Genomic DNA, 49310 nt, shown 5'->3' with positions numbered 1-49310 from the left:
ACAACAAGCATCCCAAACCGGGCCTCCATTCAGCATGAAGGCCATCGTGAACCCGTTTCTCAGAAAGGGGTCGTTTTTGGCTGCCTGTCCCCCTTCCGAAGGGGTCACTTTTCCATGCCGCTTAACAGCGCCGTTTGGCACGCTGCTGGCCGGGGCGGAAAACGATATCGGCACCCTGCGCCAGTTCCGCGCGCACCTTGCCCGCCGCACCAGCTTCGAGGTGGATGTACAGGCCCGTGGCCCGCAGGGCGTGGCGCTGTGGCTGCGCTGCGCGGTCACGCCGCATTACGCGGATGACGGCACGCTGGACGATCTCATCATCATCATCCACGACATCACGCACGACCGGCAGCTGCGCAACCTGCAGCGAGACGTGGTCGAGGCCCTGACGGACCAGTTCTCGCTGCGCGAGATGCTCGATTTCATGTGCCGCCGCATCGAACTGATCGCGCCGGACTGCCTGGCCGTGGTCATGCTCAGCACCGGCGGCGTGCTGCATGCCGGTGGCCACGGCGCCATGCCCCTGCCCGTGCTGCAGGCGTTCGAGGGGCTGGAGGCCAGCACCGCAGGCGGCGCGTGCGGCACGGCCATCGCCACGGCAAAGGAAGTGGAGGTGCCCGACCTTGCGGCGGAAGACCGCTGGCCCGCCCTGCGCACGGTCGTGGCCGAGCACGCGCTGGCAGCGGAGTGGGCGGTGCCCATCATCCTGCGCAATGGGGATGTGGCGGGCAGCTTCTCGCTCTATTTCCGCACGCCCGGCCAGCCGGGGGCGTGGCACCGGCGCATTGTCAATGCCTGCGTGCACCTGGCCATGCTCGCCATCGAGCAGCAGCGCAGCCGTGAATCCATCATCCGCCTGTCCTATACCGACCGGCTGACCGGCCTGCCCAACCGCCTGTGGCTCAACCGCCGCCTCAACGAACTCGTGGCCCGGCCGCCTGCAACGGTGCTGAGCATCATGGTCATCGACCTCGACCGTTTCCGCAAGATCGTGCAGGCGCTTGGCCAGGGCCGGGCCGACCAGATGCTGCTTGAACTCGCGGGCCGCCTGCGCCACGGCATTGTGGGGCGCGACGTGCTGGTGCGCACCGAGGGCGATGAATTCGTGGTGCTGACCACGCAGGACGCCACCAACATCACGCATCTGGCCGAGCGCATCATCCACACGCTTGAAGAGCCGGTTACGATCGATGGCATTCCCATCAACATTTCGGGCAGCATCGGCATCAGCACCCATCAGGACGGGCAGGCGGTGGAAGAAACCCTGCGCCAGGCCTATACCGCACTCGCACAGGCCAAGAAGGCGGGGCGGTGCTGCTACCGCTTCTTCCACCCCTCCATGAACCGGCAGGCGGAAGATCACATCATCCTCGCCTCCGCCCTGCGCGAGGCCATTGCCGATAACAGGCTGACCCTTGTCTACCAGCCCCAGGTTGACCTCAGCACGGGGGAGCTGCATGGCGTGGAGGCGCTCTCACGCTGGAATGATGCGGTGCTGGGCATGGTCTCGCCGGGGCGGTTCATTCCCGTGGCGGAGGAAACCGGGCAGATCCGCGCCATTGGCGTGTGGTCGCTGCGCGCGGCGTGCGCGCAGATGGCGCAATGGATCGCCCGCGGCATTCCCGTGCCCACCGTATCGGTCAATGTATCGGCCATCCAGTTCCAGGACCCTGAACTCGTGCCGCAGCTTGCCAGTATTCTGCACGAGACCAGCGTGCCGCCCGAGCGCCTGATCGTGGAACTGACCGAGACCGCCATGATCGAGAATTTCGAGCAGACGGTCGCCACCGCCAGGGCCATCCGCGAACTGGGCATCGGGCTGTCGATGGATGATTTCGGCACCGGGTATTCCAGCCTGTCCAACCTTGCCAGCCTGCCCATAAGCGAGGTCAAGATCGACCGCAGCTTCATGAACGGCTTTGGCAGCACCGGCAACGTGCGCCAGGTGGTGACCGCCATCATCCGCATCGGCCACACGCTGGGCATGACCGTGGTGGCCGAGGGGGTGGAGGACGCCGCCCAGTGCGCCCAGCTGCGCAACATCGACTGCGACGTGATACAGGGCTATTACTTTGGCCGCCCGATGGATACCGCAGCCCTTGATACATGGATCAGGGAACGCCGGGCCGAGCCTGTGCCGGCGGCCTGAAACCGGCCTGCAGGCCATGAGAGTGTTTCTGGTGAAGCTTTTTTTCCAAAAAGCTTCATAAATGGCTGTCTTTTTTAATAAAACCTTTTCTTATCAACATATTAAATCCATCTCCTTCCTGCGGGGCACAAAAAGCCCAGCCGCCGCACGAAACCCCGGCCACGCGCCCATAACCACCCACGCAGCACCGCCCGGCGCTGCGTGCGCGTGCCCCATGGCTGCGCCTGCCATGGCGAAATGGCGATAATGCGCTGATCTTGCGCATTGATCCGCGCGCGGTATAGTCCTGCCCGACAAGTCAATGGTCCCGTGCAAACGGGTGAAAAAGGGAATGCCGTAAGTCCCGGCAGGGTATTCAGGCCCGGGGGCGCAGTCGGCAGCTGTACCCGCAACTGTAGGCGGAGAGTGCTTCATCTGGTGCCATGCCAACGGCGACCACTGGTTCCGGCCGGGAAGGGAGATGATGTGCAATGACCCGCAAGTCAGGAGACCTGCCATTGTCCTTTAACGATATCGCCGGGCGGGCATGACCGGAGATGGATATGAGACCATGCGCCCTCCGAGCTGACATCCCGTATGCCGTAGCAGCGACGGGCCTTTTCATTGGTCCGTCATCTTCTGGCCCTTTGGCGCCAGACCCATCCTGACGGGATGTTTCCACCATGAAACTGCATATTCTCCCCGCACGCCGGCAGCCCCTGTCGCGCCTGCTGCTGCTGTCGGGCGCCCTGGGCGGCGCATATTGCACCGCAGCCCATGCCCAGACCCAGATCGCGCTGGACCGCGCCCGCCTGGGCAACTCCACGCCACTGATCGTGCAGATCGACCCCGCCACGGTGCGCGATTCAGAACGCGCCACCGCTGAAGCGGAGGAAAAAGCCGCAGGTGACGGTGACAGGCTCGACACCAGCGGCAACCTGCTGGGCAATATGTGGGGTGCACGGCCATGGCTGTACAAGCACGGCATCAGCTTCGACATTCAGGAAGTCGATGAAGTATGGGGCAACGGCACCGGCGGCACACCATCAGGCAATGATGGCGCCAGTGGCTCGGGCACCGGGCCTGCCTATGATGGCGTGACCATGCCCACGCTCACCGTCGATACCGAGAAGCTGTTTGGGCTCAAGGGCGGCCTGTTCAATGTCAGCGCATTACAGACGCGCGGGCGCTCGATCTCGCAGGATCACCTGGCCAATTTCAACCCCGTCAGCGGGTTCGAGGCCGACCGCTCCACCCGCCTGTTCGAACTGTGGTACCAGCAGTCCTTCCTCAAAGGCAAGCTCGACGTCAAGATCGGCCAGCAGGATCTCGATACCGAATTCCTGATCAGCGATTACGCCTCGCTTTACCTCAACGCCAATTTCGGCTGGCCCATGGCACCCTCGGTCAACCTATATGGCGGCGGGCCATCGTGGCCGCTGTCGTCTCCCGCCATCCGCATCCGCTACCGGCCCAGCGAGACGTTCACCTTCATGTTTGCCGCGGCCGACGACAACCCGCCGGGCAACCGCTACAACTCCCTGCCCATCCAGCAGGCCACCGGCTCGGCGCCTGGCTACAACTCCGACCCCACCAGCCAGACCTATAACGGCGCCAACGGCACGAACTTCAACATGGGCACCGGCGCGCTGCTCATCACCGAGCTGCAATACGCGCTCAACCCCCAGCCCGCCGACATGGCGCACGCGGCCAAGAACCCCGGCCTGCCGGGCGTGTACAAGCTGGGCGGCTATTACGATACCGCGAAGTTTGCCGACTACCGCTACAACAATCTGGGCCAGGCGCTCGGCAGCCCGAATGACACCACCGGCATCCCGCGCTGGGACCGGGGCAACTGGATGGTATATGGCATCATTGACCAGATGCTCTGGCGGCCTTCCATCACATCGGCCCGGTCGGTGGGCCTGTTCGTGCGCGCCACCGGCAATAGCGGCGACCGCAACCTGATCAGCTTCGCCATTGATGCGGGGCTGAACCTCAAGGCCCCATTCAAGGGCCGCGACAATGACACGATCGGGCTGGGCTGGGGCATTGGGCGCGCCAGCTCGGGCGAGCGGCAGTTCGACCGCAACACGGCCCTGAGCGCCTATACCCCCGTGCAGGGCAATGAAAACCACCTTGAACTGACCTATCAGGCGCAGGTCACGCCGTGGATGGTGATGCAGCCTGACTTCCAGTACGTGTGGAACCCCTCGGGCGGCGTGCCTGATTATGGCGTGAGCTATAATCGCCGCGTGGGCAACGAGGCCATTTTTGGCCTGCACAGCAGCATTACGTTCTGATGGGCGACCCCGCCACCCCGCGCACGCGGGGCTGGTCGGGCGCGATCGTGCTACTGCTTATGGTGCTGCTTTTCGCGCCCGGACGGGCCAATGCCCCCAATCCCCGCAACGATACATCCCGGTAAAGGCAAAAGCACAGGGCTACATTGAAAAATTTGTATTCTTGTTACGTCTTCCCCCCGCCCTATAAACAAAAGGGGAGGAATCCATGTCCTACTACGACAGGTTTGATGATGTCCGCACCATCATGCGCACGGTGGCAAACAACCGATGGCTGGAATGTTCCCCCCGCGCCCCCCAGGGCAGGACCACCTTCATCCTGCTCGACATCTGCAACATCATCCAGCTGAAGCTGGAATATGATGGCACGACCCTGTACCAGAACATCGGCGGTGCAGAACGCTATCCGCTCCATGCTTTTGATGATCCCATCCATGAACTGGCGGGCAGGCTTGGCGTAAAGGCCATCACGCATATCATGCAGCCGGACTACATCGTGCTGCATGAGCTTGAGGATTATGAGGTTCTGGGCGCGGGCACGCCTGCACGCGCCCAGCCGGCCCGGGCCTATAACGTGTGCAGCATGATCCATTGCGCGACATACGACCTGTATGCCCGCCCGCCCACGCCGGTGTGCATCGTCTATGACTATGCCAGCATTACCCTGCACTATAACCCGACCCTTGCACGCAGCAGGCCCCAACGGCGCAGGCGCCGTGGCTTACTCGGGCTGGTGAAATGGTTCTTCACACCGCCCAGGAAATACGCAACGTGATGCGCCGCCTGCCGCGCGGGATGCAGCTGCCTTAAAAAAACATCGCAGCCATCAGGCAAAAACAGTTTCATGCCTTCTTTTTGCATTATATGGAGCCTTGATGATCAGGCCCGAACAACCCGCCGCATGACGGGTTTGCGCGCCCCGCCAAAAAGGAAAAAACCGTTGCGCCGTCTTGTTGCTTTATGTCTTCCGCTCGCCATGGCCGCCTGCGCGCAGCATGCACCCCGCCCCATGGTCAATTACTGCAGCCAGCCTGCCATTGGCGCGGCCATCGTGCGCACGGCAAACCAGGGCGCGCCCAAAGCCTCGCCCGCCATCCGTTTCGAAGGGGGCACGGTCAAGAGTTCGGTCTATAACGACCATGTTCAGGTGCTCGCCTGCCATGGCAGCCTCGTGCGGGGCGATGGCACGCGCGAGGATGGCGTGGCGATTGCCCGCCTGTCGCACATGCATACGGACTGGAAAGCCCTGTGGAGCACAACGGCTGCAACCCACCAGTGGATGTCGGATGCCGATATCGCGCGCAACCAGCAGGACCGTTACGCCAATTATTACGAACACACGCCGCAGGCCTGCAAGCCCTACGCGCATGACCTGTTCTATGGCGCCCCGAAATCGGACAAGGAAACCGACCACCTGCGCGAGACGCTGTATGACTGCCTTGCCGCGCATGACGTCAAGCCGCTGCGCCCCGTCTCGGGCGTGGAGCATACCTACAGCCCGTTTGGCCTGAATTTCTACATTCCCTACTACACCAACCTCAACGCGGATGATAACGGTCCCTTCCTGTACTGAAGCCTGGGAACACCCGCCATGGCCATCGTGCCGATCATCCGCTACCCGCATGCCTGCCTCGAACAGGTTGCCCGCCCCGTTGACGCCACCAGCGCCGAAACGGCCCTTTTGGCCCACGACCTGCTCGATACCCTGCGCGCGGCACCGGGCCTGGGGATTACCGCCAGCCACGTGGGCCAGCCCCTGCGGCTGGTGGTGATCGACCTGCATGATGGCGCGGGCGCGCATGTCTATGCCAACCCCGAGATCATCTGGCGCTCGGATGACACCGCCACGATGGAGGAAGGCAGCCTGTCCATGCCGGGCATCCACGCGCCCGTCAGCCGGCCTGCCCGCGTGCGGGTACGCTACGACCGCCCCGATGGCACGGTGGCGCAAGACGAGGCCTGCGGCCTGCTGGGTGCGTGCCTGCAGCACGAGATCGACCAGACCAATGGCCTGTTCTGGACCCGGCGCCTGTCACGCCTGCGGCGCGAGCGCGCGCTCAGGCGGTATGCCAAGCTGGAGCGGAGATAAGCGTTTCTACGTGGCGTCTTTACGAAGCTTTTTGAAAAAAGCTTCACCAAAAACCTTTATCCGTTTTCTTCAGTCTGCCTGGCCGTCATCGAGCATGTAGCCGCTTGAGCGCACGGTGCGGATCAGGTCCGCCCCGCCCGTGGCGTTGAGTGCGAGGCGCAGGCGGCGGATATGCACATCCACCGTGCGTTCCTCCACATGGATGCGGTCATCCCACGCGGCCGCTAGAATTTCAGCGCGCGAAAACACCCGGCGCGGATGGCGCATGAGATGCAGCAGGATGCGGTATTCGGTCGGCCCCAGCGCAATGGTGCTGCCCGCGCGCGACACGCGGCGGCCGCCATGGTCGATCGTGACATCGGCAAAGGTCAGGACATCCCCCTCCGCCACTGCGGCAGATGTCGCCCCCCGCCCGGCACTACGCCGCATCACCGCGCGCACGCGCGCATGCAGCACGTCCATGCCGCAGGGCTTGACGAGGTAGTCATCCGCCCCGGTATCGAGCGCATGAATGGAATCCTGCTCCTCGCCGCGCGCGGTGAGCATGATGATGGGCAGGTAGCGCGTGGCCGCCGCCATGCGCAGCCTGCGGCACAGATCGACCCCGGACAGGCCGGGCATCATCCAGTCCAGCAGCACGAGGTCGGGTTTCCAGCTTGTCACCCCGGTCAGGGCATCAAGCCCGTTATCGACCGGCATGACCGTATGCCCCGCCGCCTCGAGGTTGTAGGTGAGCATGACGGACAGGGCGGCGTCGTCCTCCGCAACAAGGATGCGGAGCGGTTGATCAGCCTGCACGGGCCCTAGCTTCCCTGGCCCGAGAACCCGCCGCGTGGCCGCACCACGGGCAGGATCTCGCCGGTGGCGGTGTAGTACACGCGCTCGGCAATGTTGGTGGCATGGTCGCCGATGCGCTCAAGGTTCTTGGCAATGAACAAAAGGTGGGTGCACGGCCCGATATTGCGCGGGTCTTCCATCATGTAGGTCACGAGTTCGCGGAACATGGCGTTGTAGAGTTCATCCACCGCCGTGTCGGACTGCCACACCTCGCGCGCGAGGTCGGGGTTGCGCTGGCTCATGGCGTCAATGGCGCGGCGCAGGTTGTCCTGCACCAGGCGGCCCATGCTGCGCAGGCCGCTGAGCGAGATGCGCGAGGCCACCAGTTCGGCCCGCAGCGAACGCCGGGCGATGGAGGCGGCGCAATCGCCAATGCGTTCCATGTCGCCGGTAATCTTGAGTGCCGAGACCACCTCGCGCAGGTCACCCGCCACGGGCGAGCGCAGGGCGAGGATGCGGATCACCATCGCCTCCACATCACGCTCGAGCGCATCGACCTGCGGGTCGAGGTCGGCTGCGATGCCGGCGGCATTCTCGTCACGGTCGGCAATGGCGGCAACGGCCTGCGAGGTCTGGCGTTCCACCAATCCGCCCATGCGCGCCATCATGGAGCGCAACTGCTCGAGTTCCTGCTCGTAACTGCGTACGATATGTGCTGATTCCTGTCCCACCACCCGCAACCTTTTTGCCTGCCTGCCCGCGCCATTCCGCACGATAACGGGGCTTACGATGCCTTGCATGACTATACTATATCGGTCCCCGATTTGTTCAAGACGATGTCATATCCCACCCGGATGAGACAGAATAATGAAATAAAAAGATATTTTTCAGGAACGCCCCCATGCCGCGCCCGCCCTGCCGCCCCGTTGTGTTCCCCGCCGCCTCCGCTGGCCGCCTGAATGTGCTCACGGTCGCCCTCAGCACCCTGATTGGCCTCGGGCCGGGCATGGCGGCGGCTGATGATACCACCGCCACCACGCCTGCTGCTACAAAACCGCCCCGCCCCCCTGCCACGGGCAAGGTGGAGCGGCTGACCGTGACCAGCCAGCGCGTGGTGGGCACCGAGCCCGGTGGCGGGCTGATCCGGGTGGAGGATGCGGCGAAATCGGTCAGCACCATCGGCACGGATTTCATGCGCAAGCAGGCGCCGAGCGCCACGGCGTTCGACATGGTCAGCCTGCTGCCGGGCGCCAATGTCTCCTCCTCCGACCCGCTGGGCTTTTCACCCCAGACCAATATCAGCGTGCGGGGCCTTGGCGGGGATTCGCTGGGCTACGTGCTCGAGGGCATGCCGCTCAACGATATCGCCTATTACAACGGCTATCCCGGCCAGTTTGCCGATACCGAGAATTACCAGAGCGTCTCGCTCGCGCAGGGCTCGGCCGATCTCGACTCCCCCGTGCTCAACGCGGCGGGGGGGCTGATGAGCATGACCTTCCGCGATCCGTCCATGCGGGCGGGAGGGTATGCCGATGTATCCTACGGCTCCTACAACACCAACCGCCAGTTCCTGCGGCTCGAAACCGGGCAGATCGGGCATACCGGCCTGCGGGGCTTCGTGTCCTACTCGCATGGCTATACCGATAACTGGCGCGGGCCGGGCCATGACGAGCGCCAGCATATCGACTTCAAGTTCCTGCGCGAGTGGGGTCAGGGCAACCGGGTCTCGCTGATCGGCACATGGAACACGATGGTGGCCAGCTACTACCCGCCGGTCGACAAAACCGACTGGCAGGCCCAGGGCGTACATGGCGCAGCCAACAACCTCGCCGCCACCTACAACCCCAATAACGCAGCAGGCGGCACCGATTACTGGGCGCTGTACCGCCAGCCCGAGCGCATTGCCTACCTTGCCGCCCCTGCCCGCTTCATGCTGGCGCGCGGGCTGCACCTCAAGGTCACGCCCTATGCGCAGTGGAGCTACGGCAACGACCCCGGCGGCACGACGCTGGGCGATGCCGGGCTTGCAGGCGGCGCGGATGCAGCCACGGTGGTGCGCTCGAACTGGACCCAGACCAGCTACCGCTCGGGCTTCAACGCAACCCTCGACTGGCAGCTTGGCAACCATGACCTCGTGTTCGGCTACTGGTACGACTACTCCGATGACAGCGAGCACCAGCCCTTCACCGCCGTGAACGCGCAAGGCTATGCGCCCGACATCTGGGTGGACCGCATCAGCCGCACCCTGCTCGATGCCAGCGGCCAGCAGGTCGACGCGGGCAGCTACCACATGATCTCCCAGACCAACGCGCTCTATATCGGCGACCGGATGCATTTCCTGCACAAGAAGCTGATGGTGGATGTGGGCTTCAAGGAAGTAATGCTCGACCGCACCGGCACCACCACATCGGGCGGCGTGCAGACGGCGGCGGGCAGCAACAGCGCCACACCCCTGCCGCGCATCGCCATCCGCTACCAGATCACGCCGCGCCACATGGTGTTCTTCAACACCACCACCAATTTCCGCACGCCTGATGAAAGCGCGCTGTTTGGGGGCGTAACCGCAAGCGGCACCACAACACAGCTTAAAAACGAATATTCCGTGTCGGAGGAACTGGGCTACCGCTACAATGGCGACCTGATCGTGGGCAGCCTGACGCTGTTCAACTACAATTTCACCAACCGCGAAATCCAGACCCTGCTCAACGTGAACGGCGCGCAGGTGGATTCCACCATCAATGGCGGCGGCCAGACCTCACGTGGGGTGGATGTGGAGATCGGGCTCAGGCCGTGGCACCACTTCGCCCCCTACCTGTCGGGCGAATACCTGCATGCCACCATTGACAGCGACATCCCGTCCGCCACCGGCATGCTGGCCACGCGGGGCAAGATGGCGGTGGAAAGCCCGACGCTGCAGGCATCGGCGGGGCTGAGTTATGATGACGGGCATTTCTTCGGGCTGGCCTCGGTGCATTATACCGGGCGGCAGTATTCAACCTTCATGAATGACGAGCGCATGCCCGACCACACCACGGGCAACCTTGCAATCGGCTACCGCATGGATGACCACGCGTTTTTCTCGCACCCCGAATTCCGCATGAACTTCATCAACATCACCAACCAGCATTACCTCTCTGGCGTGGCGACACCCACGCTGACCAAAGCCGACGGGCCGCAATATTACGTGGGCGGCGGGCTTGCGGTGCTGTTTACCGCCGCCACGGGGTTCTGAGCCGCAAGCCCGCGCAGCACCACCGTGCCCGCCAGCAGGTACAGCACGGCAGGCACCAGCAGGAAGCCCGCATGGATGCCCGCCTGCGCCTGCACTGTCTGGTGGCCCGCGCCGCTGGCCAGCCCCGCCGCCGCCAGCACGCCCGCCAGCAGGCTGCCACCAATGTCAAACGCCATTTTCGATGCCATGGAATTGAGCGCCCAGCCCAGCCCCACCGTGTGCAGGCCATCCGCCCCGCCTTCGTGCCGCATGGCCTGCGCCAGCAGGGTAAAGCAGGCCGGGTTGCACACCCCCACGCACAGCCCGAACAGCGCCAGCCCCGCCCCGGTCAGGTCCAGCCGCACAGGCAACCCATAGGTCAGCAGCAGGATGCTCCCCGCCGCAACCGTGCCGCGGCACATGACCATGCCTGTGCCCCACCGTGCGCACAGGGGCAGGGAAAGCCCGCACCCGGCCAGCACCATCAGGCTCATCATGCCCAGCAGCCAGCCCGCCATGTGGTCGCCCGCATGCAAAACGTAGCGCACGTCATAGACCAGCGTGCCGAACAGGAAGGTGCTGCCCAGCATGGTCAGCAGCATGGCCCCGGTCAGCCGCCGCCACGCCCGGTTGGCCAGCAGTGATACAACGAGCTGCCGGGGGGCCACATCGCCCCCATCCGTCGCCACCCGCTCATGGCACAGCCGCGCGGGCAGCCACACCAGAAGCCCCACCACGCAGGCCACCACCATCATGAACAGGGCAAAGCCCGCCTGCCGGTTGCCCTGGCCCAGAAAATCAACGGCAGGCAGGGTGGCCATGCTGACCGCAAGCCCGCCAAGTGTTGCCCCCACCATGCGGCTCGTGGCCAGGCGCAGGCGGATGGCGGGATCGGATGAAATCAGGCTGGTCATGACCCCATAGGCGGTATTGACCACCCCGTAGCTCACGCACAGCCCCATATAGGCCACGCCCGCGCACACCCCGCGCGCGGCGATGGGCCAGCCACGGGGCAGCGGCACGAAGGTCAGCACCACCAGCACCATGAACGGCGCGAGCCCGCCGCGCAGCAGCGGCAGGGCCTGATGGCCCGCGGGCCTGCGGTCGATCCACAATCCTACGACCGGATCGGTCACGAGGCTTGCCGCGCGCGCGGCAAGCAGCATGAACCCCACCATGCGGGCGGGGAAAAAGCAGATATCGGTATAGAAATACGCCAGGTAGCTGAGCATCAGCCCCCAGATGATATTGAACCCCGCATCACCCGCGCCAAATGCCACGATCTCCTTCAGCCCCACGCGGAGGGCAGGAGGAGGCGGCACCGGCGCGGGCGGGCGCATCATCCCGGCGTGACCGCGCGGCGGGTGCCAAAACATTCTTCCAGCCCCGGAAAGCGGCGGGTGCGCACATCCTCGGCATAGCGGGCCACCGCGCCGTCAATCACATCGCCCACATCGGCGTAACGGCGCACGAAGCGCGGGGTGTCCGTGCCGAACACGCCCAGCATGTCATCGACCACCAGCACCTGCCCATCGCACGCAGGCGAGGCCCCGATGCCGATCACCGGCACCGGCACGGCGGCCACGATCTCGCGCGATACGGATTCGACCGTGCCCTCGAGCACCACGGCAAAGGCGCCTGCGCCCGCAATGGCATGGGCATCATCACGCACCTTGCGTGCCTGCGCCTCGTCACGCCCCTGGGTGCGAAAGCCGCCCGTGGCGTTGACCGCCTGCGGCATCAGCCCCACATGCCCGCATACGGGAATGCAGCGCTCGGCCAGAAAGCGTACGGTTTCGGCCATTTCCACCCCGCCTTCAAGCTTGACCGCGCCACAGCCGGTCTCGGCCATGAGGCGGGCGGCGTTGCGAAAGGCCTGCTGCGGTGATTCCTGATAGGAGCCAAAGGGCATGTCCACCACCACCAGCGCGCGCTGCGAGGCACGCACCACGGCGGCGCCATGGGCAATCATCATGTCCATGCTCACGGCCAGCGTATCGGGCAGGCCATACACCACCATGCCCAGCGAATCCCCCACCAGCATCACATCGACATGCGCATCGAGCCTGCGGGCCATGGGCGCGGTATAGGCCGTGAGCCATACACCGGGCTCCCCGCCCTTGCGCACATCGCGGATGGTCCGCCGCCGGGGCTGTCCGCCCTTGCCCATGCCTGCCATTTTCCTGCCATATCCATTGCGTTACGATGATATCTGGATATTGCAGGCCATCGGTCTTGGCAAATCCCCTGCCTGCCTGAATGGGCATGCGCACCCAGTTCAGGCGGAACCCCAGCACGCGCCGCCCCGTTGACTTACAGAACTGAAAGGGACCTATCCATCCGGCCGGGAAGAAACCTGTCCTGGATTTAATATGATATTAATTACTATTATCACATAATATGCCTATGATATACATCAATAGGGCACTCAACGACCCTCCATGCAAGCCTCACCCTCATAACAAGGCGCATGCCCTGCCACCCATGTGACCCGCCCCCATCCCTGTGGCGCATGGTTCCGTGCGATGCAGGGCTTCCCTGCCCGCTCCACCACCAGTACCAACCGTTCTGGCCACAGATACTTCAAGGACCGCCCGATGCGTGAAACACGTACCGCCCTGTCTGCCTGGCATCTGCAGCATTCCCGCCCCGAATGCCTGGTAAGCTATTTCGACCCCTGGCAGCCCGTAGCCCGGCAGCTCGACCTGCTTGCCAACCGCTTCGGGGCCGTGAAAGCCCTGTGCGATGCCGCGCGCGACAGCCTCGCCGCCGAGGATGAGGCGCTGGCGCAGCTGCGTGATTCGCTGGCCTTTCACCTGGTCAAGGCCTGCGTGTGGTGGCAGGTCGATTTCTCGCCCCGCGCCATAACGGGGCTGTCGGCGCCGCATTTCATGGAGCACGCCCACCGCCACACCGCGCGGCACGTGGATGATGACACGCTGCTCGATGTCATGACATGGCAGCACTACATGCACCGCGCCGATAGCGGCCACATCATGGTGGCCGGCACCGACCCGCTCTATCGCGGCAACACCACCATCGTGTACGGCATTGACGGGCATCGGGGCTTCCGCTTCGCCATGCAGCGCCCCGGCCAGCCCCTGGCGTGGAATGACATCACCCACGCGGATTTCGTCGCCGCCAGCCTCAACGCCCGCGCGCTGCACTGCCTGATCGAGACGGAATGCGCCGCCATTGGCGAATGGGATCAGGCGCGTGAGGAGCACATCCAGGCCGCCCGCCATCATGCCCGGCACTTCCACATCGTGGGGCAGGCCGATCCCGTGGCGCGCTATGCCGCGGCCCTTGAGCAGTTCAGCCGGTGCCAGTCGCGTTTCGGGCGCTTTGCGTTCGAGAACATCGTCAACCACATGGCCTTTGCCGTGGCCCATGCAGCCCATGAGCAGGGGGTAAGCCTTGCCGATCTCCTGCGTCAGGGCGACGGGCACCCAGTCAGCCCCAACATGGTCGACAGCCTGAAGCGGCGCGCGCACGCTCACGTCACCACCGGCACCGACCCGCTGCGCCAGGCGGAACTCACGGCCATGCTCAACCGGGTTGAAACCGGCTTCGCCCTCTCGGACGGGCGATAAGAGGCGACAGGACAGGGGGAGGAGAAAACATATTCTCCTCCCCCCACGACATCCGGGCCTGCACTCCCTATATTCAGCAGGAATAGCAGGAGACCCGATATATGGCATTGGCCAAAAGCAGACGACCGGCACCCCGCCGCAGGACGGTACAGCCCCGCTCGCCGCGCGTACGCGGCGAGACGCGCCGCCTGCTGGAAATGCTGTGCGTACTGCATGGGTCGATCCATCGTGGATCGCGTGATGCCGGCGCCCTCGTGCGCTGCGTTGTGCAGGCCCAGCCCGACCTTGGCCTGCCCGACAAGGACCTGCCCGCCGCCCCCCGCCATGATGGCGAGAACCCGCCCACCGCCACGGAATGGAAGCGCCTGGGCCATGCGCTTGAGGAAATCCGCCTCCAGCACATGAACGACCGGGGCTACGTGGATGCCTGGCTTGACGAACTCAGCCACGCCACCGGCCTTGGCAGTGTGGCCAGCGAGGTGCTGGGCCTTGCCATGTGCTACCGCCTGAACGGGCATTTCGAGCAGTTATGGGATGACCTGTGCGAGAACCGCTCGCGCGGGCCGTTCCTGTGCGAGGACATTCCGCTGCTGCACCTGCTGCTCGGCCAGGAGGAGGACGCGATTGCCACCGCCCTCGCCCCCGATGGCCAGCTGCGCATGAGCGGGCTGATGACCGTGGACGAGGATGGCGACATCACGCTCCTGCCCCGGCTGATGGCGCTGATGAACCGCCGCGCCAGCGTGGTGGGCGATATCCGCTCCATGCTACTCGGCCAGCCGCGCACCGCCACCCTGCCGTGGGAAGCCTTCGCCCATCTGGGCCAGCAGGCCGAGATTGCGGCAAGGCTGCTCAGGGCGGCGGTCGCCACCCATGCCAGCGGCATCAACATCCTGCTTTACGGGCCGCCGGGCACCGGCAAGACCGAGTTTGCCGCCACCCTTGCGCGGCATATCGGGGCCACGCTGTACCCCGTGGGCGAGGCCGACAGCGCGGGCGATGAACCCTCGCGCCATGAGCGCCTGGCCGACCTGCGGTGCAGCACGCGCCTGCTGCGCAACACCGAGTCCATCCTTTTGTTCGATGAGGCGGAGGACCTGTTCACCTCCAGCCTGTTCGACGCGCCGCAATCCTACAGCCGCGTGTTCTTCCACCGCCTGCTCGAGCAAGGGGGCACGCCGGTGATCTGGACCGCCAACGACCTCGATACCCTCGGCCCCGCCATTGCCCGGCGCATGGCGCTGTGCATCGAGGTGCGCCAGCCCGGCATCGGCGTGCGCACACGGCTGTGGCAGGACATGGCGCGCGAGGAAAAAGTGGCCCTCGCCCCGCAGGATGCGGCCGACCTTGCGCGCACCATACCGGCAGCCCCTGGCATCTTTCGCAACGCCCTGCGCTCCACCCACCTTGCAGGCGGCGATTCGGCCACGGCCAGCCTGATCGCCACCGGCATTGCACGCGCCGCCGCGGGCGGGCAGTTGCCCATGCCCTCCCAGCCCGACGTGACGGATTATGACGCAACCCTCATCAACGCCGATTGCGACCTGCAGGCGCTGACAAAACGCCTTGCCCGCCCCGGCGCGCCCCGTGCGGTCTCGCTGCTGCTGTCCGGGCCGCCGGGTTCGGGCAAGAGTGCCTATGCCCGCCACCTTGCCGCCGAGATGGACATGCCGGTGCTGCAAAAGCGCGCCTCCGACCTGCTGGACAAATATGTGGGCCAGAGCGAGCAGCAGATTGCCGCAGCCTTTGCCGAGGCGTGTGACAGCGGGGCCTTCCTGATCATTGACGAGGCCGACAGCCTTCTGGGCGACCGCCGCTCCGCCGAGCGGTCATGGGAGATCAGCCAGGTCAACGAGATGCTGACCTGGATGGAGCAGCACCCGCTGCCATTCGCCTGCACCACCAACCTTGTGGAGAAGCTGGACCCGGCCAGCATGCGGCGTTTCCTGTTCCGCGCGCGTTTTGGCTACCTGAACGCGGTACAGGCGGCGCATGCGTTCTCGCGCTTTTTCGGGCAGGAGGCGCCCGCTGCCCTGCGGCATCTGCACACGCTTGTGCCCTCCGACTTCGCGCTGGTGCTGCGCCGGGCGCGGCTGCTGGATGAAAACCCCACGCCCGACGAACTGCTCGAACGCCTGCGCGCGGAAACCGCGGGCCGCGAGGGCAACCGCAAGATCGGTTTCCTTTCCTGAAAAAAGGCGGCACCCAAAAACTTTTATCGTTTTTTATCGATGAGTGATTTTCAAACAGTCTCCAACCCATGGCCCGGAATCAAACCGTGACACATCCCGTATCGCCTGCAACATGGCGGTGCCGTTTTTCGTTGCGGATGCGCCTCCCTCACAAAGAGTTGGATTCCGGTTCCCCGCGCATGGGTCGAGACTGCATGCCCGTTACATGGCGGCCGGGGGCGGCATCGGGGCAACCGGCCGATGCGTCGCGGTCCCGCCATCACGTGCCCATCCGCGACATCGCGCCTCCGTCGAAAAGGAAATCCATCCATGCCCACACGACGTCTCCGCCTTTCTGGCCTGCTTTCCCTCGGCCTGCTTTCCCTTGCCAGCGGCTACGCCGCGTTCGCCACCCCCGCCCGGGCAGCCGATACGGCATCAGGCGCCCTGATGGGCACGGACGGCACGGCGCGGGGGTCGATCCATGTGACGGCGGCGCCGAAGGGGGTGCTGCTGCGTATCGAGGCCACCGGGCTGATCCCTGGCTGGCACGGCGTGCATTTCCATGAAAAAGGCATCTGCGGCCCGCCGAAATTCACCGATGCGGGCGCGCATGTCCATGCCGCGACGCCGGTGGTCCATGGCCTGCTGAACGCCAATGCGAACGATGCGGGAGACCTGCCCAACATCTTCGTTGGACAGGACGGCAACGCGACGGTCGAACTGTATTCGACGCTGGTGACCCTTAACGGCACGGACGGCCACCCGGGGCTGCTCGATTCCGATGGGTCCGCCCTTGTCATCCACGCCAACCCCGACGATTACCGTACGCAGCCGATTGGCGGGGCGGGCGACCGCGTGGCCTGCGCCGTCATTCATCAGGGCGGGTAGCCAATCAGGCCCTGTTGGGGCGCAGCCCACCATAATGAGGCAATAAACACTTCCGGGTGCCGCATCCTTTCAAAAAGGCGGCACCCAAAGACTTCCGGTCACTGGGGCGGATGGGCTGCGGCATCGGCCTCGATGGCACATTCGGCAGCCGGGGGGGCGGCCATGGTGGCATGCAGCGCCACGACCTCCGCCCGCGCGGCATCCATTTCCTGCCTGAAGCCGTCATCCTGCTCCATGGCCGAATACAGCACGCCGCCATTGAGCCAACCCGCCGCGACATCACTCTGCCACTGCACGCCACACACCACGCGGCTCTCACCAAACACGCGGGCACGCTGCATGATCGCGGCCGTGCGATCAGGCAGGATATCGGACAGGATCAGCCCCGTTACCCAGCCCAGCGTTGCATGGAGCGAGGGATAGGACGGATCACGCTTGAGGTCGGCGCGGAGCGGAATACAGGTCGGGAGTTCAGCCTCGGTAAAGGGGCGGGGGCGATTCCACAGCGCTTTCTCGGTATTGACGGCTGGTGTGAGGCGCTTTTCGATCCGCGCCACAAGGCCCACGAGTTCGGGCAACTGCTCGGGCGGCAGGGTAAAGCCCGCCGCACACGAAAAGGCCGAGACCATATGCGCGGGCGTATCACGGTTATCGGCCTGCGCGAGTTTCCACCGCGGCGTGCCTTCAAGGGCGCGGGTCGCGGCAAAGATGGAGGCATCGGCCGCGCGCTGCGCCGTGTCCGGGCCGGGCGGCGGCGGCAGGAACACCTGCCCGTCAGGCAAAGGTGGGCCTGCGGGTACATCGGCCTGCGCGGCCGGGTGGTGGTGAACAGGGGTGGCATGATGAGGGGCGTGTGGATGCGCCCGGGCCGCCACAGGCGGCATGGCCAGCAGCCCCATTGCGGCACAGGCGGCCAGCCCGCGCGCCATGGCAGAACGATCGAGACGCATCTTGTTCCTGTCAGTTCACCTTTTGCCGCAGGCCACGGCCACACCCTGCCCATAGCATGAGGCGCAGAAGGGGCAAATGCCGCAACGGCCCCGTACGGGCCGGAGGCATCTTCTGCCCCGGCGGGTTTTATGGCATGCTGCGCCAATAAGCTGGAGGCACGCCCCGATGAACCGCAGAAACCCGATATGGCCCACCACCGTCAGCCCCGTGCGGATCGGGCTGTGCGTGATCGGGCTGACGCTGGTGCTCGTGCAGTTCATTCACGGGCTGAACATCAGCCCCGATGCCATGCCGGGTCAGGTCATGTTCCATATCGCCATGCTGGCCCTTGGCGCCATCTTGTTCGTGGCAGGCATGTGGGGGCCATCACTTTAAAATAAGTCATTGAAAAGTAATAACGGTTTTTGGTGAAGCTTTTTCCAAAAAGCTTCGGCAGACGCCGCCTTTGCTGAAATAAAGGCGACGCCCATAAGCCCTTATCGCTTCACCGGCCGCCCGATACCGTCATGACGCTACCGGTCATGTACGATGATGCGGGCGAAAGCAGGAACGCCACCGCCTGCGCAATCTCGTCCACATGGCCCACGCGGCCCATGGGCACCACTGTTTCGGCCAGTTTCGCGGTCTCGGGGGGGACCATGTCGGTCGCGGTCAGGCCGGGGGCCACCGCATTGACGCGAATACCCTCGCGCGCGACCTCATTGGCCAGGCCGCGCGTAAAGGTCTCGACCGCCGCCTTGGTGGCAGCATAGGGCACCAGCCCCGGCAGCCCGCCCAGCCGCGCCGCAACGGAAGACAGGTTCACGATCACGCCGCCCCTGCCGCCATGGCGGGTGGACATGCGGCGCACCGCCTCGCCCGCCGCCAGCATGGTGGCGCGGATATTGATGTTGAACAGCGCATCGAGCGTCTCGGCGGTCTGTTCATCCACCCGCACCTTGGTGCCGGTCACACCCGCGTTGTTGACCAGCCCCCATAGCGGCCCCAGTTCATGCGCGCGCGTGAACAGGGTGCGGATCTCGCCCGGCCGGGAAAGATCGGCCCTGATGGCCATCGCACGGCCACCGCGCTCGGTAATGGCGCGGGCCAGCGCCTCGGCCGGGGCGGCGTTGGTGGCGTAATTGATGGCTACCGCATGCCCCTCACGCGCCAGCAGGGTGCTGATGGCATGGCCAATGCCCCGGCTGCCCCCCGTTACGATCACGACGCCGGGGGTCTGGGCCGGGGCGGGGGAATGGGCACTGTTCATGGAATCATCCTGCCTGCTGTGGGGTGTCCGATACCAGGGATCATAGGCCCCTGCCCCCGCCTGCAAACAGGAAAACGTGCCCGTTTGCAGGCGGGCGGCGTATATCAGCCATCCAGTCGCGCAAGGTGGGGCAGCAGGTCGCCCAGCCCCTTGATGGTGGCAAGGCGTGACAGCCCCGTTTCATCCGAGAACCGGCCAATGACAGGCTCGGGGATCAGGGTTGTCACCACGCTTTCATCAACCGATGTGTTGGTGGGGTGGTTTTCCCAGTGGGTGACCTGGTCTTCCAGCCCGGCCTTGCGGGCGCGGGCATGCAGGTCCTTGCGGCCAGGGCTGTTGGCATTGCCCATATAGGCAATGACCGCGCTCATCAGGCCCGATGTATCGGTGCGGGCACCGGTCAGCACATCAGCAACCTTGCCTGCGGCCTGTCCGATCTGGTCAGTACGGGTGGTAGCCATGGTGTATGCTCCTTTGTGGTCTGATGGTGTGGTTATGACAGGCCAACGAAGGCAGGGCGGCATTCGTGCCATCACGGATTTATGAAGACTGCCGTGTATTTTTCAGGGAACTTCCGGAGCGCGCCCTTCCCGATCCTGTTATGACAAAAAGGGTTGACAGTTGTAGCAAACTGCAATGCGCTGTGATGCAGCAAGGCCACGCGACCTTAAACATAACGGAGAAAATGCAATGCGACGCCTGCCCGATGCCCGGCGCTCCACCACGCATGGGCTGCTTGCCCTGGTCTGTGTTGCCACGGGTGTTGCCTGCGCCATGTCGTCCGCCCATGCGGCCGAGCGCGGCGACCAGGCCAGCGCATGCAAGGGCGATGTGTTCAGGCTCTGCTTTCTCGACATTCCGAACGAAAAGCTGATGACGGAATGCCTGGAAAGCAAGCTTGACCAGCTCTCGCCCAAATGCCGGGCCATGTTCGAGGACGATGGTCCATCCGGGCCCACGGGCACGCCCGCGCAGCCCCCGCCGCCCACACCCCCTGCCCCACGCTGAAAGCAGGGCCGGTAGCGGCAATCGGGTGGTTATTTGACGGCCTGCCATTTGTACCCCACACAAACAGCCGGTATTTTCTGGAACGGGGTCGTCATGGCTGATTATGCTCCCACCATCATGTGGTTTCGTGATGACCTGCGGCTGGCAGATAACCCGGCCCTGTCTGCCGCCGTGGCGGCGGGGCCGGTGGTGTGCGTGTATATCCATGACCCCGCGCTGAAGCCGGGCGGGGCCGAGAAATGGTGGCTGCATGGGGCACTTGAGGCCCTTGATGCCGACCTGCGCACGCAAGGCGGGCAGTTATGCCTCATGGCGGGGCCGGAACAGGAAAGCCTTTTGTGGCTTGCGCGGACTCTGGGCGCACGTGGCGTGGAATGGAACCGCCGTTACGCAGGCCCCGCCCGCACGCGTGATGCCGAGATCAAGACCGCACTGAAAGCCGAGGGCCTGATGGCCCGGAGCCATCCCGGCAACATGCTGCATGAGCCATGGCAGGTGCGCACGAAGCAGGGCGGCCCCTTTCGCGTTTTCACGCCATGGTGGCGGGCGGTGCAGGCCATGGGGCCGCCGCTACCGCCACTGCCCGTGCCACAGGGCCTGAATACCGCCCTGGCCGCCGCCCCGGTGCCAGATGCCGTGGCCAGCCGGCTCGTGAAGCTGGCCGCCCTGTCGCTGCGCCCCACCACGCCCGACTGGGCGGCGGGCCTGCGCGCCACATGGCAACCCGGCGAGGCAGCGGCCCACGAGCGGCTTGATACATTTCTGGCGGAACGCCTGCCCGGCTATGCCGCCGCGCGTGACCTGCCCGCCCAACCCGCCACGTCGGGCCTTTCGCCATGCCTGCGCTTTGGCCATGTCTCGCCCCGGCAGGTCTGGCACGCGGTTGACGCACGCGGCGCGGGCGACCGCGACAGCGCGAGCTTCCTGAGCGAGCTGGGGTGGCGTGATTTCGCCCATTCCACCCTGTTCGACTTTCCCGACATGGCCACGCGCAGCCTGCGGCCCGAATTCGACGCCATGCCCTGGCGCACCGACCCCGCCGGGCTACGGGCCTGGCAGCGCGGGCGCACCGGCTACCCCATCATCGACGCGGGCATGCGCGAATTGTGGCACACGGGCTGCATGCATAACCGCGTGCGCATGATCGTGGCGTCTTTCCTGACCAAGCACCTGCTGCTGGACTGGCGGGTGGGCGAACAATGGTTTGCCGATACGCTGGTGGATGCCGATGCGGCGAGCAACCCGTTCAACTGGCAGTGGGTGGCCGGGTGCGGGCTGGATGCGGCCCCGTATTTCCGTATTTTCAACCCGGTGCTGCAAGGCGAGAAATTCGACCCCGAAGGCGCGTATGTGCGGCGCTGGGTGCCCGAACTCGCGCGCCTGCCGGGCCGCGCCATCCACACGCCATGGAAAGCCGACCTGCCAGCAGGCACACGCTACCCCACCCCCGTGGTGGATCTGGCCGGTGGGCGGGCCCGCGCGCTGGCCGCATGGAAAGCGCTCTAGCCCATATTATTGACCAATTGACCTATAATTGGACAGCCGCTTCATATGGTGCTAGGGATACCCCCCAACGGTAACAGATATTATGTATTAATTATTATATGAAACTGATTTCCGCCATTTCCCGAGCGGAATTTTTTCAGCTGACAGCCATCAATATCTCAAAAACGGCAATATTTTAATCATGTCTCCAGTGCTGGCGACATGCAGGTAGCATCTGGAGGCAGGATTTCATGGGTAGCAGGAACTGGCATGGCTCCGTACAGGCGGTGTCCTGTGAACACGGGCAACTGGCCCTTGTATCCGGTCATTTCGATATGGATTCGCTCCACCAGACCATGACCCAGTGCCGCAGGGAGGGCCGCATATCCGCCAGCAGGGGCAATGAATGCCCCATCGTGGCGCGTAGCGGCGCGTGGCTGAGCACGACCCTGACCGAACTTGCCGGCTGGAACGCAGGCATCCTGAACCTCGATGGGGGCACGATCATCGTGGCCCATGCCCAGGGCACGAGCGTGACCATGCTGCCGGTGAACATACGGGCGGGCGGCGGCACCCTGATGTTTGACAGGGGCATGAAAAATGGCGGCAGCCTGCTTGTTGACCTCAAGCGCATGTGCGACTCCCACGCCACGCTGAAGCTGGTCTTTGAAGGCCATGAGCGGCAGTTTGCCGCCTACGACCCCATGATGGACATGACCCTTGTCGGGCAGGCGCCCGCCAGCGACACCATTGAGGGCTGGGTTGCCCTGCGGCTTGATGGCAACCCGTGGCAAATCGCCTGCCCCACGGCCATGAAAGGCACGCCCATGCCCCAGCTGCGCCGCGAATGGCAGGCCAACGGGCAGCCGCATGTGACCCTGCACCTGCCGGGCTGAAAAAGGGCGCCAGAACAAATCACGAAAAAAGGAGGACTCTGCATTCCGGTGCCTGATCTCCGCAAGCGTCAACAGACTTATCCACAGGGCTGCGTAAAAGATTTCATCTTGCGAATCCTGTTTCATGTTGCGGCAAAGCGACAATAAATGGCTATTTACCGCCATAATCAGGATTCTTTTTGCACCCTTCTTTACGCCAGCGCTTTCCTGTGCAGGGGACTCGGGCGGATTCCAGTAAAAAAAATCCACACCTGACCGGCCCGTCCCGTCAGGGACTCAGCCATTCAGTCCTGCTTCATTATCATGTTCCCCAAGGGCGGGTGCCACAGGGTCGGGCCGGGCGAAGTGAACCAGAATTTCATGGGGCAGGTCTTCGGTACAGACCCGGTCGAATCGCGCATGCAGCGACCGACGCACCCAGACCTCGAATGGCGTGCCGCCGCCCCGCCTGACGGGGAGGGGTGGCGTATCGTGAAATGCTGGCATGGTATCCCTCCCTGTGATGCCGGGCGTGTCCTGCACGGAAAACGGCCAGGCCAGGCTGACAGTTTCCTGCATCCGCGCCCCGGCGGGGCTGCCATGCGCTTGCGCCGCAATCCCGGCTCAGGCCGCCATGGAGTCGAGCAGGGGGATGCCGGTAGCCTGCGCCATGTGCGTGGCATAGGCCCGCACCGGCGCAGGCCATACAATGCCCGCCACCAGCGTCAGGTTGCGCAGGAAGGGAAAAAGATGGATGTCATCGGTTGAAAGCTGGCCGTTTACTGCGCCAGGGCTACGGATCAGCCCGGCCAGGCGGGGGAGCGCCGCGTTGATGCGGGCAATCAGGGCCGGGCTTTCGGCCAGGCGCTGACAGAACGGGCCGACCATCTCCTCCTTGTTGCGGATGAAATACAGCCGCGCCGCCGTAGTCGCGAATTCCGGCAGGGGCGTTGCCGCCGTGCGCGGCAAGGTCAGGTTCAGGTAGGGTTCGTGCATCTCCTTCATCCACGCGGTGATTTCGGGGCGCGTGGGGCCGGTCAGCAGGGGTTTGCCATCCATGGCATCGACATGGGCGACAATATCCATGCTTTCCCCCATGAAATGGCCGTCCTGTTCCAGAATCGGCACCATCTTGCGGCCAATCATGCGGGTGGGGGTCTGCACGTCATCATTGAGCAGCACGATATCGGTCACCGCGATGTGCTTGAGGTCGAAAATCATGCGTGGCTTCACGCAGAAGGGGCAGTGGTCGTATATATAGAGCTTCATGCCGGTCCCGTCAGCGTTTCATGGCCGCGATCTTGCGATCGGTGGTGTACTGGCTCAGCGCATAGACCGACCAGATGGCGGCGGGAATCCAGCCAATGACGGTAACCTGCAATATCAGGCACACAATGCCCGCAAAGGGCCGCCCGATGGTGAAAAACTGTAACCAAGGCAGCAGGAGGGCCAGGATCAGGCGCATGGACAATACCTTTCATGAGGGTCTGGCGGGGCAGCGGGCCTGACACCGCGCACGGATGGACCGCCATCACATTCCTGCCTGTCGGGCGCGACTTGGGCAAGATGGCGCATGCGTGCTGTATCCTCTTCCTTTTGGCGGGGGAGCGCAGTAAAAACATGATGATGGAAAACGCGTCGGACATACAACCCGCCCCGGGGGGGCGCCGGAATTTCCTCGGGCTTGTGACCACTGCCACGGCTGTTGCGGGGGCAGGGGCATGCCTGTGGCCCTTCCTGCAAAGTCTCGCGCCACGTGACAGTGCCGCCGCCCACCTGCCGGTGGACGTGGACATATCCGCCCTGCCGCCGGGGCAGCAGATTGTCGTGACCTGGCAGGGCAAGCCGGTATTCATCACCCACCGCACGCCCGAGGCGCTGGCCGTGCTGCAGGATGCAGCCCAGACCGCCCGCCTGCGCGATGGGCCATCGCACGACACCCAGCAGCCGCCCTATGCCACGAACTGGCACCGCTCGCTTGACCCGCGCTACGGCGTAGTGGTGGGCATCTGCACCCATCTGGGCTGCGTGCCTGCCTACAGGCCGCTGCCCGAGGGCAAGGGCGAGGCCAGCTGGCCCGGCGGCTATGCCTGCCCGTGCCATGGCTCCAAATTCGACCTTGCGGGGCGTGTGTTCCGTGGCGCACCCGCGCCCTACAACCTGCCCGTGCCGCCGTACAGCATGCCCTCGCCGACCGTTATCCGGCTGGGCGAGAACCCGGTGGGGCAGGATTTTGACTTCTCGAGCATTCTCCAGCTCTGAAAAACCAGTAAACGGCTGTCTGGAAACAGCTCATTGATAAAAGTTTTTGGGTGCCGCCTTTTTTCAAAAAGGCGGCGTTCTTCGAAGCTTTCTGAAAAAAGCTCCACCAAAAACTTCTTTATGATTTCTGAATGTTTGCGGATCGAACTTTTCAAACAGTCTCTAAGGTTTCTGGTAAAACGTTTATCACATGGCCCTAGCGCACCGGTTTGAGGTGCAGGTCCATGGTGTAGATCGCAACCGGCAGGCGCAGGCGTGATTTTCCATCAGGCTGGAAGCTGGCGGTGCGGTTGAGCTGGACGGCGGGAATCCACAACGTGCCATGGCTGTCGATCCACATGGCATCGGCCCAGACCAGCCGCCTGTCGCGCACCAGCGTGGTGGCCCTGCCCTGCGGGGTCAGGCGTAGGATACGCAGCCGGTTCACATCCGATACATACAGGTTGCCATCGCCATCGATGGCCGTGCCGCCGGTGGTGGGCGTGTTGTAGAACAGCCGCACAGACCGGGCGAGATCGGGCGCGGGCAGGTCCGGATTCTCCAGCGCGGCGGTTGGAGCGACCCAGAGCGGGCCTGAACTGGGCTGGAAATAGAGTTTCGACCCATCTGGCGAGACCTCGAGCTGGTCGGCATGCACGCGGGCGGGGTGGCCGCCGGTGGTCAGCAGCCGGCCCTCGGCATACATCGGGCGTTCATCGGTGGTGGAACGGTCATGGGCCAGCACGCGGCGCTGCCGGCCGGTGCGCTGGCTGACCACGATGAGGGCGGGATCGCCCGCATCGGTGACGAAAATCGTGTCGTTATGAAAGCGGATGTCATCAATATAACTGTGCGGCGTGCTGCTGGCGCGCAACGAGATGATGTGCACGGGCTGGCCGGTCGTGATGTCAAAGGCGAGCAGCCGCGCAGGCGCTCCCCCCATGGGGTTGGGCGGACCGCCGACATTGGCATCGCCCGAATCCACGACCCACAGCAGTCCGTCCGGCCCGATGCGCAGGGCATTGACGCGCACGAAGGGCTGCATGTCGCCTTTCGTGCCATCGGCATGGTTCCAGCGCGCATCGGGGAAGGCATGGGGCACGCCCTGCGCATCGACCTCGGCCACACTCGGGCCACCGCCGCCACCACCCCAATACGGAAACGAGACGAACATGCGCCCGTTATCGGCCACGGCCACGGCATTGGGCACGCGCTGCGAGGTCCAGGCCGTGTGCAGCGCCGCACGCGCGCAAGCCTGCCCCGACGGGCTGGCAAGCCCAAGGGTGAACACAATGCCCGCCACGGCCATGCCGCGCAGGGTCAGGGAGAAACCGGGAAAGCGCATGCCCCTACCCTATCACCCCGCGCCGCGCGGATGGTTCACGGCTGCGTGTGAAACAGGGCGTGGATAACCGGGTTGGCATGACCCGAAAATAAACTTCTGATGGCGCTGTTCCCCGCAGGCGCCAAGGCCATACGGGGAACAGATCTTCAGGCGGCAGGGGCGGCTGCGGCCATCTGGCCGAGGGCTGCGCGCAGCTTGCTTTCATTGGCGGGCGAAAGCGAGGTCTGGAGCACGCGGGCATGGCCCTTGAACTGGCTCAGGTCAGCCAGCACCTTGTCGGGCTGCGACTTGCGCACCAGCACGAACAGGGCGGACGTATTGGCGGGAATGGTCGAGCCGAGCGACTTGATGAAATTGTCATCAATGCCGTAATCGGACATCTTGCCCGCAAGGGCACCGGCACCTGCACCCACGATGCTGCCAGCGACAAAACCCGCCAGCGGGTTCAGGCACAGGAGGCCGACCAGCGCACCCCAGAACCCGCCCGAGAACAGGCCATAGGAGGCACCGACCTTTTCAAGGTTGATGCTCTGCTGCAGGTGCAGCTTGCCATCCGCCCCACGGACCACGACAACCGCGTCCTCGAGGTCAAGCAGGTATTCCTTTTCCAGCTTCTTGCATTCGGTCAGCGCGGCCGTGGCTTCGTCCTGGCTATCAAAGCCGATAACGATCAGATCGGACATGGGATACTCCGTTGCATGCTACCACCACGATGGTGGCGGATCAGGGTTCTGATATTACATGCAAGCCACCCATCTGCCGTGGTGGTTTTGGGCATGGCCGCCGCCTGCACGATGCAGGTCTATGTCCAGAGTTCTAGGGTTCTAGGGTTCTAGGGTTCTAGGGTTCTAGGGTGGGGTGAACACATCGCGCGGCGCATGCGTAAAGGCGTCCTGCCCCGGCGCGCCATCGCCCTGCGGGTCATGGCCGGGCGGGTCGGCGGGGGGTGGCGCCTGTGGCGGCGGTGCGCCACCGGGCGGCGCGGGCGGGGCCTCGAGCGCCGGGATCATCAGCGTTTCCGGGGCGGCGGGCCGGGCCGCGCGGGCCAGGAGGCCATCAACATAGCCGTTGCGCAGACCCCGCGTGGGGCTGCCGGTATTGTAGCAGCTCAGCGCATGACGCAGCGCAGCCTGGGGGCTGGCCGCACCGGGCAGGGCGGCGCGGTAGCATTCATGCAGGATCAGGCTGGCCACGCGCAGGTTGCGGCATGGCTCGAGCAGGGCTGTGGGGTCCAGCCCCAGCCGCGTGGCGTTGCGGCTGTTGACCTGAAGCAGTCCCGTATCAAAATCATGCCCGTGGGCGGCCAGCCAGCGCACGGTGGCCGTGGCCTCGGCCAGACTCGCGGGTGGGCGGGGCAGGCGGTACGGACCATTGACATGAATGGCCCACGGCACGCCCGCTGATTCCTGGGCGGCCAGCAGCATGAGCGTGCGGGGCGCGGTATCGGGCGCGCAGCTTTGCGCAAGCGTAGCGAGTGGCACAGCGGGCACGCCTGCCCCCGCCGGGTCGATCAGGCCACATGAAAGCCACGCCAGAAGCGCGAGAAGGAACGGGCGCTGCATTTCTTCCTTCCCGGACTTGCCAATAACAGGGGGCTTTTTTATCATTTTCGCATGCGAACGGTGTCAAGAGACGGATTTGAGCAATCGGTAGCGGTCCGGTTCAGGGTCGGGCTGCCCGGCCTGTGAGCAGGGCCATCCGTATGTTTTCACGCCTGTGGCCTGTGGGCACGCAACTTGGCATCGTGGCGACGGGCCTGCTGCTGGCGGGCTGCACGCCCCGGCCGGGCCATGTCACGCAGCCCAGCATGTGGCACCTGGTGCCGGTCAACCGCACCCCGCCGCCTGAACTCTCGGGCCGCGCCATGACCCCCGCGGCAGACTCCGCCACACAGGAAGCCCGCCCATGACCCGCACCCCATGGCGCATGGCAATGGTGGCGGCCCTCATGGCGCCGGTCGTGTGCCCCCCGCCTGCCGGGGCAACGGGGCGCAAGAGCGCATCACCCTATGACTACCGCATCAAGTCGGTCATCTATAACCCGCGTGATACGGTGGAAGTCGACGGCGTGGTGGGGATCGCGACCGACATCACCCTTGCCCCCGACGAGCATTACGTCACCCACGCCTTTGGCGAGGAAGGCGGCTGGTCCTTCGCCTGCCGCGAGAACCACTGCTTCATCCGCCCCAAGGCGCAGGAGAGCGACACCAACCTCGCCATCGTGACCGACCGCCGCACCTACCATATCCTGCTGCATTACGTGGGCGGCCGGCAGGAAAAGGGGGCGGATGGCCACATGCGCACCGTCTTCGCCCCCACGCCGTGGGCGCTGGCGCAGGCCACGGTGGAGCTGACCTATGTCTACCCCGATGAGGACGGCGGCAAAAAGGCCGCCGCCACGCGCGCACGCCACATCGAGGCCGCACTGGCCGACCCCTATGGCGACGGGCCGCACAATACCGCCTATCGCCGCTCGGATGGCACGCAGGACCGTGCCATAGCCCCCCTGAACGTGTGGGATGACTACCGCTTCACCTATTTCCGCTTCCCTGAAAACGGGGTGCTGCCCACGCTGTATGTCATGAACGAAAGCGGGCAGGAAACGGTGGTCAACGCCGTGGTGCTGGGGCGTGACCACAATATCCTCGCCGCCCAGATGACCGCCCGGCAATGGCGCATCCGCTACGGCAGCCTCGTGATTGGCGTGGTCAATGACGGGTTCAATCCCTCGCTGGGCAGTGCGCCGGGCGGCACCATCTCGCCCATGGTGCGCCGGGTCGTGCGCGACGGGGCATCATGAGGCGCGTGGCCGCCACCTGTGCGCTGGCACTCTGCGCACTCGCCTGCCCCGCCCACGCGCAGGATTCAGCCCACCTTACCCTGAAATGCCCCGGCAGCACCGTCATGGTTGATGGGCAGGGACAGGCTTCCTGCCCGCCCGGCACGCCGCCTGCCCCCGTGGCAGCGCCCGCGGCAACGGTAGAGAGCGTGGAAGACGCCGCCATGAAGCGCAGGCTGGGCCATGATTTCACCTTCGCCACCCCGGTAGCCGATACCACCGCGCCACCGGCGGCAACACCTGCTGCAGCCACGGCGGCAGCCAAGACCGATAACCCGCTCCTGACCCGCCTGCAGCCCGAGGGCACGCCCACCACCCATGCCAGCCTGATGCATGGCCAGAACCTGATCGTGGGCAAGGGCACGCTGATCCCGTGCGGCACGATCAACGAGATCAACACCACCCTGCCCGGGCTGGTCACCTGCCGGGTCAGCCATGATGTCTATTCCATCAACGGCAAGGTGCGCCTGATCGACAAGGGGGCGGTGGCGGAAGGCGAGGTGACATCCGCCCTGCAATATGGCCAGAAGCGTATTTTCGTGAACTGGCTGCGCCTGCGCAACCCCGAGGGCGTGAGCATCGACCTGCTCAGCCCCGGCACCACGCCGCTAGGCGGCAGCGGGGTCAAGGGCAAGGTCGACACGCATTTCTGGGCGCGCTTTGGCGATGCGATCATGGTCTCGATCATCACCAATGTGGGACAGATGATGGTGCAGGCCATCACCAACCTCGCCTCCAAGCCGGGCACCACCAGCATCACCACCAGCAGCGACAACACCAATTCCGTTGTGAGCGAGGTGGAAAAGGTCATCCTTGCCCAGACCAGCAACGTGCCGCCCAGCCTGTATGTGCAGCAGGGCAACATGGTGCAGATCTATGTGGCGCGCGATCTCGACTTCAGCAGCGTCTATACTCTGGCCGAGCAGTAGCCATGCAGGCCGGGGTGAACCATGACCCCGCCCCGCGTGTTGTCTGCCCATGGGCCACGCGCGGCCCGTAACACGACAGGAAAGGCAGGCCCATGCCACGCTCGATGAATGATGATGACCGCCCCGGTGATGACGGCGGGAACAAGCACGCTACCGCCCGCCATCTGGCCGAGGCGGGCCTGCGCGCCGAACGCGCGGGCGACCAGGCCCGCGCCGACGAGCTGTTTGATGAAGCCGAACGCACCGACCCCGAGGCGCTCGCCACCGTGCTGATGGAAAACCCCGCCCCCCGCCGCCGCGTCGCGGCCAAGGGGTTTGGCGATGATGCCGGTGTTGCCCGCATGAGCCGGACGGTGGCACCGGGCTCGGACGCGCCCTCACGCGCGGGCATTACCGATGAGGGCAGCGGCGCAGATTCAGAACGGCGCTGAAGGGCCGCCCTGGCCCGGATGGCAGGGCAGGCTGCAGGTGTTCGATATCCCCTCACCTGATCCGCTGCGCATGGTGCGCCCTTACGGCTGCTTTTTACGAAAAGCCTCGAAAAATGCCGCCTTGTTGAAAAAAGGCGGTACCCAAAAACTTTTATCAGTTTTTTATCAAGGATTTATTTTCAGGCTCTGCCGCACCATGCCCTGCAAGGCGGGTGAAAAGGCGCGCGCCATGCGTTACCCTGCCCCTACGGCGCACCCGCCAGCCGGGGCGCAGCCAGGCTTTCAGAACAGCTTTTGAGGAGAAGCCAGACATGTACATCGCCATGAACCGTTTCCGTATCCCGCCCGAGAACGAGGCCGAATTCCGTGAGCGCTGGCTGGGCCGCGAGGTGCATCTGCGCACCGTGCCCGGTTTTGTCAGCTTCCAGTTCCTCAAGGGCCCCACGCATGAGGATTACATCCTCTATGCCTCGCACACGGTATGGGAATCTTATGAGGCCTTTGTGGGCTGGACCCAGTCAGAGCAGTTCCGCGCGGCACACGCGCATGCAGGCAACCGCAAGCCGCTCATGGCGGGGCCGCCGGTGTTCGAGGGCTTTGAAGTGCTTCAGGATATCACGAACTGAAAGCCGTCTTTTAAAAAAAAACTTCGCCATAAACTTTCAGGATCAACATTCATCCGGCGTTATCCGGCCCCTTCAGGGGGCCGGGTTGTCCTGTCGTGATCCATCATCATCAAAGGGAGGCCGCCATGCCGCCAGTCATCCATCCGTTCAATCCTGGCCGACGGGCCATGCTTGCCGGAGGGCTGGCCGCAGGCGGATTATGGACCATCGGCCAACGCGCCCGGGCCGCCAGCCCCGATAGCCTGCCCCAGCCGCCCAGCGTGGTCTCGAACCCGCCGCGGCAATGGGGCGCTGATGCGCCGGTCACGCCCCTGCCCGACCCCGATATCCTGGTGCTCGACCCCAGCTTTGGCAATTTGGCCTATGCCAATGCCGGGCTGAAACTGGCATGGCGCGGCGGCGGCTGGCTGGAAGGCCCGGCCTGGTGCAGCGAAGGGCGCTTCCTGCTATTGAGTGATACGATCCGCGCCGTGCAGTACCGCTACCTGTGGGAGAACGGGGCCGTCTCCCTTTTCCGCAGCCCGTCCTATCACAGCAACGGCAACATCTTTGACAATGAAGGCCGCCTGGTCAGTTGCGAGCACGGCCTGCGCCGCGTGGTGCGCTGGGAGCATGATGGCTCATGCCGCGTGCTGGCCGACCGCTACAATAACGCCCCGCTCAACTCGCCCAACGACCTTGCCGTCCACCCTGATGGCAGCATCTGGTTTACCGATCCCGGCTATGGCGACACGATCGTGGAAGGCCACCCCGATGCGCCGGGCAACCCCGCCAACCGCGAGGGCGTGGAACGCTGGAACCTTGATGGCGAGGTCATGACCGAGTTTGGCGGCAGCCGGCGGCAGGAGGACCATGTCTTCCGCATCGACCCGGCCACGGGCGAGGTCAAGGCCGTGCTGACCGAAAAGCAGTTGCCCGACCCCAACGGCATTGCGTTCTCGCCCGATGGCAAGATTGTCTATGTCATCTCCGACGGGCCGGGACCGGGGCAGGACGGCCATGGCGGCGACGGGCGCATCCATGCCGCCGACGTGGCAGGCGGCGAGGTGCGCAACCTCCGTCCGTTTGCCGACATGATGCTGAACGGGCACGCGATGATTCCCGATGGCATGCGCACCGATATTTTCGGCAACCTGTGGTGCGGGGCCAACGGGCCGCTGGGGCTGTGCGGCGTGGTGGTGTACAACCCCCACGGCCACATGATCGGGCGCATCCGCCTGCCACGCGGGGTGTCGAACCTGACCTTCGGCGGCCCCAAGCGCGATGTGGTGTTCATGTGCGCGGGCGATACGCTGTTCACGCTGCAGGTCAACACGCAGGGCGCTGCGCCTTCGTAAATGATAAAGGTTAATCCCCACGTGTGCGGGGAACACTCTTCGTGGAACCTATTGATTCCACATCCTTATTTTACTGTCAAAGAAACTACCAACCAAAGCGCCCTTTTTACCTATCCCTTTTCGTACCCTCGGGAAAGGATCACCGTCAGGGTTCGCGCTACGGCGCAGGCAGGCATCATCCGGGTGCAGCTTTTTTCAACAGACTTCGAAGAATACCTCCTTTTTGAAAAAAGGCGGCACCCGGAAACTTTTATCCTGTCAGGCCCCGCCTACGCCCTTGCCCACCATGCCGAGCGGGCGGACGAGGCGGTCGAAAGTGGCCTCATCGACAAAGCCGGAGGCCAATGCCGCCTCGCGCAGGCTGATGTCGTGCTCCATGGCCTGATGGGCGATGGCCGATGCCCGGTCGTAACCGATCTCGGGGCTGAGGGCTGTGACCAGCATGACCGAGCCCGCCACGTAAGCATCAATGCGCTTGCGGTTGAGCGTCGTGCCCTCTACCGAAAACACACGGAAGTTGTGGCAGCCATCGGCCAGGATGCGGATGGCATGCAGCACATTGGCCACGATCACCGGGCGCATCACGTTCAGATCAAGCTGGCCCTGGCTGCCCGCAAACGCCACCGTGGCGTCATTGCCAAGCACCTGCGTGCAGATCATCACCATCGCCTCGCACTGGGTCGGGTTGACCTTGCCGGGCATGATGGAGGAGCCGGGTTCGTTTTCCGGCAGGTGCAGCTCACCCAGCCCGCAGCGCGGGCCGGAGCCGAGCAGGCGCATGTCATTGGCAATCTTGAGCAGGGTCACGGCCACCCCGCGCAGGCCCGCCGAGGCCCGCACCATGGCATCCAGCCCGCCAAGGGCCGCGAATTTGTTGGGTGCAGTGACAAAGGGCTTGCCCGTCAGCGCGGCAATGCGCCCTGCAATGGCCCGGCTGAAGCCCGGCGGGGCGTTCAGCCCGGTGCCCACCGCCGTGCCACCTGCCGCAAGCTGCAACAGGCCCGGGCGCGCGGCCTCGACCGCCTCAAGCGCATCTTCCAACTGCTGGGCCCAGCCCGACCATTCCTGCCCCACCGTAAGCGGCACGGCATCCTGCAGGTGGGTGCGGCCGATCTTGACCACCTGCATCCATTCCTCCGCCTTGCTGCGCAGGCTCTCGATCAGCTCCCGCACGCGCGGCAGCAGGAGGCTGTCGATTTCAAGCACGGTGGCAACATGCATGGCGGTGGGAAACGAGTCATTGCTCGACTGGCCCATGTTCACGTCATCATTGGGGTGAACGGGGCTTTTTGAGCCAACCACCCCACCAAGGCACTGGATGGCGCGGTTGGCGATGACCTCGTTCACGTTCATGTTCGTCTGGGTGCCCGAGCCGGTCTGCCAGACAAAGAGCGGGAATTCGGAATCGAGTCTGCCCGCGATCACCTCATCGGCCACGCGGCATATCGCGTCGGCCTTCCATTGCGGCATGCGCCCATCGGCGGCGTTGACCTGGGCCGCCGCCTTTTTCACGATGCCATAGGCACGACAGACCTCGATGGGCATATGGTCGCGCCCGATCGAGAAATGCACGAGGCTGCGCTGCGTCTGGGCACCCCAGTAATGGCTGGCGGGCACATCGATCGCGCCCATCGAGTCCTTCTCGCGCCGGGTGCCGGTGGCATCGAGCCCGATGGGGCAGGCCTTGAATGTCGGGGTCGTGGGTTCGGTCATGGTGGCGTTCCTTCCCTTATGGCTGAAGGGAATATGGGCACACCACCCGCTTTTCGCGCCCCTGCCCGCCATCACAAGCGGGTGCGTGGCACTTTGTAAAAAGAATGCCGCCTTTTTGAAAAAAGGCGGCACCCGGAAACTTTTACTGTTTTTTGAACGATGTTTTCAGAAGTCGGCTTCCAGCGTGAAGTGGAAGGCGCGCGGCATACCGGCATAGGCGGCGCTGCCACTGTTGAGCGAGGTGGCCGTGGCATCCTTGGTCGTGACACCGGCACTCGACACCGTGCCATTATAGACCGAGGACCAGTACCGCTCATTGGCCACATTGGTCACGCCAAAGCGGGCCATCCACGGATGCTTTGCCGCACGGAACGGATAACGCATGCCCAGATCAAGGGTTACGTAAGAGCCAGCATAGGTCGAATTCGTAATATCCGCCGCGCGGCGGCCCGTGTAATGCACGTTGGCATTGACCGCCAGGCCATTGAGCGCAAAGCCACGCGGGAACGGAATGCGGTAATCCATCAGCGCATTGGCCTGCAGCGGGGCCACACCCACAACTTCCTTGTTGTTGAGGGCGGCAAAGGCTGCGTGCGTCACCTCGGCATCGATCCACGTCATGCCGCCGATAACCGACAGGCGGGGCGTGATGTGGCCCATGGCCTGGAACTCCACGCCATAATTGCGCTGCGTGCCGAAATTGCCATACAGCGTGTTGCTGCCTTCATAGAAGGCATAGCTGCGCGTGGCGCGGAAACCCGCCACGTTGAACTGCATCTGGCGCCACTGCATCTTGTAGCCCACCTCATATTCCTCGCTATGCACGGGAGATGTGAGGCCATTGGCATTGAGCGCATCGGCCGGGGCGGTCGTGCCCGCCTGCAGCGAGCGGCCATAGGTGAAATAGGCGGTCTGGTTGTCGGTCGGCTTGTAGACCAGGCTGGCCATGGGGCTGAAGGCCGCATTGGCGCGGCTGTTGGTGGTGGCACCCTTGGCCAGATGGGTGGTGGTGACGGTATAGCCGTTCTCGATGCTCGTGGTGTTCTTGGCCGCCGTCGTGGTGCTCGTGGCGTCCTGATCCAGCCAGCTCCATGCCAGCGTGCCCATGACCGACCAGTGCTTGTTGAAATGCACCGTGTCACCCAGAATCATCGACTGGTAGCGCACGTACTGCGATTCATACTTGCCACTGTAATAGGGCTGCGGGCCATTGGCCGCCACGGTGGGGTTATTCAGCGAACCCGACTTGATATCGGTATAGCTCTGCCCGCTCAGGGGGTTGTAGCCGCCTTCCATGTAGCCGTTGGTGCCAATGACCAGGTCATGCCTGATGAAACCGGTGCGCACATGGCCGTTGATATAGGCCATGTTACTGCCGACCTTGAAGTCATTGACCGTGGTGGCGGCCGAGAGGGACTGTGTATAGCCACCGGAATTGTTGATCAGCGAGTCAGCTGATTCAAACACCTGACGCCCGGAATCCTGGTACAGCCCGCCGATGACGAAGCTCCAGTTATCATTGATCCGGTGCTTGAGCTTGGCGAGGAAGACGTTGTTCTCGGAATTGTAGCCCGAATAGTCCTGCCCCATATGGGGTTTGCTCAGGTCAGGGGCCTCGGGCAGGTTATAGCCCTTGAGGTTGACGCCCGCGGGCATGCCACGCTCATCGAAGGTGTAATGGCTGGCATCGAGTTCCAGCACGGTATCGCGGTCGAAATGGATATCGAAATCGGCGCTGACCATGTTACGGCGCACCCAGCTGTCCTGCACATAGGACGTGCCATCGCCATGCAGCAGGTTGATGCGGTAGCCAAACCAGCCATTCTTGCCCGCGCGGCCCGATGCATCGACGTTTTCCATCAGCGTGCCAACGGAATCCACACCCACCACAAGGCGGTTGATGCGTTCGTCGGTCGGGCGCTTGAGGCCGTATTCAAACGTGCCCGCCGGGTTCTGGGGTCCATACATGGCGCCTGCAAGGCCGTTGAGCACCTGCACGTTATCGAACTGCTCGGCAGCATATGGCGTGACCGTAAAGGCGTTCAGCCCGTCGATGCGGCTGTTGGAGATCACATCCGCCTCGAACCCGCGCGACTGCGGGCGGCTGGTGCCGGGGTCGGCGCGCGTTTCAAGCTGCACCGAGGGGATGTACTGCATCAGGTCGTTAATGTTGCGCGCCTGCTGGTTGACGATCACGTCATGCGGCACGGTCATGATCGACATGGGCGTATCAAGCGTGCGGCGCGTGCCCAGCGGGCCAAGATTGGCCATCTTCTTGTTATAGTTGGCCGCGGCACCAGCCACCATGCGGTGGTGGCCGATCACGGTCATTTCCTCCGCATTGGCGGAGCCTACGGCATCATCGGCGGCGGGGGTGGTTTTTGCGGTAGAGAGGGCTTTTCTGCCCTTGTCCGCATCCGTGCCGGTGCCCTGTGCGTAAGCGGAGGGGATGAGCAGTGCGCCAAGACTGGCCGAAAGCATCCACGCCATACCTGCGGTCATTCTGGCCATGCTGATTCCATTTCGTTAGCCATGTTGAACATGCATGGGCGTATATAACCCGCCTGCCGCAGCGTCTATATCAGCATAAATATATTAATCACGTAATCGTCACATAGTGCATGACTGTGTCCTTATAGATACAGATGTCTATATATTCCTGTATATAGATATACCTACTTTACCAACCGCACTGATAACCCGGCTTTTGCAGCCAGCCCGGCGCGATACGGCACAACTATATGGAATTGATACTGAAAAATACGTGCCGCCCGTGACGTTTGCAGCGGCCCGCACCGCAATACCGCACGCCGGCGGAACGGGTGCCCCATTTCCGGCCACCATGCCCCTTTGGGCGCAGGCCATGCCCATCCGCCCCAGACGCCATCAGCCAGAAAGTTTTTGATAAAGATTTTTTCAAAAAACCTTGAAAGGAAAATGATTTTTTGAAAAAAGGCGGCACCCGGAAACTCTTATTTCACAAGCTGTTTGACAACAGGTTTCCTAGACGCGCGCCAGCAGCAGCATGGCCCCGAACCCCATGAACACCAGTCCGGTCACGATGCCAAACACCCGCCGCACCACCGGCGTGCGCAGCCAGGCCGACAGCATGCGCCCGCCGCCCGCGTAAACCAGGTACCAGAACGCCTCCACAAACACGAAGGTGGTCACGAGCAGGACATATTGCGGCATGTGCGGGGCAGCGGGATTGACGAACTGCGGCAGGAAGGCTGCGGCAAACAGCAGCAGCTTGGGGTTGCTGATACCGGTCAGGAATCCATCACGGAACAGCTCACGCCATGGGGCGGCCGGGCACGCATCCGCCGCCTGCGCGCCCTCGCCTTCACTGTCGCGCGCCATCCACACGCGCACGCCCAGAAACACCAGATACGCCGCCCCCACCACGCGCAGCACCGCAAACAGCCGGGGCGACGTTGCCAGCACGCCCGCCATGCCCGCAAGGGAGGCGCACACCACCAGCACAATGGCCAGCATGCACCCCGCCATGACTCCCGTGCTGCGCAACAGGCCATGGCGCACGCTGATGGACATGACATGCATCATGTTCGGCCCCGGCATGGCCGAGAGCACGAAGGCGGTGGCGGCAAACAGCAGCCATGTATGAAAGCTCACCCGTTCCACCCCGCTCATGCCATGCGCATGGCGTAACAATGCAGCCTTCGCTTGACGGATGGCAAGCCTGTGCTGTAAACGAATGTTATATTATAACACTTTGGGCGTTCCCATGCCATTCCCGTCCCCCTCAGCCGCCCGCCACGCCCCGCAGGACAGCAACACGCCAATGCCCCACCCTGCCCCAAAGGCGGCAACGCCCCTGCCGCTTACATGGATGGCCCGCGCGGGGTGGCAGCGCCTGGTGTGCATGGCGCTGCCCTGTGGCCTGTTATGGGGGCTGGTGGCCTGGGCCGTGGCCCAGCCATGAGCCATGGCGCCATCGGGCTGGATGATGCGGGGGTGACGCTGCACGGCACGCCGGTGTGGCAGCATGTGACCGGCAGTTTCGCGCCGGGCAGCATGACGGCCATCGCCGGGGCCAATGGCGCGGGCAAGTCCACCCTGCTGCGCGCCATACTGGGCGAGGTGCCGCTGGCCACGGGCAGGATTACGCTCGGGGGCCTGCGCGCGCAGGATTTTGGCTACCTGCCGCAGGCCCGCATCATTGACCGTGCCTTTCCCATCAGCGTAACCGACATGGTGCTCGGTGGCGCATGGCGCCAGACCGGGGCCTTTGGCGCGGCCAGCCCTGCCGTGCGCCAGCGCGCGGCCGATGCGCTGTGCCGCGTGGGGCTGGAGAAGCAGGCCGGGCGCATGATCGATGCGCTCTCGGCAGGGCAGTTCCAGCGCCTCCTGTTCGCGCGCCTGCTCATGACCGATGCCTCCGTCATCATGCTCGATGAACCGTTCACCGCACTTGATGCCCCCACCACGCAGGACCTGCTGGCACTGGTGCGCGAATGGCACGCGCAGGGCCGCACCATCATCGCCGTGCTGCATGACATGCACCAGATCCGCACCTGCTTCCCCCATGTGGTGCTGCTCTCGGGCGGGCAGGCCATCTGGGGCGAGACCGCGCGCATCCTTACGCCGGGCACGCTGCAACGTGCGTATGACACGCCGCAGGCCACCCCGTGGGCAGGTGGCCCGGCATGAGCATGCTGGCCGGGTTATGGGAGCCGTTCGCCACCTTTGGCTTCATGCGCCGCGCGCTGGTCGCCTCCATCACGCTGGGCATGGGCGCGGGGCCGGTGGGCGTGCTGCTGCAGCTACGCCGCATGAGCCTGATTGGCGATGCGATGAGCCACGCCATCCTGCCCGGTGCCGCCATAGGCTTCCTGGCGGCGGGCGGGCTGTCGCTTACGGCCATGGGGCTGGGCGGCATCGCGGCGGGGCTGGGGGTGGCGCTGCTGGCGGGGCTGGTGAGCCGCCGCACGCACCTGGCGGAAGATGCCAGCTTTGCCAGTTTCTACCTCACCTCACTGGCGCTGGGCGTGCTGATCGTCTCGGCGCGGGGGTCCAACATCGACCTGCTGCACGTGCTGTTCGGCACCATCCTCGCCATTGACGGGCCTGCCCTGTACCTGATGGCGGGCATCACCACGCTCAGCATGTGCCTGCTGTCCTTCATCTGGCGGCCACTGGTCATGGAATGCGTCGATCCCGGCTTCATGCGCATGACCGGCAGCCGGGGCGCGCTGTACCACATGGTGTTCCTGTTCCTTGTGGTCATCAACCTCGTGGCCGGGTTTGAAGCCCTGGGCACGCTCATGTCGGTGGGCATGATGATGGTGCCCGCCGCCACCGCCCGGCTGTGGACGCGCCGCCTCGTGCCGATGATGGCGCTCTCGGCCACGGTGGGCATGCTGGCGGGCTATACGGGGCTGCTCGTGTCCTACCATTTCCGGCTGGCGGCGGGGCCATGCATCATCCTCACCTGCTCGGCGGCCTACCTGTTCTCCCTTATCACCTCCCCCGCCGGCATCCGCGCGGGGGGTGGTTCATCCCCTTTCCGGAGTCACTGACATGCGCCGCCTCACCTGCCTTCTGGGCTTCTGCGGTTTCCTGTCCATCCTGCCTGCTCGTGCCGCCCCCGCGCCGCATGTGGTGCATGCCGTTGCCAGCTTTACCGTGCTGGCCGATGTGGTGTCGCATGTAGGCGGCGCGCATGTCGCGGTCACATCACTGGTGCCGCCCGATGGCGACCCGCATGAATTCGAACCCGCCCCCGATGATGCCCGCGCCCTGCGGCAGGCCGATGTTGTGTTCATGAGTGGCGAAGGGCTGGAAAGCTGGTTTGCCCGCCTGGCCCACGCGGCGGGCTATCAGGGCAAACCCGTCATCGTCTCGAACGGGATCGACATCCATACCGAACACGATGGCCAGCAGGTGGAAACCGACCCGCATGTGTGGAACAGCGTGCCCAACGTGATTGTATGGACCAACAACATCCGTGATGCGCTGATTGCCGCCGACCCGGCGGATGCCGATGATTTCCGCGCCTCGGCCGCGGCCTATACCGCGCAGCTCCAGGCCCTTGACCATGACATCCGCACCGCGATCGACACCATCCCGCCCGCGCGGCGGCGCGTGCTGACCAGCCATGATGCCTTTGGCTATTTTGGCCGCGCCTATGGCGTGACCTTTATGGCGCCGCAGGGCCTCTCGACCGAGACCGAAGCCTCCGCCGCCGATGTGGGCAGGCTGATCGCGCAGATCCGCGAAAGCGGCATGACCACCTATTTCCTTGAAAACGCCACCGACCCGCGCCTTGTGCAGCAGGTCGCCCACGCCACCGGGGCACAGCCCGGCGGCGAGCTTTATGCCGAGGCGCTCTCCACCGCGGGCGGCCCCGCACCCGATTACATCAGCATGATGCGGCATAATACCGAGCTGATGGTCAGGGCGATGCGCCCGCACTGACCACGGCAGTCACACCCACGGCAAAGGGGGTGAGGTCAATGGCATTTTCATGCATGCCCACCACCGACTGCCGGTGCGTGATCGACACCACCGTCATGCCCGGGCAGGCCTGAGCCAGCAGGGCGTAAAGGGCGGCCTCGGACGCGGCATCAAGGTTCGAGGTCGATTCATCCAAAAAGACCCAGCCCGGCCGCGCCAGCACGATGCGGGCAAAGGCCAGGCGCTGGAGTTCGCCGGGCGAGAGGATCTGCCCCCACGGCTCCTCGTTTTCAAGGCGCGGCACCAGCGCGCCAAGGCCGACCTGCTGCAGCACCTGCGCCACCTGCGTTGCGGCATAGGCCGTGCTGTCCGCCGGGTAGGCCACGGCCCGGCGCAGCGTGCCGGTCGGCATGTAGGGGCGCTGGGGCACGAACATCATCGGCGCATCGGGGCGCGTGATCGTGCCGCTGGCAAACGGCCAGATGCCCGCCAGCACCCGGAACAGCGTGGACTTGCCGGTGCCCGACGGGCCGGTCACCACCGTCATCTGCCCATGCGGCAGCGTAAAGTTCACATCCCTGAGCAGCGCCGTGCCATCGGGGCGGAACACGTCCAGCCCGCTGACCTGCATGGCCGCCCCAGCGGGGGCGGCAACGAGGCTGACCTCGTTCTTCATGGCCTGCGCGCGGTCCATCACGCGCTGGAAGGTGGCCAGACGCGCCACCTCCGCATGCCATGTGGTCAGCGCGGCATAGGAATTGGACAGCCAGCCCAATGCCCCCTGCACGCGCGAGAACGCCATGACCAACTGCATGAGCGTGCCGAAGCTCATCTTGCCCGCGAAATAGCGGATCGAGCCGATCAGCAGCGCAAAGTTGCCCGACACCACATCAAGCCCCGTGGTGAGCAGGCCCAGCCATTTGGTGCGGCGCATGATGGACAGGAAATTGCCATAGACGGAGGCGAATGACCGGTCGAGCCCGGCCTGTTCCTCCGCCTCGCCCCGATAGAGCGCGATGCCCTCGGCATTGTTGCGCACATGAACGAGGCTGTAGCGGAAATCCGCCTCGGCGCGCTGCTGGAAGAACTGCAGCCCCGCCAGTTTATGACCGGCAAGATGCGTGACCCACGTCGCCACCACGGAATAGATGAGTGCGGCCCAGAAGAAGTAGCCCGGTATGGACATGCCCCATATTTCCAGCGGGCCGGACAGCACCCACAAAAGCCCGACATAGCTGAACAGCGTCACGATATTGGACAGCAGGTTGATGAACTGCGTCAGCGTATCGGTCACGAAGCTGTTCAGGTCCTCCTGTATGCGCTGGTCGGGGTTGTCGGCCCCGGCCTCGAGGCCCGACGTGGTGATGGCGATGCGGAAATAGGTCTGGTTTTCCATCCACTGCCGCGTCATGCGCGCGGTCAGCCACCGCCGCCAGCGCAGGCCCAGCATCTGCTGCAGGTAGGTGGCATAGACACTGAACAGGATGGCCGGGATGGTGATGATGAAGAAGCCGGGCACGTACCCGCTCTCGTTATGCACATACCAGAACAGCCCGCGCAGGAAGGTCGTGGCATCACGCTGCTGCAGCGCCGTGTAATACACATTGCGCGAGAAGGACTGGAGCAGGTCCATCCCCACAATGGAGAAGGTCAGCACCAGAACGGCCACGAGCAGGCCCCAGGCCCATTTTTTGTCCTCCGACACGAAATAGGGGCGGGTCAGGTACCAGACATCTTTCAGGAGAAGGCGCAAATGCTGCATGTTGATCCCGTGCAGTGGGGTGAAAGGCAGGAACCCACAGCATTCCCACGAAGTGGGGGCGGACTCAATCATGATTGCGCCGCAGGCCCGTTTTGCGCGAAAAAAGCCGGGGCATTAAGCATTATCACAACTTATTGACCACGTGCGCCATTTGCGCGCGTCCGGCACCCGGCAGGCAATACCGGCTGACAACAGGGGTTTATGGCGCACAAAGCGCATGACAAGGGCGCCATATATCGAAAAGACGAATGCCTGACATATCCGCCGCAGGGGTGTGGCGCGCGCGCATCGTGATATGCCTGACACATAGATTCACAATTGAGTGGGCCCTGATGGACCCGCCAGATGAACATGCAAGGAATAATGAATATGGTGTCGTTCGGTCGCGTCCTGTCCGCCAGTGCCTTCGCAACCCTGCTGGCCGCAGCACCGCTTGCGGCCCATGCCGCTGAAGTCTCGCCGCCCACGGGCGCAGGTGTTGCCAACCAGGTCGAGCAGATCAAGCCGGGCTCGCTCTCGGCCGATACGGTGTATTCCGCCGTCGCCTCCGCCAAGCCCGCTGATCTGGGCGGCATCATGAACTACTGCATCCAGTCCAACTACCTGACCGCGTCTGAAGCCTGGCCGGTGCTGGCCGCCTTCAACAAGAAGACCAACGACGTACCGTCCAACCAAAAGGGCAACATGTCCTACGCCGATGGCTCGACAGGCCTGCTGAAGGTGGGCGGCAAGGCCCCCATCTCGCTCGAGGACGCTTCGGCCGACATCCGCAAGCAGGCCTGCGCCAAGGTGGAAGCCCGCGCGAAGTCCATGCTCTGATCGACGCGGCCTATCGCCCCGTTCTACAGGCCCCGCCGGTTATCCGGCGGGGTTTTGTATTTAAGAACACCCACCCGCCCCGCATCGGGGAACGGTCAAAGACGTTTTTGGTGAGGCTTTTTTGAACAAGCTTCGCAAGGAACGCCGCCTTTTTAAAAAAAGCGGCACCCAAAAACTTTTATTATTTTCTACTGTACCCACACACGTGAAAAAGCCATGTGATACAGGCTGGTCACAAAATAATGGCCCAGCCGGGGCGAGACGAGATCGACATACCGCGTGCTGATCATGGGGGCGGCGGGTGCCAGACGGGTGATGCGGTCATCGACCTGCCCCCACAGTGCCAGGGCTGCCTGCGGGTCAGGTTCGCTACGGATGCGCGCCACAAGCGCCTGCACCACCGGGTCGCACAGGCCGGACATGTTGATGGAACTGTCAGAACCGGGATGGAAGTTCTCGCAGCCAAACAATGTATCGAGAAAATTGGAGGGCGAGGCGTAATCCGCATACCACCCCAGCAGGCTGATCTGCACATGGTTGGTGGTGTTGGCGGCGTAATTGCCCTCCATGGCGGGCGAGAGCGGGTGCAGCCGTGCGTGGTAGCCGATCGCTTCAAGCATGTCGCGCAGATAGGTGCCCATGCTCACATACATGGCGGTGGCAGGCACGATCAGGGTCACGTCCATGCCCTCCGTGCCGCTTTCATGCACAAGCTGGCGGGCGCGTTGCAGGTCCGGGTGTGCCCAAGGCGTAGCCGGATGGTCGGGGTCGGCGCCACGCGTCCAGGCACAGGCGCCATCGCCGGGCAGCAGCCCCGGCGGCACCATGCGGCACAGCGGGGTTGCAATGCCCGACCCGCCGTACAGGATGGTCATGGCGCGCCGGTCAAGCGCGTAGTTTACGGCCTCGCGCGCCTTGGGCTGGTCAAAGGGCGGGATGTTGACGTTCATCGGCAGGAAGATCAGGCCATAGAGTGGCGATACATGCACCTGCGCCGTATAGCGGCTGCCAATCTCGCCCAGCCGGTCAAGCGGCTTGAGGCCCGCCATCCAGTCATACTGCCCGCGCTCGACGGCGGTGACCGCATCTTCTTCCGACAGGCCGAAATCATAAACGATACGGTCCACATACCCATCGGGCTGGGCCGCCTCGCTCCATTCATGAAAATAGGGGTTGCGCTCGAGCACCAGCCCGCGCTCGGGGTCGGATGACACGATATGATATGGCCCGGTGCCGGGGGCGGCCACATTGCCCAGATCATGCGCGGGCGTGGAAGCGGGCAGGATGGCGGCATGGCCGAAGGCGAGTTTTTGCGGGAATTCGGAGTCAGGCTGGGTCAGGCGGATGGTGATGCGGCGGGTAGCGGGGTCGGTCTCCACGCCGCCTTGCAGCGTGCAGTGCGCACTATTACGCAGGCAGGCATCCGCCCCCACTATGGTACCGTAAAACGAACCTGCCGTGGGCGTGCCCACCTTGAAGATGCGCCGCAGGGATGCTGCCACGTCCTCCACCGTAACCGGCGTGCCATCTGAAAAGCGGATGCCATCGCGCAGGGTAAACACCCATGTGCGCCCGTCATCACGCAGCTCGGGCATGGCCTCAGCCAGGTCAGGCACCACCTGGTTGCCTGCCGGCCCCTCCAGCTTGGGATAGGTGAGCAGCCCGTCATAGATGACGGTGGCAAGCTGCATGTACTGGCTGGTGTAGCTGATCTGCGGGTCGAGCGTGCCGGAAGCACTCGCCGCCGTCAGCCGCAGGGTGCCGCCGCGATGCGGCTTGCCCTGCGTGCCTTGTGCACAGCCTATGGCTGGCAGCGCATGCAGCAGGCCGCCAAGCATGAGCGCGACCATGCCCAGCCGCTGGCCTGATGCCCGCATGCGCTGGCCCGCCCGGTTCAGTTATGCGTCGCAGGCGACATGAGTTCGGTCATGCGGGCCGTGATGTCGGCTGCCGTGGCGGTGGCGGGCAGGCTGCCCTCATAGCGCCCGGTGGGCGACATGATCACGATCTGGCTGGCAGGCTCCATGCTGTAATCGCCATTCGCACCATCACGCCGCACGTAAGGGGCATGGTACTCCTTGGCCACGGCCTGGATCATCTTGGGCGAGCCGGTCATGACCGTGACATGCGAGCCATAGCGCAGGGCATAGGTGCGCAGCACGTCGGAGTTGTCGCGCATGGGGTCGAGCGTGATGAAGATGGGCACCGCAAGCCGCGCGCGGTCGTGGCCCAGCGCCTCCACGCCCTCGGCCATGGCCTTGACGGTGGCGCCGCACACATCATCGGGGCAGTGGGTATCGCCAAAATAGATCAGCATCCACCGGCCACGGAAGTCGGTGTCGAGCACCGAGCCATCCGCCCCGTTGATCAGCCTGAACGACCCGCCAACCGGGTTGCCATAGGTGGTCAGCGGCACGGGCGCGCTGTCGGAATAACGGTAGCCGAAATACCCCGCAATCGAGGAGACCACCAGTATGGTAAACCCGACCAGCACGAAAAACCGGTCCCGTTCATTTCGCATTATCAATGTGCATCCGCCCAGTTCGTTCCGGTCCCGGTTTCCACGACCAGGGGCACTGACAGGGCCGCCGCGGATTCCATGACCTGTTTGACGAGGGCTGCCAGACGATCGGCATCATCCTTGCGCACCTCGAACACAAGTTCGTCATGGACCTGAAGGAGCATGCGTCCGTCAAGCCCCGCATCGGACAGGGCAGCCGGAATTCGCACCATGGCGCGCTTGATGATGTCGGCCGCACCGCCCTGCAGCGGCGCGTTGATGGCCTGGCGCTCGGCATAGTTGCGGCGCACGGCGCTTTTGTCGGCAATGCCCGGCACAAAGCAGCGGCGGCCAAAGGGTGTTGTGACATAGCCGTTCTTGCGCGCCTCCGCCTTCACCCGCTCCATATAGTCGCGGATGCCGGGATAGCGGGCGAAATAGGCGTCGATGTAACCCCGTGCCTCACCGGGGGAGATGCCAAGCTGGCGGCTCAGACCAAAGGCGCTGATGCCGTAGATGATGCCAAAATTGATGGCCTTGGCGCGCCTGCGCGTGAGCGGGTCCATGCCCTCAAGCGGGATGCCGAACACCTCGGAGGCCGTGCGGGCGTGGATGTCCTGCCGCAGTGCGAACGCCTCGCGCAATGCGGGAATATCCGCCACATCGGCCAGAAGCCGCAGCTCGATCTGTGAATAATCCGCCGAGACCAGCACATGACCCGGTTCCGCCACAAAGGCGCGGCGGATACGCCCGCCCTCTTCCGTGCGGATGGGGATGTTCTGCAGGTTGGGGTCGTTCGATGACAGGCGGCCCGTTGTCGTCACCGCCATCTGGAAGGACGTGTGCACGCGGCCCGTGGCGGGGTTGATCTGGTTGAGCAGCGCATCGGCATAGGTGCTCTTGAGCTTGGCCAGTTGCCGCCAGGCCAGGATCCGCGCGGGCAGGTCGTGGCCCTGGTCGGCCAGGTCCTGCAATACCGCCGAATCCGTGCCCCATGCGCCCGCCTTGGTGCGCTTGCCACCGGGCAGGCCCATCTCGTCAAACAGGATCTCGCCCAGCTGCTTGGGGGAGCCGACATTGAAGTCACGCCCGGCCAGCGTGTGAATCTCGGCCTCGATCACCCCCATGCGTTGTGCGAACTCGGTGGACATGGCGCGCAGGTCATCGGCATCAACCCTGATGCCCGCCCGCTCCATATCCGCCAGGATGGGCACCAGCGGGCGCTCCATTTCCTCATACAGCGCCAGTGCCTTATTGGTGCGCAGCTGGGGTTTGAGCACCTGCCACAGGCGCAGGGTCACATCCGCATCTTCCGCCGCATACGGCGTGGCGCGGTCAATCGCCACCTGCGAGAACACGACCCGCTTGCGGCCCGTGCCGGTCACTTCATCATAGGGGATGGGCGTATGGTCGAGTGTGAGGCGCGAAAGCTCGTCCATCCCCTGCCCGTGCTGCCCCGCGGACTGCGCGTAAGAGATCAGCATGGTGTCATCGATCGGGGCAGGCTGCACGCTGCCTGCCTGTGTCAGCACCAGCAGGTCGAACTTGGCGTTCTGGAATACCTTGAGCACGGACGGGTCGGCAAAAAGCGGCTCGAGAATTTCCAGCGCGGTCTGCGCCTTCATCTGGGGCGTGCCCGCGCTGTCCATCAGGTCAACCTGATGGCCCAGCGGAATGTAGCATGCCCGCCCGCAGCGTGGCGCAAGCGAGATGCCGACCAGCGGGGCCGTGAGCGGGTCCAGCCCGTCGGTTTCGGTATCGACCGCGCACACGCCGCTCGTGCGGGCCTCACTGACCCATTCCCGCAACACCTCGGGGTCGGTTACGGTGATGTAGGGGCCATAAGGCTCGGCCGGAAAGGGCGGACGCTGGGCCACCGGGGCTGCAGCCAGCGTGTCATGCGCCGAGATGCGCGGGCGCGGCTTTGCCTTGATGCCCATGCGCTGCAGCAGCGATGAGAATCCCATATCCGACAGCCATGCGCCAAGCCGCTCCATGTCCACATCGCAGCAGCCCAGATCGGCCAGCTTCTCGGGGCAGGGCGCGTCCTCGCACAGCGTGACGAGTTTGTAGGACAGGCGGGCCATGTCGGCATGGGCCAGCAGGTTCTCGCGCCGCTTGGAAGGCTTCATGCCCTCCGCACCCGCCAGGATGGCATCGAGCGAGCCATATTCCGCCATCAGGGCCGATGCGGTCTTGGGGCCGATTCCGGGCACGCCGGGCACGTTGTCCACCGGGTCGCCGATCAGGGCCTGCACCTGCGCCACACGGTCCGGGGCTACGCCAAATTTTGCCTCGACTTCCTTCGGTCCGATCGGCCGGTTCTTGATCGGGTCCATCATCATCACGCCGGGGCGGATGAGCTGCATCAGGTCCTTGTCGGATGAATAGATGGTGCACTGGCCGCCTGCATCGGTGGCCTTGCGGGCGTAGGCTGCGATCAGGTCATCGGCTTCCCAGCCCGCCTGCTCGAGGGCGGGCACGCCAAAGGCTGCCGTGGCGTCGCGCACGAGGCTGAACTGCGGGCGCAGCTCCTCGGGCGGTTCGGGGCGGTGGGCCTTGTATTCGCCATACAGGTCATTGCGGAAGGTATGGCGCCCCGCATCGAATATGACGGCCAGATGCGTGCCCGCATGCTCGCGCAAAAGCCGCGAGAGCATGTTGGTGAAACCATAGACCGCGTTGACAGGCGTGCCATCGGGGCTGGTCATGGGCGGCAGGGCGTGGAAGGCGCGGAAGATGTACCCCGAGCCATCCACCAGGATCAGGTGAAGCGGCGTGTCGCTGGACATGGATGTAGAGGCTGTCAGTGCGCGTCACCCACCGGTGCATCGGGGTTGAGCACGAACAGGCGGGAGCAGTAGGGGCAGAAGGTCTGGTGATGGGCGATGCGCAGGAACACGCGCGGGTGGCCAAGCGCGCCGAGACCGCCATCACAGGACAGGGTGCGCGAATCGACCACGATGGTTTCAATCGTGCCCAGGCGGGGGTGCGGTGCGGGATCGTGGGACAGGGCTTGCATTCTGATCGGCCTCGGGTTGTTGTCCGGCTTGGATTTGCATGGCGCGCCCGATGGGTGGACCATGCGCTGGCCCATGATGATACGCAGGATTGCCGTGCTTTCAAACATTCGCCTGTCACGCCTGCTTTATCCAGCGCTTTTTGTGATGTTGACCGCCTGCGCCACCCACGAGGCCCCGGCCCCCACGCCGCCCGCGCGGCATGCCGAACTCGCCCGCCTCATACCGCCTGACCGCGTGGTGGATATTGCGGGCGTGGGTGCCGTGCCCCTGCGCATCTGGGCCGCCCATGGGCCGGAACGCGCGGTGATCCTGGCGCTGCACGGCTTCAATGACAGCCGCGATGCATGGGAGCGCCCGGCACCCGCGCTCAATGCCGCCGGGCTGGGCGTGGTCGCCCCCGACCTGCCCGGCTTTGGCCAGACACAGGCACGCGGAGGCTGGGTGGGCACGGATGCGCTGCGCCGCACGGTCAGCACCCTGGTCGCCACCATTGGCCGCGAACACCCCGGCGTGCCGCTCTACATCATGGGCGAGAGCATGGGCGGCGCACTTGCCGCCGTGCTGGCGGCCCAGCCGGACGCGCCGCCGGTGGCGGGCA

At 64.4% G+C, this 49310-nt stretch carries 49 protein-coding genes and 1 riboswitch (1 of these 50 cut by a window edge); of the genes, 28 read left to right on the top strand and 21 right to left on the bottom strand.

The genetic code is table 11. The features are described 5' to 3' along the window. From OQZ28_RS12745 to OQZ28_RS12720, 6 genes are all read left to right on the top strand, one after another. Positions 1-2149: putative bifunctional diguanylate cyclase/phosphodiesterase (locus OQZ28_RS12745; protein WP_458136343.1), on the top strand; the 2149-nt coding region annotated here is incomplete at its 5' end. Between the two features lie 285 nt (positions 2150-2434). Next, positions 2435-2662, top strand: a riboswitch (cobalamin riboswitch). A gap of 149 nt (positions 2663-2811) precedes the next feature. Beyond that, positions 2812-4431, top strand: a complete 1620-nt coding sequence (locus tag OQZ28_RS12740) for a carbohydrate porin (RefSeq protein ID WP_458136342.1) — start codon at positions 2812-2814, stop codon at positions 4429-4431. Next, a complete protein-coding gene (locus OQZ28_RS12735; protein WP_275100984.1) occupies positions 4431-4556 on the top strand; it encodes a hypothetical protein in 126 nt (41 codons plus the stop codon). The genes OQZ28_RS12740 and OQZ28_RS12735 overlap by 1 nt, the downstream gene beginning before the upstream one ends. Positions 4557-4639: 83 nt before the next feature. Continuing rightward, on the top strand, positions 4640-5206 hold the full coding sequence (locus tag OQZ28_RS12730; protein ID WP_458136341.1) for a hypothetical protein: 567 nt from the start codon (positions 4640-4642) through the stop codon (positions 5204-5206). Positions 5207-5371: 165 nt separating this feature from the next. Then, positions 5372-6004: a hypothetical protein gene (locus tag OQZ28_RS12725; protein ID WP_458136340.1), complete on the top strand. Its 633-nt coding sequence runs from the start codon at positions 5372-5374 to the stop codon at positions 6002-6004. 18 nt (positions 6005-6022) lie between these two features. Further along, the gene (locus OQZ28_RS12720; protein WP_458136339.1) at positions 6023-6520 is read left to right on the top strand and encodes a peptide deformylase; all 498 of its coding nucleotides are present in this window, start codon (positions 6023-6025) and stop codon (positions 6518-6520) included. A gap of 69 nt (positions 6521-6589) precedes the next feature. On the opposite strand, the gene OQZ28_RS12715 is transcribed toward OQZ28_RS12720, so the two are convergent. Both OQZ28_RS12715 and phoU read right to left on the bottom strand, forming a co-directional pair. Then, positions 6590-7318, bottom strand: a complete 729-nt coding sequence (locus tag OQZ28_RS12715; protein ID WP_130731198.1) for a response regulator — start codon at positions 7316-7318, stop codon at positions 6590-6592. A gap of 5 nt (positions 7319-7323) precedes the next feature. Then, a complete protein-coding gene (gene phoU / locus OQZ28_RS12710; RefSeq protein WP_130731267.1) occupies positions 7324-8028 on the bottom strand; it encodes a phosphate signaling complex protein PhoU in 705 nt (234 codons plus the stop codon). A 170-nt stretch (positions 8029-8198) separates the two neighbouring features. Between phoU and OQZ28_RS12705 the strand changes: the two genes are divergently transcribed. Next, positions 8199-10529 (top strand): TonB-dependent receptor, encoded by a 2331-nt coding sequence (locus tag OQZ28_RS12705; protein ID WP_458136338.1) that lies wholly within the window; start codon positions 8199-8201, stop codon positions 10527-10529. Here OQZ28_RS12705 and OQZ28_RS12700 read toward each other — a convergent pair. Further along, positions 10478-11851, bottom strand: a complete 1374-nt coding sequence (locus OQZ28_RS12700) for an MFS transporter (protein WP_458136337.1) — start codon at positions 11849-11851, stop codon at positions 10478-10480. The genes OQZ28_RS12705 and OQZ28_RS12700 overlap by 52 nt on opposite strands. After that, complete coding sequence (gene panB, locus OQZ28_RS12695; RefSeq protein WP_130731201.1) at positions 11848-12678, bottom strand: 3-methyl-2-oxobutanoate hydroxymethyltransferase; 831 nt, start codon at positions 12676-12678, stop codon at positions 11848-11850. Before panB ends, OQZ28_RS12700 begins: the two co-directional genes overlap by 4 nt. Positions 12679-12994: 316 nt before the next feature. On the opposite strand from panB, the gene OQZ28_RS12690 reads away from it, so the two are divergent. The 3 genes from OQZ28_RS12690 to sodC all read left to right on the top strand — a co-directional run bounded on the left by OQZ28_RS12690 (position 12995) and on the right by sodC (position 17163). After that, complete coding sequence (locus OQZ28_RS12690; protein ID WP_458136336.1) at positions 12995-14101, top strand: hypothetical protein; 1107 nt, start codon at positions 12995-12997, stop codon at positions 14099-14101. Positions 14102-14298: 197 nt separating this feature from the next. Further along, on the top strand, positions 14299-16293 hold the full coding sequence (locus tag OQZ28_RS12685; protein ID WP_458136348.1) for an AAA family ATPase: 1995 nt from the start codon (positions 14299-14301) through the stop codon (positions 16291-16293). A gap of 309 nt (positions 16294-16602) precedes the next feature. Continuing rightward, a complete protein-coding gene (gene sodC / locus OQZ28_RS12680) occupies positions 16603-17163 on the top strand; it encodes a superoxide dismutase[Cu-Zn] (RefSeq protein ID WP_130731203.1) in 561 nt (186 codons plus the stop codon). Between the two features lie 98 nt (positions 17164-17261). Here the strand turns inward: sodC and OQZ28_RS12675 are convergent, their stop codons facing one another. Continuing rightward, the gene (locus OQZ28_RS12675) at positions 17262-18113 is read right to left on the bottom strand and encodes an acid phosphatase (protein ID WP_458136335.1); all 852 of its coding nucleotides are present in this window, start codon (positions 18111-18113) and stop codon (positions 17262-17264) included. Between the two features lie 166 nt (positions 18114-18279). Between OQZ28_RS12675 and OQZ28_RS12670 the strand changes: the two genes are divergently transcribed. Next, complete coding sequence (locus OQZ28_RS12670) at positions 18280-18489, top strand: hypothetical protein (RefSeq protein WP_130731204.1); 210 nt, start codon at positions 18280-18282, stop codon at positions 18487-18489. Positions 18490-18598: 109 nt separating this feature from the next. Here OQZ28_RS12670 and OQZ28_RS12665 read toward each other — a convergent pair whose 3' ends face one another. Continuing rightward, the gene (locus tag OQZ28_RS12665; RefSeq protein WP_130731205.1) at positions 18599-19363 is read right to left on the bottom strand and encodes an SDR family NAD(P)-dependent oxidoreductase; all 765 of its coding nucleotides are present in this window, start codon (positions 19361-19363) and stop codon (positions 18599-18601) included. Positions 19364-19467: 104 nt separating this feature from the next. After that, a complete protein-coding gene (locus OQZ28_RS12660) occupies positions 19468-19824 on the bottom strand; it encodes a YidB family protein (RefSeq protein ID WP_130731206.1) in 357 nt (118 codons plus the stop codon). 229 nt (positions 19825-20053) lie between these two features. Here OQZ28_RS12660 and OQZ28_RS12655 point away from each other — a divergent pair, with 229 nt between their 5' ends. The 3 genes from OQZ28_RS12655 to OQZ28_RS12645 all read left to right on the top strand — a co-directional run bounded on the left by OQZ28_RS12655 (position 20054) and on the right by OQZ28_RS12645 (position 22752). Continuing rightward, entirely contained in the window at positions 20054-20371 is a 318-nt protein-coding gene (locus OQZ28_RS12655; protein WP_408884454.1) for a hypothetical protein, read from the top strand. A gap of 93 nt (positions 20372-20464) precedes the next feature. Beyond that, complete coding sequence (locus OQZ28_RS12650; RefSeq protein ID WP_458136334.1) at positions 20465-21877, top strand: cryptochrome/photolyase family protein; 1413 nt, start codon at positions 20465-20467, stop codon at positions 21875-21877. A gap of 230 nt (positions 21878-22107) precedes the next feature. Next, entirely contained in the window at positions 22108-22752 is a 645-nt protein-coding gene (locus tag OQZ28_RS12645) for a hypothetical protein (protein WP_458136333.1), read from the top strand. Between the two features lie 276 nt (positions 22753-23028). Here OQZ28_RS12645 and OQZ28_RS12640 read toward each other — a convergent pair whose 3' ends face one another. The 3 genes from OQZ28_RS12640 to OQZ28_RS12630 all read right to left on the bottom strand — a co-directional run bounded on the left by OQZ28_RS12640 (position 23029) and on the right by OQZ28_RS12630 (position 24196). Then, positions 23029-23238: a hypothetical protein gene (locus OQZ28_RS12640; RefSeq protein ID WP_458136332.1), complete on the bottom strand. Its 210-nt coding sequence runs from the start codon at positions 23236-23238 to the stop codon at positions 23029-23031. 117 nt (positions 23239-23355) lie between these two features. Further along, positions 23356-24000, bottom strand: a complete 645-nt coding sequence (gene grxB / locus OQZ28_RS12635) for a glutaredoxin 2 (RefSeq protein WP_458136331.1) — start codon at positions 23998-24000, stop codon at positions 23356-23358. Between the two features lie 10 nt (positions 24001-24010). After that, positions 24011-24196 (bottom strand): YqaE/Pmp3 family membrane protein, encoded by a 186-nt coding sequence (locus tag OQZ28_RS12630; RefSeq protein WP_130731211.1) that lies wholly within the window; start codon positions 24194-24196, stop codon positions 24011-24013. Positions 24197-24357: 161 nt separating this feature from the next. On the opposite strand from OQZ28_RS12630, the gene petA reads away from it, so the two are divergent. After that, complete coding sequence (gene petA, locus OQZ28_RS12625) at positions 24358-24993, top strand: ubiquinol-cytochrome c reductase iron-sulfur subunit (protein WP_458136347.1); 636 nt, start codon at positions 24358-24360, stop codon at positions 24991-24993. A 196-nt stretch (positions 24994-25189) separates the two neighbouring features. Here petA and OQZ28_RS12620 read toward each other — a convergent pair whose 3' ends face one another. The 3 genes from OQZ28_RS12620 to OQZ28_RS12610 all read right to left on the bottom strand — a co-directional run bounded on the left by OQZ28_RS12620 (position 25190) and on the right by OQZ28_RS12610 (position 27879). Then, complete coding sequence (locus OQZ28_RS12620) at positions 25190-26317, bottom strand: L-dopachrome tautomerase-related protein (RefSeq protein ID WP_458136330.1); 1128 nt, start codon at positions 26315-26317, stop codon at positions 25190-25192. 146 nt (positions 26318-26463) lie between these two features. Then, a complete protein-coding gene (locus tag OQZ28_RS12615; RefSeq protein ID WP_130731213.1) occupies positions 26464-27000 on the bottom strand; it encodes a DUF1269 domain-containing protein in 537 nt (178 codons plus the stop codon). Between the two features lie 165 nt (positions 27001-27165). Next, positions 27166-27879, bottom strand: a complete 714-nt coding sequence (locus OQZ28_RS12610) for a lytic transglycosylase domain-containing protein (protein WP_458136329.1) — start codon at positions 27877-27879, stop codon at positions 27166-27168. Positions 27880-28019: 140 nt separating this feature from the next. On the opposite strand from OQZ28_RS12610, the gene OQZ28_RS12605 reads away from it, so the two are divergent. From OQZ28_RS12605 to OQZ28_RS12575, 7 genes are all read left to right on the top strand, one after another. Beyond that, the gene (locus OQZ28_RS12605) at positions 28020-28226 is read left to right on the top strand and encodes a hypothetical protein (RefSeq protein WP_458136328.1); all 207 of its coding nucleotides are present in this window, start codon (positions 28020-28022) and stop codon (positions 28224-28226) included. Then, positions 28223-29116 (top strand): TrbG/VirB9 family P-type conjugative transfer protein, encoded by an 894-nt coding sequence (locus OQZ28_RS12600; RefSeq protein ID WP_458136327.1) that lies wholly within the window; start codon positions 28223-28225, stop codon positions 29114-29116. Before OQZ28_RS12605 ends, OQZ28_RS12600 begins: the two co-directional genes overlap by 4 nt. Continuing rightward, complete coding sequence (locus OQZ28_RS12595; protein ID WP_458136326.1) at positions 29113-30084, top strand: TrbI/VirB10 family protein; 972 nt, start codon at positions 29113-29115, stop codon at positions 30082-30084. The genes OQZ28_RS12600 and OQZ28_RS12595 overlap by 4 nt, the downstream gene beginning before the upstream one ends. 92 nt (positions 30085-30176) lie before the next feature. Then, the gene (locus OQZ28_RS12590) at positions 30177-30515 is read left to right on the top strand and encodes a hypothetical protein (RefSeq protein WP_130731218.1); all 339 of its coding nucleotides are present in this window, start codon (positions 30177-30179) and stop codon (positions 30513-30515) included. 37 nt (positions 30516-30552) lie between these two features. Then, on the top strand, positions 30553-30813 hold the full coding sequence (locus OQZ28_RS12585) for a hypothetical protein (protein WP_458136325.1): 261 nt from the start codon (positions 30553-30555) through the stop codon (positions 30811-30813). A 13-nt stretch (positions 30814-30826) separates the two neighbouring features. Further along, positions 30827-31141, top strand: coding sequence for an antibiotic biosynthesis monooxygenase family protein (locus OQZ28_RS12580; protein WP_458136324.1), 315 nt, complete (start codon positions 30827-30829; stop codon positions 31139-31141). A gap of 125 nt (positions 31142-31266) precedes the next feature. After that, positions 31267-32478, top strand: coding sequence for an SMP-30/gluconolactonase/LRE family protein (locus OQZ28_RS12575; RefSeq protein ID WP_458136323.1), 1212 nt, complete (start codon positions 31267-31269; stop codon positions 32476-32478). 258 nt (positions 32479-32736) lie between these two features. On the opposite strand, the gene fumC is transcribed toward OQZ28_RS12575, so the two are convergent. From fumC to OQZ28_RS12560, 3 genes are all read right to left on the bottom strand, one after another. Next, a complete protein-coding gene (gene fumC, locus OQZ28_RS12570) occupies positions 32737-34191 on the bottom strand; it encodes a class II fumarate hydratase (protein ID WP_458136322.1) in 1455 nt (484 codons plus the stop codon). 165 nt (positions 34192-34356) lie between these two features. Then, entirely contained in the window at positions 34357-36702 is a 2346-nt protein-coding gene (locus OQZ28_RS12565) for a TonB-dependent receptor (RefSeq protein WP_458136321.1), read from the bottom strand. 492 nt (positions 36703-37194) lie between these two features. Continuing rightward, positions 37195-37824 carry a LysE family translocator gene (locus tag OQZ28_RS12560; RefSeq protein WP_458136346.1) on the bottom strand — a complete coding sequence of 210 codons (630 nt, stop codon included), beginning with the start codon at positions 37822-37824 and terminating at the stop codon, positions 37195-37197. 112 nt (positions 37825-37936) lie between these two features. On the opposite strand from OQZ28_RS12560, the gene OQZ28_RS12555 reads away from it, so the two are divergent. From OQZ28_RS12555 to OQZ28_RS12540, 4 genes are read left to right on the top strand one after another with little or no spacing between them, the layout of a single operon-like run. Then, the gene (locus tag OQZ28_RS12555) at positions 37937-38134 is read left to right on the top strand and encodes a hypothetical protein (protein ID WP_130731224.1); all 198 of its coding nucleotides are present in this window, start codon (positions 37937-37939) and stop codon (positions 38132-38134) included. After that, entirely contained in the window at positions 38131-38862 is a 732-nt protein-coding gene (locus OQZ28_RS12550; RefSeq protein ID WP_458136320.1) for a metal ABC transporter ATP-binding protein, read from the top strand. Before OQZ28_RS12555 ends, OQZ28_RS12550 begins: the two co-directional genes overlap by 4 nt. After that, positions 38859-39731, top strand: coding sequence for a metal ABC transporter permease (locus tag OQZ28_RS12545; RefSeq protein ID WP_458136319.1), 873 nt, complete (start codon positions 38859-38861; stop codon positions 39729-39731). Before OQZ28_RS12550 ends, OQZ28_RS12545 begins: the two co-directional genes overlap by 4 nt. A 1-nt stretch (position 39732) precedes the next feature. After that, a complete protein-coding gene (locus OQZ28_RS12540; RefSeq protein ID WP_458136318.1) occupies positions 39733-40629 on the top strand; it encodes a metal ABC transporter solute-binding protein, Zn/Mn family in 897 nt (298 codons plus the stop codon). Here the strand turns inward: OQZ28_RS12540 and OQZ28_RS12535 are convergent. Further along, entirely contained in the window at positions 40607-42370 is a 1764-nt protein-coding gene (locus OQZ28_RS12535) for an ABC transporter ATP-binding protein/permease (RefSeq protein ID WP_458136317.1), read from the bottom strand. The two genes, OQZ28_RS12540 and OQZ28_RS12535, sit on opposite strands and share 23 nt — an antisense overlap. Before the next feature lie 369 nt (positions 42371-42739). Between OQZ28_RS12535 and OQZ28_RS12530 the strand changes: the two genes are divergently transcribed. Next, positions 42740-43189: a DUF2501 domain-containing protein gene (locus OQZ28_RS12530; RefSeq protein WP_130731228.1), complete on the top strand. Its 450-nt coding sequence runs from the start codon at positions 42740-42742 to the stop codon at positions 43187-43189. A gap of 188 nt (positions 43190-43377) precedes the next feature. Here OQZ28_RS12530 and OQZ28_RS12525 read toward each other — a convergent pair whose 3' ends face one another. From OQZ28_RS12525 to OQZ28_RS12510, 4 genes are read right to left on the bottom strand one after another with little or no spacing between them, the layout of a single operon-like run. Then, entirely contained in the window at positions 43378-45066 is a 1689-nt protein-coding gene (locus OQZ28_RS12525) for an ABC transporter substrate-binding protein (RefSeq protein ID WP_458136316.1), read from the bottom strand. Positions 45067-45083: 17 nt separating this feature from the next. Beyond that, the gene (locus tag OQZ28_RS12520; protein ID WP_458136345.1) at positions 45084-45713 is read right to left on the bottom strand and encodes an SCO family protein; all 630 of its coding nucleotides are present in this window, start codon (positions 45711-45713) and stop codon (positions 45084-45086) included. Beyond that, on the bottom strand, positions 45713-48481 hold the full coding sequence (polA, locus tag OQZ28_RS12515; RefSeq protein WP_458136315.1) for a DNA polymerase I: 2769 nt from the start codon (positions 48479-48481) through the stop codon (positions 45713-45715). Before polA ends, OQZ28_RS12520 begins: the two co-directional genes overlap by 1 nt. A gap of 14 nt (positions 48482-48495) precedes the next feature. Next, on the bottom strand, positions 48496-48711 hold the full coding sequence (locus OQZ28_RS12510; protein WP_130731231.1) for a zinc-finger domain-containing protein: 216 nt from the start codon (positions 48709-48711) through the stop codon (positions 48496-48498). Between the two features lie 76 nt (positions 48712-48787). Between OQZ28_RS12510 and OQZ28_RS12505 the strand changes: the two genes are divergently transcribed. Beyond that, positions 48788-49310: the 5' end (the start) of an alpha/beta fold hydrolase gene (locus tag OQZ28_RS12505; RefSeq protein WP_458136344.1), read on the top strand. 560 nt of this gene lie beyond the right edge of the window; 523 of the gene's 1083 nt are visible here — the first part of the coding sequence; the start codon lies at positions 48788-48790; its stop codon lies off the right edge, out of view.

This window comes from Komagataeibacter sp. NFXK3 (genome assembly GCF_054182245.1).
The sequence above is the reverse complement of the archived record's forward strand: the minus strand, read 5'-3'. Positions and strand labels throughout refer to the sequence as shown.

Coding starts and splice junctions, on each gene's coding strand:
- OQZ28_RS12740 (WP_458136342.1), top strand. CDS start 2,812: ATGAAACTGCATATTCTCCCCGCACGCCGGCAGCCCCTGTCGCGCCTG.
- OQZ28_RS12735 (WP_275100984.1), top strand. CDS start 4,431: ATGGGCGACCCCGCCACCCCGCGCACGCGGGGCTGGTCGGGCGCGATC.
- OQZ28_RS12730 (WP_458136341.1), top strand. CDS start 4,640: ATGTCCTACTACGACAGGTTTGATGATGTCCGCACCATCATGCGCACG.
- OQZ28_RS12720 (WP_458136339.1), top strand. CDS start 6,023: ATGGCCATCGTGCCGATCATCCGCTACCCGCATGCCTGCCTCGAACAG.
- OQZ28_RS12705 (WP_458136338.1), top strand. CDS start 8,199: ATGCCGCGCCCGCCCTGCCGCCCCGTTGTGTTCCCCGCCGCCTCCGCT.
- OQZ28_RS12700 (WP_458136337.1), bottom strand. CDS start 11,851: ATGATGCGCCCGCCCGCGCCGGTGCCGCCTCCTCCTGCCCTCCGCGTG.
- panB (WP_130731201.1), bottom strand. CDS start 12,678: ATGGGCAAGGGCGGACAGCCCCGGCGGCGGACCATCCGCGATGTGCGC.
- OQZ28_RS12685 (WP_458136348.1), top strand. CDS start 14,299: ATGCTGTGCGTACTGCATGGGTCGATCCATCGTGGATCGCGTGATGCC.
- sodC (WP_130731203.1), top strand. CDS start 16,603: ATGCCCACACGACGTCTCCGCCTTTCTGGCCTGCTTTCCCTCGGCCTG.
- OQZ28_RS12675 (WP_458136335.1), bottom strand. CDS start 18,113: ATGCGTCTCGATCGTTCTGCCATGGCGCGCGGGCTGGCCGCCTGTGCC.
- OQZ28_RS12670 (WP_130731204.1), top strand. CDS start 18,280: ATGAACCGCAGAAACCCGATATGGCCCACCACCGTCAGCCCCGTGCGG.
- OQZ28_RS12665 (WP_130731205.1), bottom strand. CDS start 19,363: ATGAACAGTGCCCATTCCCCCGCCCCGGCCCAGACCCCCGGCGTCGTG.
- OQZ28_RS12660 (WP_130731206.1), bottom strand. CDS start 19,824: ATGGCTACCACCCGTACTGACCAGATCGGACAGGCCGCAGGCAAGGTT.
- OQZ28_RS12655 (WP_408884454.1), top strand. CDS start 20,054: ATGCGACGCCTGCCCGATGCCCGGCGCTCCACCACGCATGGGCTGCTT.
- OQZ28_RS12650 (WP_458136334.1), top strand. CDS start 20,465: ATGGCTGATTATGCTCCCACCATCATGTGGTTTCGTGATGACCTGCGG.
- OQZ28_RS12645 (WP_458136333.1), top strand. CDS start 22,108: ATGGGTAGCAGGAACTGGCATGGCTCCGTACAGGCGGTGTCCTGTGAA.
- OQZ28_RS12640 (WP_458136332.1), bottom strand. CDS start 23,238: ATGCCAGCATTTCACGATACGCCACCCCTCCCCGTCAGGCGGGGCGGC.
- grxB (WP_458136331.1), bottom strand. CDS start 24,000: ATGAAGCTCTATATATACGACCACTGCCCCTTCTGCGTGAAGCCACGC.
- OQZ28_RS12630 (WP_130731211.1), bottom strand. CDS start 24,196: ATGCGCCTGATCCTGGCCCTCCTGCTGCCTTGGTTACAGTTTTTCACC.
- petA (WP_458136347.1), top strand. CDS start 24,358: ATGGAAAACGCGTCGGACATACAACCCGCCCCGGGGGGGCGCCGGAAT.
- OQZ28_RS12620 (WP_458136330.1), bottom strand. CDS start 26,317: ATGCGCTTTCCCGGTTTCTCCCTGACCCTGCGCGGCATGGCCGTGGCG.
- OQZ28_RS12615 (WP_130731213.1), bottom strand. CDS start 27,000: ATGTCCGATCTGATCGTTATCGGCTTTGATAGCCAGGACGAAGCCACG.
- OQZ28_RS12610 (WP_458136329.1), bottom strand. CDS start 27,879: ATGCAGCGCCCGTTCCTTCTCGCGCTTCTGGCGTGGCTTTCATGTGGC.
- OQZ28_RS12605 (WP_458136328.1), top strand. CDS start 28,020: ATGTTTTCACGCCTGTGGCCTGTGGGCACGCAACTTGGCATCGTGGCG.
- OQZ28_RS12600 (WP_458136327.1), top strand. CDS start 28,223: ATGACCCGCACCCCATGGCGCATGGCAATGGTGGCGGCCCTCATGGCG.
- OQZ28_RS12595 (WP_458136326.1), top strand. CDS start 29,113: ATGAGGCGCGTGGCCGCCACCTGTGCGCTGGCACTCTGCGCACTCGCC.
- OQZ28_RS12590 (WP_130731218.1), top strand. CDS start 30,177: ATGCCACGCTCGATGAATGATGATGACCGCCCCGGTGATGACGGCGGG.
- OQZ28_RS12580 (WP_458136324.1), top strand. CDS start 30,827: ATGTACATCGCCATGAACCGTTTCCGTATCCCGCCCGAGAACGAGGCC.
- OQZ28_RS12575 (WP_458136323.1), top strand. CDS start 31,267: ATGCCGCCAGTCATCCATCCGTTCAATCCTGGCCGACGGGCCATGCTT.
- fumC (WP_458136322.1), bottom strand. CDS start 34,191: ATGACCGAACCCACGACCCCGACATTCAAGGCCTGCCCCATCGGGCTC.
- OQZ28_RS12565 (WP_458136321.1), bottom strand. CDS start 36,702: ATGGCCAGAATGACCGCAGGTATGGCGTGGATGCTTTCGGCCAGTCTT.
- OQZ28_RS12555 (WP_130731224.1), top strand. CDS start 37,937: ATGCCATTCCCGTCCCCCTCAGCCGCCCGCCACGCCCCGCAGGACAGC.
- OQZ28_RS12550 (WP_458136320.1), top strand. CDS start 38,131: ATGAGCCATGGCGCCATCGGGCTGGATGATGCGGGGGTGACGCTGCAC.
- OQZ28_RS12545 (WP_458136319.1), top strand. CDS start 38,859: ATGAGCATGCTGGCCGGGTTATGGGAGCCGTTCGCCACCTTTGGCTTC.
- OQZ28_RS12540 (WP_458136318.1), top strand. CDS start 39,733: ATGCGCCGCCTCACCTGCCTTCTGGGCTTCTGCGGTTTCCTGTCCATC.
- OQZ28_RS12535 (WP_458136317.1), bottom strand. CDS start 42,370: ATGCAGCATTTGCGCCTTCTCCTGAAAGATGTCTGGTACCTGACCCGC.
- OQZ28_RS12530 (WP_130731228.1), top strand. CDS start 42,740: ATGGTGTCGTTCGGTCGCGTCCTGTCCGCCAGTGCCTTCGCAACCCTG.
- OQZ28_RS12525 (WP_458136316.1), bottom strand. CDS start 45,066: ATGCGGGCATCAGGCCAGCGGCTGGGCATGGTCGCGCTCATGCTTGGC.
- polA (WP_458136315.1), bottom strand. CDS start 48,481: ATGTCCAGCGACACGCCGCTTCACCTGATCCTGGTGGATGGCTCGGGG.
- OQZ28_RS12510 (WP_130731231.1), bottom strand. CDS start 48,711: ATGCAAGCCCTGTCCCACGATCCCGCACCGCACCCCCGCCTGGGCACG.